This is a genomic window from Maridesulfovibrio frigidus DSM 17176 (assembly GCF_000711735.1).
Taxonomy (GTDB): Bacteria; Desulfobacterota; Desulfovibrionia; order Desulfovibrionales; family Desulfovibrionaceae; genus Maridesulfovibrio; species Maridesulfovibrio frigidus.
The window spans coordinates 1-57671 of the sequence record NZ_JONL01000013.1; the positions used below are offsets into that span (position 1 = coordinate 1).

A 57671-nucleotide genomic window follows, 5' to 3' on the forward strand; every position below is an offset into this window, starting at 1 on the left:
AATCTTTCATCACTTGATTCTCTTACCGAGTTTTCAACTGGAGATATGAAAGTTCAACTCCCTGAAGTTTCCACTCGCAGTTTCAGTCAGCGAGTAACCATGAAATGTGGACAGACTTTAATTCTGGCCGGATTTGAACAGGAAACTAATCAGGAATCAAAAGGACTGGGAATCACTTCGGGCGGAAACAGTCAGAAATATGGAAAGAGCCTCATAATAATCACCATTGAAATGGAAAGTGCGGGAGTCTAATCATGCACACAATTAAGATTAAGAAAAAACAATATGCGGTTGGTTTCTGGTGGCAGATTCTGGACGGGAAAGGCGGCAAGAAGCTCGTCATGGAACAGGCGAGAAAAGTAGCAACTGATTTTGCTGACCGTGAATACAACTATGTAATTGCCAGAAAACAGCAATTCGGACTTAGCTCGGACTCAGCAAAACTAAATAGAATTCCTTCTTTGGCGTGCGCCTTGGTGGAACGGTCCAGATCTACTTGGATCGGAATGTTCTGCTTAAATGATGAAGAAAATCTCTGGTGGATATGCGCTGTAAGTAAAAAGACAATTGTTGCTGAAGGTGACCAACTTTTCACTTCCCGTGAAGAAGCTGAAGCTCATTTAAAGAGTTTGAAAGCAATGTCAGATTGGGGAAACCACGAGTTCATTTGTGAAACATTCGGAGACACTCTCAACCACTTTGCTGGTCTTATTAAATCGTCTGAACGGATTCAGCCGCTCTATCCTCAGGCGAACAATAAAAACCTTCTTATAGTTGTTGCGGCTGTAATTATTACCGTTGCCGGCTTCTCTTTTTGGAACGACTACCAGTCTGATCAGCTTGCAGAGCAACAAAGAATTGCTGCCATCAAGGCTCGCACGGAAGCTGAAAAGAACAAGGCTACCATAAGCTCTGACCCCGGCAAGTATTTCACAATGCCGTGGAAAGTTTCCCCGATGCCTCTAAAATTTGCGGATGCATTTTTAGGGGCGATGCACAACACAGCCCCATTCAACAACGGATGGAAATTGGAAACCATTACCCGCAACGAGCAGGGTATTTACATGGCATGGTCGCATCAAGATGGTGCGGAATTTACCAACCTCCCATGTCGCTCATCTTTTGGATCGCGCCCAGATTTGGCTGAGATCACTATCGATTACCCCAAAGACTTAACCCGCCCCGAACAAACGCTGGCTAATAAGTCTGACGCAACAGCACTTCTTTATGAGCTGACTCGCACCCTCGGTGCAAAGTTAAACCTGACGTGGAAAGCTCCTGAAATAAAGAAAAACAACAACAAATTACTGAATCAGTCGCTTGATGTTATTGCCCCGTGGATCAAAGGAGAGTGGAAACTTTCCGGCCTTCCTACCGGCTCTGCAATTTCTAATGTCCTGTTTACTCAGATGGATTCAATCCCCTGTTTAGTGATCTCTGAGATCTCTTTCACTAGAAACCGGTGTTCTATGGAGGGTCAAATTTATGCCAAATATTAAGAAGTTAAAAGGTAGCCGTTTAATTATATTGATCTGCGTTTTCATATTAAGCGCAGTCATAGGCGGCACAGCAACCTTCATTTTCTACGGCGGCAAAATGCAAACAGACACAAAGGTCCATCCGGAACTTGTGCTTTTCAATGCCTCGAAATCTAACAAGACCGGTTTTAATACTAATAATACCAGAGTATTAATCCCAATTTCAAACGCAACTCTATGGACAACACTATCTATAGGAAATTCAACTAACAGCACTGACTCGATTTCAATGTCCGTCTTTGAACCACCTTCAAATGGAACGACGGAAACACCTATTCAGCAGGTAGAAACAAAAACAGATCTAAGCACTGGTAATTTAACAAGTAATTCAACAGAAAATTTAACCAATAAACCAATCAAAGAGAGTAATAAAACCGAGCTTTCTGAAACGAATATTACACCACTTAGCTATTTCACCTCGCTGAGATCTGATCTTGAATTATTGAAGCTTCAAGTTTCAATAGCTGAGCAGAACCAAAAGTTGATCAAGCTTCATACTCCTGACCCTGCTGTGATTAAAGCTATTCAGCAAAAACCAGCCAAGAAGAAACAATACCGTCCTGTGTGGCCGAAAATAGTTTCCATCCAAGGAGTGGACGGAAGACTTTCTGCGACCCTTTCTAGTTCTGCCGGAGTCCAGACAGTGAAACCAGGGAGTAATGCAGGCCCCGGTAAAGTTGCTTCAATAACTCCATCAACTGTTCTGATCCGTTTCAACGGCAAGAACGTTCCCTTGAAATTCAAGGAGTAAATCATGACTAACAACGAAATTCCAAAAGAACTTCAAGAGCGGGTGCTGCTCCTAAATGACATCATCTACATCTCAGCGGAGGTGGCAGACGATGCAGTTTTAATGTCTTTCCTGAGCTATGCGGCCCGTAAAGGTTTCAAGGAAACAAAAAGACTTGAAGCTGAAGAGTTCCAGAAATTGCGCAAGAAAAATATCACCAAAGCTGAAACCAAGAGCGACATTCAAGACCTTGCCGTTCAGATTATTGCTGATGCCTACGACCAAGGTGCGTCTGATATTCACATCGGAGATTACGGCCCGTTTGCCTCCATCCAGTTTAGAAAGCTGGGCATGTTGCAGAACTACAAGCAGCTCATGGGAGAAATTGGCAGAAAAGTAATCGTTGCAATGTATCAGACCATGTCCAACAGCGCAGATACCACCTTTGTCGCCAAGGAAAGACAAGACGGCAGAATCGTAAGCAACGATTTTCTTCCGGCGGACGTGCATTCAATTCGAATTCACACGGAACCGCTCGACTGCTCAATGGCGGAAAACGGGACCGGAACTTTCATGGCGTTACGCCTTCTTTACGATCGCACAACGGCTAAAGGCAATTTGCAGGATAGATTGAAAACTCTTGGGTTCTCCGATCGCCATATCCGCAGATTTCAATTTCTCACCCAGCGTTCCGGACTGACTCTTCTTTCAGGCCCGACCGGTCACGGTAAAAGTACACTGCTCAAACATATCATGGAGTGCATGGCCGAGGACAATCCGGAAAAGAACTTCCTCGCTATTGAAGATCCACCGGAATACCCGCTTGAAAGGGTAAAGCAGGTTCGAGTCAATACTAACGATCAGGATGATAATCGTGGCTCGGCATACCGCAACGCAATTGCAGGAGCCATGCGCTCTGACCCTGACACCATTATGATCGGTGAAGTCCGTTATCCTGAAGCGGCTTCAGCTGCTCTTGATGCCGCTCAAACAGGACACGGAGTATGGACAACAGTTCATGCAAACTCAGCATTAGGAATCATTCAAAGAATGGTTTCTCTGCTCCGTGCTGCTCAATATCCCGATCCGCTTGAATACCTTTGTGACCACACAGTTCTTTCCGGCCTTCATCATCAAAGACTTGTGCCGGTACTTTGTCCGAACTGCAAGATGCCGCTTAAGGATATAACCAAACTTCCAACTGACAATGAGTTGCGCCGCAAATCACTACCTGAAGCCGTACTCAATCGCCTTTTCAGAGCGGTTAACAATATGGAGAACGTCAACATCAGAGGTGAAGGATGTAAGCAATGTTCAGGCGTTGGAATTATCGGACAGACCGTAGCATCTGAAATAGTAACCACCGACCATGTGATTCTGAAAGCTGTACGTGCCGGCAATATGGAAGCAGCTCATAAACATTGGAGACATGAGCAAAACGGCCAGACATTTGTCAGCCATGCCATTGACCTGATTGAAGACGGATTGATTGATCCTTACCTGACAGAACGCAGACTTGGTGTGCCATTAAACTATGCCAAGGCTTTCGATGATTTTAACCTTTCCTCTTCCGATCTGGATGAACTGGCCGGTTCCAAAAATGTGGAGGCTCCGCATGGTGCTTCCTGAAATTAATGAAATACTGGCTAAGGTTTTCTTTAACCATAAAGAACGAATTCGTATCTATAGAAAGCTTTCGGCAATGACCAGACACGGAGTCAGTGTTGCAGAAAGTCTGCTCTATCTCGAAAAAAGATATGCAAAAAATTACAGTCCGCTAACCCCCGTTCTTACGGAAGTTTCAGCGCGAATAAATTCAGGAAGTAAGCTTCACGAAGCTCTACAAGGATTCATTCCAGCAGAAGAATCTATGCTGATCCAAAGCGGAGTTAATTCCGGTAAACTTTGTGAATCTCTGGAACTCTCAGTAAAATTAATCAAGGCCAGATTAAAAATCATAAGCAGCGTGTGGAAGGCTCTCAGTTATCCATGCCTTTTAATTTGTGCGCTCATTACGCTTCTGATCGTGCTTTCAAGATACGTCATGCCCAGACTTACCGAAATTTCAGATCCGGAATTTTGGCAAGGCAGTGCACAAACTCTTTATCAAGTTACGCGATTCATAGATTCCACAGCGGGAACTCTATTTCTTGCCGGATTAATCCTCTCATTCCTTATCTCGCTGGCGACTCTCAAAATATGGACAGGAAAAATACGCGTCCGTTTTGACAATGTACCGCCATGGTCATTTTACCGTCTTATCACCGGTAGTCTCTGGCTCTTCACCCTTTCTACCATGATGGAATCGGGCATTCAGCTTTCACAATCTATGAACGACATGCTCGCCACTCCAGGCTCAAGCCCATGGCTGAAAGAGAAAATGCATTCAGTCAAAGCCCAGCTCAATCTGGGTAAAGGGTTGGGGCAAGCTCTGGATGATTCAGGCTACCAGTTTCCTTCCAGAACAATCATTGAAGACCTGCGGGTCTACTCAAAGCTTCCGGGCTTTGACAGCCAGCTAAAACTCATTGCCGAGGAATGGCTGAATGAGGGCATGGAAACAATCAAGGTTCAAGCCAAAGTCATAAACATGGCGTGCATAATCGGTATCATTTTTATGATTTCCAACATCGTTCTCGCAATGACTTCTCTCCAGCAACAACTTGGACAAAACATACTTTAGTAGGAGCAATCATGACTTTATTTGAAACACTTGGCTCACTTCTTATAGCCTTAATCGTTTTTGGAGGATCAGCTTACATGATCTCTAAATCGATGGACAACGACAAAATATCAACGGCTGAACAAAACCTCTCAACCTTTCGGCTCGATCTAAAACAGCTTTATGCAGGTGAGCCAGACTTCACAGATATTACAACTGAAATTGCCGTTAAAAACAAAATTGTGCCTGACAGCATGCTTAAAAGTAGCGGCGAAATCCGCAATGCATGGAACGGAGCCGTAACCGTAGCAGAAGGAACAGACGCCACCACATTTACGATTACACACAACAAAGTCCCTGAATATGCCTGCGTGAAACTAGCAACATTTCAAGCCGGATCATGGGAAACCATCACTGTAAACGGGGTTGAAATCGACCAAGCAAGTGGAATGGTTGCTGCCATAACGAATCAGCTTGCCACCGCGAATATCATCGTCTTCACCTCCAACTAGCAGAGGCATTAAATGGTTCTTAAAAGTGTATCATTCACAGATTTGATTCTTCATGAAAGCGGCGAAGCTTTCATGAAGGGATGTGATAATTGCGACCAGAAGCTTGTTCCTTGTGAGGAAGACACCAAAAAGGAAATTGAAGCTCTCCACGCAGAAGTTCTCAAAGTTCATACTGAAACTGGAAGACATACTTTCAGAGTTAAGTACGAAGATATTGGTTACAGAGTTGCGCTTTATGAAGGTGTTGTCTGGGGCAGCGGGAAAGTTTTCTTCCTGCGCAGAATTCAGGAAAATGTCTCAGACTTCACGGAACTGGGATTGCCTGAATCTCTTTCCGATTGGCTTCTGAATGCAAAGCAGACTAAAGGATTGATCCTTTTTACCGGGGCACAGGCGTCTGGAAAAACCTTCAGTGCGTCATCACTTGTGGCGACACGGCTTTCAACGTTGGGAGGCCATGCCGTCAGTTTTGAAAACCCCGCAGAGATGCCTCTGGATGGGAAACATGGAGATTTCGGATTCTGCTTTCAGGCCGAAATTGATCATGAAGAAGATCTAGGTGAAGCCATCGAACGCTCTCACCGTTTCGCTTCTCCGAACATCATCTATATAGGAGAAATCCGTAGCAAACACGCAGCCAGTGAAGCATTACGCGTCTGCCTCGGCTCCGATCAACAAATAGTGGTGGCCACACTGCATGGCTTCGACCTTGTAACCGCTCTTGAAAGATTAGTTACAATGGCCCGCGAAATTGACGGAGATATTGCCAGTCAAAACCTTGCTCAAGGTCTTCTGGCTGTTGTTCATCAACAGCTAGAGCATGTTGACGGAAAAACTCTTCTTCATGTTCCTCAGTTCCTGCTGGCTCCTTTTAATGACAATTTCAAAGGACTCCGCGCAAAAATTAAGAACGGTGAACTGGCTGGATTACAGGAAGAAATGCGGGAGCAGAGAAACCGCATTCAATTCGGAGGGCTTGAAGCATTATGCAAGGATTAGCTGTCTTTTTCTGCCTCCTAGGAACAATGGCCATGGTCAGTCAAGAAATGCCAACCCAGAGAAACTCATCAAAGGCTGAGTCTATAGCTGTAAATTACGCGATCTATCGCAATGCTGTGAACAACTTTGTGACAAGCAATTCGACCATCACAACAGGTGAAATTCCCGTTTCTAATCTATCAATTCCATCCGGTTGGAAATCCATGCGTGCATGGTCCAACCGGATAGATAGCGGGAATTGCTACGTATGGGGAGCTGTGCAGGGAAACGAGTCTGAGGAAATCAGAAAGATTTTCATGGGTAGCTTTGCCATCGGAGTTAAACGGAACGGCTTTCTGACCAACGCTCACGGAGCGGATACTCCCCTGCCGACGTTCATTCCTGAAAACAGCATCGTCAGTGTCATCACCCAGTAGGAGATAGTTATGAAAGCTAATCGTAAAAACAAACAGGCTGGATTCGGACTTATAGAGGTGTTGGCAGGACTTCTTATTTTCATGCTTATGCTTCCCATGCTTGCCGACATGATGGACCGAGGCATGGAATCAATCAAACAGCACAGTGTCAGCGATCACCTAGCAAGTATCATGGATGCGGCGGCTTCATATACCAAAGAAAATTATGACGAGCTGATCACGTCTTCGACCGCAACCGGAGCAACTCAGATCACTATGGATCAGCTTCGAACCGGAGAGTTCCTATCTTCCGGTTTTAAGGATCTGAACGGATGGGGACAACGGTACGGGATATACGTGCTTGAACCAACCGCAAGCGACCTGCAAGTTTTGGTGCTGACATACGGAGGCCGAACTTATTCTGACAAAAGCAGAAAATTCAGTTCAGCTATTGTTCCAGCTACAGCCGCCATGATCGGTGGCGCAGGTGGTTATATCCCCATTGGAGACCTTCCGGGACAAAGTGCAACCGAACTTAGAGGTTCTTACGGCGGTTGGACAGTAAATTTAGCATCAACTGATATCCCTATCCCTGCCGCCGGACATATCGGAGGAAGAGCTTTTCTGCGTGAAGAAGATATTGGAAAAGATTTTCTCTATCGCGTTGAAGTTCCCGGTCATCCTGAACTGAACGAAATGTCCACCGAACTGGATATGACTGATCACGCCATTGAAGGTGTGAAGGAAATCAAATTCGAAGAGCACACTCTTGCAGATATCGACACCACAGGATTCTGCAACGATGCGGATAAAAACGGACGAGTTTTCCTTGATCCGGCAGTAGGTCTTTACGTCTGCCGCAACGGTCAGCCCGAAGTCATAGCCGACACCGGCAATTCCCAGTTTCTCAAAGGAGCAACCATTGCTGTTGATGGCGAACTCATACCCAAACCCATCTGCCCTACCGGCATCACTTCCGATCCTCAGATCTTTGTAGCTCCTTCAATTTTTGCTGAAGGACCGATTTCAAAAGCAATTGTAGCTGTGCAGTCGTGGGCCACTGACGTTGGAGACAACTGGCAGATCCACTTACGCATTCGCACCGCCGACACAGGGGATACATGGATAACACCTCCTGCCGGATACGGAAAAGTAATGGTCCTCACAACCTGTAATTAAGGGAGAAAGTCATGAGATTCACACATAATATTAAATCTAAATATCTTTTCCTTTTTCTGCTTCTTCTCATTTCCTTCGTGCATTCATCCGCAATCGCGGGAGACGCAACAAGCTTTGACCCGACAAGTGTCGCGGTTGAACCAAAAGCAATCAGTGGAGTACCTATTGGCGGCGTAATTCCATGGACATCCGGAACTGTTCCGGATGGATTTCTTGAATGCAACGGGCAATCTACATCTGGGTATGCAGACCTTGCGGCAATAGTCGGTGGCACTGTTCCGGATCTCCGAGGAGAATTTATTCGCGGTTGGGATCACGGCAAGGGAGTTGATAGAGGACGGAGTATTAAAAGTAGTCAGAATGATGCGATGGAAAGCCATGCTCATACAACTACAATCACCATATCCGGAAGCGTTACTATCCCTTATGGGCAGGGAGAGGGAGGTTCTTTTACTTTGCATGATCAAACTCAGAATGCCCGGAATTTTAATGTACCTTTCTCTGGCACTGGAAGCGGAGTTTCCACGCCAGCAGGTAGTGGCACAGAGAACCGACCACGCAACGTATCCATGATGTATATCATCAAGGCTGAGTAGGAATTTATCATGTCAGATTCTCCTAATAGCCTGAGCCGGCCTAAAATCAAAGTTGCGAAACTTGATAGTAAGATTGTTTATATTGCTATCGGTGTAGGCGTTTTACTGATCATTATTTTAATAATGGCAGTAAATAGCTCTACCCAAGAGAGCAACCAAGAAACGACCAACCTGATTACACCAGTTTCGGAAACAGACCTCAAACAAGCTCTTGAATCTCCAGAATGGGCAACAGGCCTTGCTCTTCCTCCTGAGGAAACAGAAAAAAGAGTAGACATCCCAGAGCCTCAACCTGAAAGGCCGTTGGTCACGGTTGTTCGGGCATCTGAACCTTCTGAAGCCGAAAAACGACATATACAAGAGCTCCTTGAAATGCGGAAATTTAAGCAAGCACAGATGAAGGCGGCACTGACTGCACCGCTTAAAATTAAATCGGCTTCGGCTGACAAAACGAGCGTTGAGATTCCACAAACAACTTCAAGTCTTGCGGATATTCGTTCTCGCCACCCACTTACTATTCCAGGAGTGGCTACCGGCATTCCGAGGGACGATGATGACAGAAAAGAAAAAGAAGCATTTCTTGGATCTCGCGCAGCCAAAGATGGTTCTTGGCAGCTGCCTTACGAACGTGTTCCTGGCAAAAAATTTGAGCTTAAAACAGGCTCAGTAATTTCCGGCATCATGATCTCCGGTATCAACTCTGATCTCCCCGGACAGATTAGCGGGCAGGTAAGTAAAAACATCTATGACACTGCGACAGGGTCACACTTACTTATCCCCCAAGGGGCACGCATGATCGGAGTTTATGACTCTAGAGTTACCACTGGCCAGTCACGCGTTCTGGTGGCTTGGAACAGAATAATTTTCCCAGACGGTTCATCAATCACTCTCGGCATTATGCCTGGAACCGACATTGCCGGCTATGCCGGATACTCTGGAGATGTTGACAATCATTACCTCCGCACCTTCGGTTCAGCGGCCATCATGAGTCTCATCAGCGGCGGAATGGCCTATGCCATGGATACTTTCAATAGGGGTTCATCCTCACGCGACAATCCAAGTCTGCAAGATGAACTAGGCACAGCCCTTTCCAGCCAACTAGGACAGTCAACACTACAGCTGCTCCAAAGCAATTCAAATCTAAAGCCGGCTATCTCAACTGAACCGGGAAAAAGATACAACATGGTTGTGACCAAAGACATCGTCTTTGCCCGTCCATACAAACCTTACAGGAACTAGGTATGATAAATAATAAGTATGGGCTTGGTGAAAATGAGAAAAGCATAACGAGGTGGAAATTCTACCTGTTTTTTATGGTTGCAGTCACTCTTATAGCTATGATCTATGCCACCCAAGAAACAGCAAAGCTTTACGCTTACCACAAAGCTCTTGGAGCACCGTTTTATGGTAAATTATACTGGCCCTGGATGATTTTCACATGGATGCAAACACTGGCTTCCAACGAGCACCTAGACAAGATTATTTCTTATGCTCAAATGATTTTTATTGGACCTCAAATTTTAGTCCTCGGAATCTTTCAAGTTTTCATAAGAAAGCCCAAGGGAGTCAACGATATACATGGAACCGCGCACTGGGCAACAAAGGAAGAAATACTTAAGGCCGGCCTACTTCAAGGAAAAGGTGTTTATGTGGGTGGCTGGCAAAACAAGAACGTTCTTAACTATCTACGCCATAACGGACCTGAGCACATTATGGTCTTCGCCCCTACCCGTTCAGGTAAAGGTGTAGGTCTTGTTCTACCGACTCTTCTCTCATGGGATGAAAGCTCCATTGTTATAGACATCAAAGGAGAAAACTGGGCTTTCACTTCCGGCTGGAGAAAGGCACAAGGTCACAAGGTTCTCAAGTTCGATCCTACGGACTATACTGGGAACTCTGCAAAATATAATCCTCTCTCTGAAATCAGACTTGGCAGCCCTCGGGCTATTCCGGATGCTCAAAACATTGCAAGTATGATTGTTGACCCGGATGGTAAAGGGCTTAAGGACTACTGGAATAAGGCCGCTTTTGGCTTTTTCAGTGGAGTCATTCTGCACTGTATGATTTCTTGTAAGCTCAATGAAGACCGGGATGCGAATCTAAACGACCTTTCTCTGATGCTTGCTGATGAAGATAGAGAAATGTCGGAACTTTTTGATGAAATGCTCATCACAGAATATGAGGAAGATCTCAAATCTATATTCAGCTCGGAAATAGATGATTCCTCAGCAAAAGCCATAAAACAATTCATTTGCGCAGCTGCAAGAGAGATGTTGAATAAAGCTGGCCCGGAACTATCCGGCGTTGTCTCTACAGCTGTAGCCAACATGTCCCTGTATCGTGATCCTGTTGTTAACCTGGCAACATCATACTGTGACTTCCATATTGACGAGCTCATGAATTCTGAGACACCGGTGTCACTATATCTCGTAATACGACCCTCAGATATCGACCGGCTCCGCCCTCTATTTCGACTGATTATGAATCTAATTTTGCGCCGGCTTACCGAAAAAATGGAATTTGAAAATGGTGAAGTTAAGGCAAGCTACAAGTACGGCCTATTGCTCATGCTTGACGAATTCACAGCCCTTGGCAAAATGGAAGTTTTTGAGAGGGCTCTAGCTTTTATGGCCGGCTATGGAATCAGAGCCTACATTATTGTTCAAGACCTAAAACAGTTGCACTCAGTTTACGGCAAAGATGAATCTATCATGAGTAACTGTCACTTGAGGATAGCATACGCTCCCAACAAATTAGAAACCGCCCGAGAACTCTCCCAGATGACAGGGGAAGCTACTGTCGTCCAGAAAAAGACATCTCTATCCGGAACAAGATCCGGGCACTTAGGGCGTGCGAATGTGAGTGTTTCAGAAGTGAAACGTCCTTTGCTCACTCCTGACGAATGTATGCGTCTTCCCGGACCAGAGAAGAAAGAGGGGAAAATTGTGAGTTCAGGTGACATGCTCATTTTTCCGGCAGGTTTTGCACCCATATATGGCAAACAGATCCTATTCTTCTTTGATCCTGAATTCCTTAAAAGATCCCAAATTGCCCCTCCTGAAAAATCAGATTCACTTGCTAGTTCTGAAACAAGAAATGACACAACTCAACCCGACAATGAAAATTTAGATGAACAAAATCTGGATGATCTCATTGAAGAGACAAAAGTCGATGAGTAATAATCCTGTTGAAATCCTGCTCCCCGTCCGCTTTCCACGAAGCGCATGCAGAACATGCCCAGCGTGCGCCGCATGGATGGTCAAAAAAAGAACACGAAAAGTTGGCCGTCCGGACTGTCCGCTCTGTCATGGAGACGGAAGGGTTCCATATATGTTTCTGCCGCCAGAACAAGTTTCAGGACGCGAACTAGTTGTGGTTGAGCAAGAGTTTACTCCTATTCTAACTACTCTGTTCGGAGAATGTAAGAGTCCGGGGGAGCACAGGGCCATGAAGATAGGTGAGCAAGTACGTTGCCCTGGATGCGATGACCTTTGCGTAATGCCTGAATCAATCAAGGCCGGTGATTTAATCACAACTGACATAACAACAAAAAGGAGACGCAATGGTTTTTACCCCCTCAAAACAGCTCTCTGATTTGTCTGGAGCACCTCTAAAAATTTATCTGGCATGTCCTTACACACATCCAGATCCGGAAGTTCGAAAGAGCCGCTATGAAGCTGTAAACATTGCCGCAGCAAAGCTTATTGTCGCAGGTCATATTGTTTATTCGCCGATCTCTCATTCACACGGAATCACGAATACAGGATTGCCCATGGACTGGAATTTCTGGAAACGCATTGATCAAGAATTTATCCGCTGGGCAGATCAGGTCTGGATTCTAAAGCTTGATGACTGGAAAAAATCACACGGTATTGCGGCAGAAATTGAACTCGCTTTCAATGAGTTCAAAATGGTCAGATTTGTTTCTCCAGAACATTACAACGTATCCTCTTTCTAAGGAATCAGGTTCTGACATGAATTCAACGGCACGGGAACACTACCCACCAAATGGTTCTGATACCAATGGTGATCGACATCAGGAACAAGCTGATACCGATCACCTAAAAAAACTTATGCGCCGTGACATAGCCGCCTTTTATAATATTCTTTCCGGAACAGGTAGAAGGATACTTGCTGCTCTTATCAAGTCTGCACCGACAATGGATGAGCCGTATTCGTTTGTCATTTCCAGCCTTCAATATGCCGCTAAATGCAGCAAACTTAGCGTATTACGTTCTTTACCGAAGGGAGAGAACGCAGGGCTGTTTCACAGAGAAATAAATAGCTCAGGACGCAGGCACGGAACGGTCGTTACCTTATATAAAGAACGCTGCGAGTACTTCATAAGCCTGTTCAAACATGAATACGGCCTGCTGGCTGATACCGATCATGATTGGTATCAAAAGGAGAATGTTACCAAAGGTGATCGGTATCAAGCCGTTATTGGTAACAAGGTTGACCAAATAGTAAAAACCCCAGCTCTTTGTATAAACACTTCTGATAAAACAGATGCTCTTTTTAACCGTTTATCCGATCAGGGTAAGCGAGTGTTTGGTATCATATGCTCCCACTCTGGAGAAGCTAAGCAGGACGAAGTAAGCCTTGTAATTCAGTCAATTGCCCGAAAAGCAGCATGTAGCGAAGTCACAGCTCGCAGGGTAATCAAGCACGGCCATGATGCTGGTATATACTCTAAAAGAATCCACGAACGCGGCCCGCGATTTGGTATAATTCTCCAATTAAATAATGAGCCTATTACCCGTATTCAGGATCTTTTAAAATCCTATCCACCTCATTTTGAGACCAATGCTGATCGGTATCAAACAGGTGTTACCAATCATGACCGGTATCATGACCGCAATGATACCAATCTTGATACCAAAGGTGATCGGTATCATGTTACCAATGCCGATTCATCAGCAAAACAGCATGTTAACCCTTGCCAACCAAGAGCTGACGAGAATAAGAGACGCTCTTTTGATACCAATGCTGATCGGTATCAAAATCCACCCTTCTTAGATAGACAGATAAAAAGTCTATCTAGTTCAGAAGGAACTGAAGAAGAAAAATGGACGCGCCGGCTGTTATCAATCAGCCGTGATGATTTTCAAATCCTCTGGCCCAACCTGCAAAACGAAAGGTTTGGCCCTGATCAGATCCGCCAGATTGTAGAGCACCGGCTTTCTTTCGGTGAAACAATCCTCGACATCGAAGAGTCCTTGCACGCCGCACACTGGGAACTAGAAAATGGAACCTTCCCTGAAGCCCGTAAAGGAGTCTGCAATTACCTCTTCGCCACTTTGAAATCAAAAGGAACATGGCGCAGACCTGTTGGATTTCTAACCCCGAATGAACAGGCTCTTGCAAATGCAAAGAAGGCCGACAAAACCCGCGCTGAACTGAAAAACGTTGAAGTTCAAAAAGTTGAGAAGGCTGAACAGGATCTACAAAATCATGATTTTGAAAGCTGGCTTAGCTCGTTAGACAATTCGGAGATTGAGTCCATTGACTCAAAGTGCCACCTGAATCTCAACAGTGAAACTGCAAAACGCGGCTGGCGTAAGACTTACTGGACCAAGAATGTTCAGGGAGTTTCAGCATGAAAAAGGTCGCCCTGATTATTTTCTTCTGCCATGCAGTGGCAATTATTTTGCTTGTTCACGAGGTTGGCTATCGCGTTAATTTCACAGACTCCATGCCCCTTGGAATTTACCAAATTGTTCCCGGCAAGCCGGCCAAAGGCGATCTGGTGACTTTCAACCTCCGTGAAGACAATCCTTATTTTCAAATTTCTCTTGATCGTAAATATCTAGGCCTAAACGAAAACGCCCCTCTCTTAAAAGCCCTGGCTGGAACCACAGGCGACAATATCGAAATTTCAAGCGCAGGCGTATCTGTGAATGGCTCATTGCTACAACGCAGCAGACAGAAAAGTTCTGACAACTTTGGAAGAAAGCTTCCCGCCCTGCTCCACTCTACAGTTATCCCCTCTGAAAAATGTTTAGTCATGTCCACTCACAACGAGAACAGTTTTGATAGCCGTTACTTCGGCTTGGTGGACTTGAGTCTTATGCAGCGGGTTATCCATGTTTTCACCTTTAAATAAGGAAAGTGCCATGACTAGATTACTTAACTTTATTGAAAAATTTAAAGCATACCTTGCTAATTTTAATGAAAATAGAAAATTAATGAAGGAATTCAGGAAAGAAAATAGAAAAAAAAGATGGAAAGAAAATCCCATCTATTTTTTGCAAGGATACTTATTCATAGTTTTTTGCATTGGGATTCTTTCCACCGCAATTTTTATGGCATGCGGCTTCAGGTTATCCCTCTATGATTCTATACCGAGAGGAATATATAAAGTTTCCTCCGAAACACCCCAAAAAGGTGATGCTGTTTTAATCTCCTTATGCCGATGTAACGACTACTACCCTTTACATGACAGAGCTTACACACAAGGAAGTTTAGTTAAATATTTTGCAGCTCATGCCGGTGATAATATTACCATTTCAAACGAAGGAATTAGTATAAATTCAAAACTCTGGGCGAACTCAAAAATTAGAGAAAAAGATTCTCACAATCGTGAGATGTTTTCTCTCTTACCTTCTGGAATAATTCCCAAAGGTAAAGCTCTCCTCCTTAGCAAAGACAATAAGAGTTCATTTGATTCTAGATATTTTGGTTTAGTTCCTATTCATATTCTTCAAAAATTCATTCCCGTTTTCACCTTTTAGTTAATTTCTAACGGAGAACAAAATGCGCTTATTTATCGCAGAAAAAAGAGATGTTGCAGAAGCAATATCAATAGCACTTGGAGGTCCGTCCAAACCTTCCGGAGCTTCATTTTTTGTAAATGGAGATCATATAACTTGGTTATGGGGACATGTTCTTCGTTTAACAGATCCTGAAGAACATGATGACCGCTATAAAAAGTGGTCACTTGGGGTGCTGCCCATGGACTGGCCAATCAGCTATGCACCGGAAGAAAGGCATATTCCCCACCTCAAAAAAGTCATTGAGCTAGCAAGTAACGCAACTGAACTGATCAATGCGGGTGATCCAGATCCAGAAGGTCAGAGGCTGGTTGATGAAGTCATCGAATACGCCGGACTTGAAGGAAAACCGATTAAACGAATATTGATTAATGACAACAACAGCCCTGCAATCCTCAAAGCAATTGAAAATATTGAGGACAACGAAAAATACAGAGGGCTGTCCATGTCTGCCCTGGCACGAGCTGTTTGTGATCAGCGATATGGGTACAATCTTACGCGCTGTTTCACTTTGAAGGCTCGTGAAAAAGGTTATGACGGAGTTCTTTCTGTCGGGCGAGTGCAGACTCCTATCCTCGGCCTTGTAGTTGCCCGCGACCGTGCGCACGAGGCTCACAAAAAACAAGCTTACCACAACATTAAAGCTCAGATTAACATGTCGAACAGCAGGTCAATCAGTGCGGATTACATACCTGTTTCAACTGACCCTATGGACGAAAAAGGCCGCATAATCGATGCCGTTTTTGCAAGGAAAATTGTAAACGAAGTTCAAGGACAGCCAGTCTCAATATTGTCCGTGGAATCGGTGAATAGGAAGAACAGTCCACCCCAGCCATATAATTTGATAGCTCTTCAAGCTGATGCAGCAGGACTATGGAATTACAAACCGAAAGCGGTGCTTGAAATTACGCAGCGGCTTCGTGATCGCCATAAGGCAATTACTTACAACCGCAGTGATTGCCGTTTCTTAAATGATGATCGGCACAATGAAGCCCCTGAGCTGTTGAAAAATTTATCTTCAGCTTTTGGAGAGATGGCGGAATACGCTAATCCAAATCTAAAAAGTAAAGCTTTCAATTCAAAAAAGGTCGGCGCGCATCACGCTATCATCCCCACAATGAACGTGCCGGACCTTGGTAAATTATCCGAAGATGAACGCCGCATTTATGATCTTATAGCACGCCTTTACATTGCTCAGTTTTATCCTCCGGCAGAATTTACAGCCACAAAAGTGCAACTGGAAATAGCCGGCCATACTTTTGTGGCTGAAGGCAGACTCAATGCAGCTCCGGGCTGGAGATGTCTAAATCAGGCAGACCTTAAAGATTTTGAAAAGGCTGAAAAGCAAAAAGAGCTACATAAACTGCAAAAGTCTGAATCCGGCCATGTCGAGTCAGCTGAAAGCATAAAAACATTCACAAAACCACCAGCCAGATATTCCATGAAAACCCTGCTTAAGGATCTGACCGGAGTCGCTAAGTATGTGACTGACCCTGAAATTAAAAAGCTGCTGCTCGATAAAGACAGCGACAAACAGGATGAGTCCGGCGGAATCGGAACACCGGCCACTCGGGATTCCCACATAGACACATTGTTCCGCAGAAATTTTATTGCGGAAAAAGGAAAGCACATAACCAGCACGGAAATCGGGCGCGGCTTTCACGATGCTCTGCCTGATTTTGCGGTCAAACCTGACATGACAGCTCTATGGCATGAAAAGCAAAAATTGATCGAAGCCGGCGAGATGGACTATCAGGATCTGATTGATGATGTGGATAAGGTCATTGCTCTAGAAATTGAGCGAGTTATGGAAAACGGCCTGAACATCGATATTAAAAGCGATGGAGTCCAGTGCCCCAGATGCAAGAAGGGAATCCTCAAATCTAGACAAGGCCCAAAGGGGAAATTCTGGGGCTGCTCTACCTATCCGGAGTGCAATGCAATTGTTCAAGACAAGGATGGGAAACCCAATATTTCATCCAAACCAACTAAAAAACCTACCGGATCATCGGAACACCTTTGCCCGGAATGTGGAATGGGACTCATCCGCAGGCCGGCTAAACGTAAAGGAGTTTTTTGGTGGTCATGCAGTGGTTATCCTGAATGTAAATTCAAGGCTTATGATGAGAAAGGTAAACCAAAAATTGAAAAGTAAAACCATTTAACCAAGGAATAAAAAATGAACGAAAACGAAGTCAAAAAACGCCTCGATGAGCAAGCCCGCCAGATCGACAAAGATCTATCCGATAATCCGGGTGCAGCACTCGAGGTTGATCAGGAACTAGCCGAGCACATGGGGGCTTTTGAAGAAACGGCCATATCTCTGGAAGATGCTGAAGACGCATCTTTCAATGCGGATGAAGAACAAAGTGAGGAAAGCTAACCATGGCTCCAGAAAAAACGCCATATCATCAGCAGTTCGCTGAAAAGATAATTGAAAAGCTAAAGGAAGGAACAGCCCCTTGGCAGCGCCCATGGCAGCCTGGAGAGTTTCAGCCAGCATTCAACCCTGTCTCCGGTACAGTTTACCGTGGAGTCAACCAAGTCATGCTTGGCATGGAAGGATTAAATGACCCCAGATACACAACCTATAAACAGGCCGAATCTCAAGGTTGGCAGATTAAGAAAGGATCTAAATCAGAAAAAGTTGTATTCTGGGCCATGACCAGACCTGAAATGGTTAGGAATGATGACGGCAAGCCTGCTCTTGATGATGATGGAAAAATAAAAATGGAAGATGTCCCCCTTGCGCGGCCAATCCTTCGCTATGCAAGCGTTTTCCATGCCAGCCAGATCGAAGGCATTCCAGAATGGGAAGGACGTGATATCAGTTGGAACCCTGATGACCGTGCTGAAAGCATTTTGCAAAATTCTGGAGCTGAGATTCATCACGACCAGCGAGACCGCGCATTTTATAGTCCTACCTCTGATGACATTCATATGCCTCCCAAGGCAGCATTTGAAAACTCAGACAAATATTACGGTACGGCCCTGCACGAGCTAGGACACTGGACCGGGCATTCATCACGCATGGATCGGGAAGGTGGCCCTTTCGGTTCAGAGCTGTACGCCAAAGAAGAACTTCGCGCAGAGATTGCAAGCTGGATGATTAGCTCAGAGCTTGGCCTTGGTCATGATCCAAGCCAGCACCTCAGTTACGTAGATAGCTGGGTAAAAGCTCTTGAAAAAGATCCTTATGAAATAGTCAGAGCCTGCCAGGATGCGGACAAAATCAAGAATTATACCCTTGAACTTGAGCAGCAGCACAGCATTGATAAAGGCATGAATATATCTCGACCAGACAGAGAAAAGCTGAATAAACGGGAAGCAGCAATGCATGGAACCCCAGAAAACGGAAAAACCTACCTGAAGGTGCCATTCTCGGAAAAAGAACAAGCAAAGAAACATGGTGCTAAGTGGGACACCAAAGGGAAAATGTGGTTTGCGCCTGAAGGCACAGACCTTGAGAATCTATCACGCTGGATTCCTGAAGGAAAATCAGCTTCACTAGAGATTCAGAAGCCTGTTCAACAACGAGAGCAAGAAGAAGCCCAAGCAAAAAATTCAGCTAAAGAAAAAACGTATCTAAACGTGCCCTACTCTGAAAAAGGGCAAGCGAAAAAGCTAGGAGCGCGCTGGGACAAATCCAAAAAACTTTGGTTTGCTGCAACCGGCACGGATTTAGATCCATTTTCAAAGTGGATGCCAAAAAACAAAGTTATAGCCCTTGAAAATAACCCAGAACAAGAGTTTGCAAAGGCTCTTCAAGAAGCAGGTCTGGATCTCCAAGGACAGCTTCCCATCATGGACGGAACCATGCAACGCGTACCCGTTATTGATGGAAAACAAAATTCAAGAGATGGAGCATACACGGGGTTCCTTGACGGTAACCCTGCTGGATTCATTCAGAATCATAAAACTGGTGTCAAGATGAACTGGAAAGCCACTGGCCATAAGTTAACTGAAGAACAGAAATCAGAATTGAAAGTTCAGGCTGCACTAAAAAAACAAGAGCGGGATATGGTTTTGGCAGAGCAGCGAGAAAAAGCATCAAAACGCTCTTTTGCCAAGTGGCAAAATGCAAAAGACTGGGCAAATGAACATCAGGAGTATCTAGCTAAAAAGGGAGTTCTTGCATTCGGGGTCAGAGTCAATGATCACGGCAATCTACTTATCCCCGGCAAAGACACTGAAGGTCATATTCATACCCTTCAAACGATCACTGCGGATGGAAAACTATTTGAAAAAGGAGGCAAAAAATCCGGTTGCTTTCATACCATTGATCCTGAAGGTAAACTTGGCCAAGGTGGTCCAATTCTCATATCTGAAGGATATGCGACCGGGGCCAGCATCCACATGGCCACCAATGAGCCAACCATAGTTGCTTTCGATGCATCCAACCTTGAGCCGGTCGCAAAAGCTCTTCACGCAAAGTACCCAGATAGCCCTATTGCTATCCTTGGAGACAACGACCATCACCTCCAGAACAACGTGGGTGAAGAAAAGGCTAAGGCTGCCGCGAAAGCAGTTAATTGCCAATCCATCATTCCCAAGTTCACAAACAGTGAACGAGGCCAAGGCTTAAGTGACTTTAATGATTTACACAAATCAAGTGGACTAGATGCGGTGAAAACCCAGCTCTCGGGGCTGTTCAAAGCACCCAAGCAAGTTGCCCAAAAGAAAGCGGTAAAAGCTGTCGCAATGGCACGATAGGCATATTCAGATGGGCTCTGAGGGGGGGCCATCTGTATGATTGGAAGCTTTCCTTTTAAAGCCTTAGAAGGTAGGCTGACGCTATCAAAATAAGGAGGAAATTATGGCTCAAATGACGAAAGAACAAGAGTTCAAAATTATTGAAAAAATTCGAGAACTGGATGCTGAAGGCAAACATGATGAGGCGCACGAGTTGAGGTTCAAACTCCCTCTGGCCCCACATCTAGCTCAAGCCCTTAAAGAGATTATAGGAACTGATGAACTTAGAAATTCTAAAATAGATCTTTCGGAGGCAAATGAAAAATATGGCGAAAACTGGCTTACTGATTAAACTTTCAATGAAACTTGGTGATGACTGGAAAGCATATCAACAAAAAGAAAATACACCTGAAGCACTAGCTTTTCAGAAAGGCCTTAAAGACACATTGTCCATGTACAAAGAGCTAGCTGAATCTCAAGATCCGGAAGCAATCTTAAATGCGGAAAAGATTGCTTTAATCCAAGAAAAGAACACCTACGCAAACTCCGCAGAAATGACGAACAGCATTAAGCCTGCATTGACTCAAGTTGAAGAGGCCAAGAAGTCTATGGAGCAAGTCCAGGACAGCGAAGCATACAAGAAAGCAGCTTCAACTTATGCTGGCAAGAGAAAACAAGGAGGCCTTCCATTAGATGGATTCAGAGAGTTCATAAAGAGCCATCAAGCCCGATTGACGAACAGGCTCAAGGGAGATGGCTCCCACGATGAAAAGAATCTGTTACGGCAACGTAAAAAGAACCTTACTAAAGCAAATGAGCTTTACATGGGCATGCAAAAAAAGGCCTTGGGCATGCAAAAAGCAAACGCCAAGGCTGTGGCCAGATAGCAAGGAACTCTGAGGGGGGATCTTTTTGCTTCCAGCGGGCTCGCAAAATTTAATCTTCTGAAACGTCTTTATTGGCTTCTGATCTAGCCTGCGAATACGTTAGCCCATAAAAACATTCACCACACCGACTGCAAACCCAGTCACCCGTTTGAGCACTTTTGTAATACTCTTTCAACAATGTCTCGTGCTCACAAGGACCACCTTCATATTTTTCGCGTAAATCATGAGTCTTAAGTTTTATTGTTTTTAAAATAACTTGACCCAACCGACACAAAAAACCTCCAAAAATAGAATCCTATTATCAATTTATGAAGAAATATGAAGGTCATTAATCCTAACCCATTGCATTGAATTGACGTAATACTGAGTCTATAGCTCTCCATAAAGTCAAAAAGAACAGCTCCTAGAGTTACTTGAATCCCAAATTCTAACCATGAAAATCCTGCCATTGATGGAATTGGTTGCCCATTAATGCCTGTAAATAGATATGGAAAGCCAATCCAAAGATAACCAGATATTATACTAAATAAGGCAATCTGGAAAAAGGGATATGCCAGAACAGGTATATCTTTCCACCTTTTACTTACGTAGTCATTCATCATCACATCATCGACGAGCCTTTTGCTGAATGAAAACCTTAATGAAGCAAAAACAGAAACGGCATATGCTCCTATGAGCATGCAAAGAATCACATAAGAAAATCCACTAAGAAAAGGAGAGGAGAAAAACAACATAACTGGCGCACATATAAATAAGAGAATAGAGAAGACCAGCCTCAAAAGAAATTTAAAAGCTCTTGAGTCGATCATAATGCGGAATTAAAATACAATAAGTACATGTTATCCTCGAAGCGATAAGCAGGATCTTTAACATTGATTTCTATGTCACTTTTTAAATCTCTGACGTCATCTTCTATTGGTTTAATCTGCTCGTCAATCAGAGCAATACGTTCTGATGTTCGCTTCTTCCTCTTCAACAACTCAACATCATCACTCAAGCGGAAAATTTGATGATTCCAAGCCAAGAAAATGTCTATCTTTCGTCATAAAGTGAGCCTCAGGAGGTAATTGCATCTTTTTAAAACAATTAGAGAAGTGCTTCCAGTCTTCGCATAATGGAGCTCTTTTGGGGTAAAAGTGATCAAAAATAAATTTAACAAACTGATTAAAACACATCGGAGAGTTAACTTTTAAACGGCAATCTGAATTTTGAAAATGCATATGGGATAATGGATGGGCAAGTGAAGCATTTATTGTATCATAATCAAATCGAATGGGAGTACGCATTTTTATATATTTGTGCCAATTCTTGTCTTCACAATATGCATCAACGACATCTAAAGGGGGACCGTCTTCAAAATCATCTTCGTCCAACAAAAAAGGACAAGGCCAATACCACAAGCTATGAGCCAGCAGCTCATTTTCAAAGACCTTAAAAGAAGCCCTAATTAAGGAACCATCAAAGAGCAAAGCGTGATAACTTCCATTTACTATAAAACTTCTGTATTGTTCAAAACTGCCGAAATAAGATTCCTTACTAGCTCCACCTGATTCATGGTTAGGCCATGTAATTAACTCAACCCCAACATGAGAAGTCTTGATTGGGTCAATATAAAAAAAACAGAGATTTTTTGCAGCCAAAAAATTCAATGTGCTTCTCATATCACTAAATATCTGTAATGAAAGTTTGGACATAACGGACCTATTTGTTCAACAAAGAAAGAAGTTGCTGTATCGCAGGATCTTTATCATCTAGAAGACCTTGACTAACTAGCTTTGCAACATCATGAAGATTTCTTTGAGCAACAGTAACTTCCTTTTTTTCTTCGCTTGTTCTGTCCCTGTTAATGATTCTTAGTTCAGCAAGTTTTTCTCTTGGGGGGATATGAAATGAAAGCCTATAGTTATTCTCAACAACAGCATTTATTTCATCTTGTATTTCTTGCATCCCTGGGCCAACACCACAAATATTAACCCAAGCACTTGATCTAGTGATTGCTGTAAAAAGAGTATTTCTCCGTTTAATCATTTCATACCCAAGAGAACACCACTCTCCATTAACGAGATAAACCATCGGCGCTTCGTTGCCCTTTGCCCTATATATCCCTGAAGCTGTAACAGAGCCTGAATATGAAAAAACATCTCTACTGCTTGATACTCCTGCAAGATGTGTATCTATTCCATATCTAAGCATAGAATTATAAAATATCCCGTATTCATTTTTAGCAGTAACTGCATTTGCAAAAATCACTAAAATATCATCAGGGTCAAGCTCGTCTTCTTTCAAATTCTTATTAATTTGACTTGCTACCCATTCGTACTGTTCAATTTTAGATTCAAAAATCTTGCTCTGCATTATATCACGAGGGTCAAAAAGATCTGTAATATAACCCGGATAACTTGAAACTTTTCTCTCTAAGGACACATCACTTTCAAACGAAAGAGCTCCTGAGTGGACTTTATATCCAATATCTTCAAAAAGATTAAGTTCATCAAAAAGCTGCACTAGCCCCTCAGAACGATAAACCCCCATCCCCAAAGCATGTGCTAAAGTTAGTGTCCAAGGAGAATTGCGATAACAAACAGGTAGAGTAATATCTTGCCTAGCTTCGTCTTCAGCATTATGAACCTCAATATTTTGCTGCCCTGATTGAGATGTTCCAAACAGTTCATCGAGCGGAAGCATTGCAGAATCATTCAAATTCTGTAACTCATCGTAGGCCCATATAATTCTTTTTGGGTCCTTAGTGCAGTAATAGATGATTTGAAAAAATGCAGAAGGAAGATCTTGAGCTTCATCAATGAGAATTGCATCATATACTTCTTTTGATGGGGAAGATTTCACATACTGAAGAAGCTCGTTACATACACCTGAAAAGGCATTAGAATACCCATACTTCTGTTTCGCTGTTGCAAAGTTTACAGGAGTTAAATCATATAAAGTAGCAATCGCAGAGTAAACCCCTCCACTAGAAAAGTTCCCCCAAGCAGGCATTATCTTTATTTTATCCCAGTCTGGCTTGTCACCTGAATGCTCAATCGAAAAGCGTTCAATTAAATCTGTAAACTGCTGGATTAATGACCTTGTATTAAAAGTAACAACAATGTCCCAATCAGGATGCTGCGCATGCAAATATGCTGCTTTTAAAGCTAAAACTATTGTTTTACCTGATCCGGCCAAACCTCTAACTCTCTGGGGTCCTTCCGGGACTTCTATCGCGGCACTCTTCTGCCACTGATCAAGGTTCGCGATCTCGCGCTCAAGTCTCTTTAAGATTGCTCCCTTTGAATTAGCATTCTTAACATTAACACGCTTTTTAGCAGGTTTAATAGTTGTTACTCTCTGTATTGCAGAGCAAACTTTTTTATAATAACCATCTTGAATAGGGATACAACGAGCAATCGTTTCCTTAAATACATCAGGATGAGCAATATTATAATCGTCTTCACTTTTAATTCCAACATCTTTAGAGAAAAAAGCTATCACATTGGCTTCGACGGCTAACCTTCTCCGCACTCGCAAACTTTCGTGCTTGGATAGATTAGACTCCAAAACATAAACAATACTATCTTGCTGGTCATAAACAGTCTCAGAAACTTGAGTGTCTGGAAAATGAAAAGCAATTAAGCCATTCTGGGGTGAAACCAGCATAGCCTCTATGGTATGACTATCCTCAGCTGTAGCAATGATAGGATATCCAACATATAAAGTCCCTGAAATGTTGTCACTTTTCAAGCAATTAATCAAAGCTGTAATAGCAATTGGATTTCTATTATTACCGCGAACAATTTCTAAGCTCATTTTATTATCCTATACGGCATAAAGCCAAAACATAAATTTAAATATTTAAGACTACCTCTACAGAATCAACTCAGTAAGTTCAAGCTAACAGCTAGAGTCGGAAACGATTACAAACTTCTACCTACTTACAGCCTGCCCCTTACCCTTCGCAATAGTAATTTTCATTCTCTTCATCTTATCAGTCACTTTGGTAATACTATTTCCGCTCATCTCCATGAAATCACCAAACTTGCGCTGGGCCAGTTTAGATGCAGCCTTGCGCGCAGTTGCATCATTTTGAGAGAAGAATATTTTGTCACCGTTGTCTTTGATCATGCTGCCATTTTCGAGAGAATGAAGAATATTCCCTCTATTATCAACATTGGTTTCCAATCCCTTGAAAAGATCATCTTTAACCAAGGGAGTATATTCATCTGAGAGAGTTGGGTTATACTGTTTGGCCCAAACTTCCATGGCACAAGCATCCCCATTCTGCGCTTTCATGTACAAATAGTCGTTCCATGTCCTGAAACCAGACTCACTCCAAATCTTGCCTCTTTTGGAATCAAATTCCTTCCGCATGCCCTCTTCAGCTTGCAACTGCTTCATCTTGGCCAGCGACAAAAGCTGGTGCTTATCTTTCCTGAGCAACGAGCGGTCGTGTATCCACTCCCGGCGCTTACCCTGCCACGCTCCTTTGACCTGCTGATAAGAGATAGCCCTTTCTTCTTTCAAATTTTCTAAAGCTGCTTTTCTCTGGGCAACGACTTCTTTGTATTCTTTATTCAAGGCAACTTCATCTGCATTGATGATTGCCCCTGGCGTAAATGATGTTTTCTTTTCTGGTTTCCATGAAGCGACTTTCCCCTGAGGCGCAAAGTCAGCCATGAACTCCTTCATGAAACTATTAACCAGCTTGTTTTGCGAACTCATTTTATCAGCAAAGGATGATTTGGATTTTTCAATATCCTTAACACCTTGCACCAAGCTCTTGTACTTCTGGATTGCAGTTTTCTCAAGTTCAGAGGTATTATCTGTTCGAACCTCATCAGCTATGGACATACGCTGGTGGAAGTCTTCTTTCATCTTTGTGTACGCCTCGTTGATCCTGTTCCGATCTTCTTCTGAGACATCACTCCACTTGCCGGCCTGCTCAATAAGGAACGAACGTTCCTCTCTTAGAGTATCGGCACCCTTTAACCTTTTTTCTATGGCCTCAGCGGCAGTACGGAGCCACAGAGAACTAGAGGCTCGTTCATTCCCTTTTTCAAAAAGATCCAGCGCACTCTTTTTGACAGCTGCACTTTGAACCTTGGCCAAAAACTCTCCAAAATTATCAGTGTAAACTGAAACATTATTCTTATTACGCGAGATCCCCACCAAAAACTCATTTTTGGAAAGCAGCAGAGAATATGCCGGGGCATGATAAATAACATGGGAATCAGAACTGAGGCCCTGACTCTTATATGTTGAAATGCAATAGGCATGATCAAAGTGATTAAAGTCATCACCAGTGAAGTTAACCTGCTGGCCACTTTCAGTCTCTACAAGGTAAGTACTATTTTCGACTGAAAGAATCTTGCCTCGCGTTCCATTCAGAATCGGATCGTCTTCATTGCACTGAATGTGCGCGCCACCCTTCTTTAGAAAAATTATGCTGTCTCCTGCGGCAAAATCCCGTTCTGCTGTTTCCCCGGAAGGTAGCTCTATTTCTTGACGGAAGTTTTCCTTTGCCACAATTCCCTTATCAACAAGGGATGCTCTGATTTCTTTATTGAAGGCCTCCCTGTCTGAGTTCAACGAAGTAATCAGCAAGGGCATGCCTTCCTCTGCTTCAAAATGCTGGAAAAAATCTTGAACAACAGCTTCTATACGCTCTTCAGTTCCCTCAACCTCTTTTATAATATTGCCGGAGACCAATAACTGAACGGCACTCTTCGCATCGTCATGAGATGCAGCTTCTACAGCCTGCCGCTGTAGCGTTCCTTTCTGTCTTCGGATCTGCTTCAACCTGAAAGTTTTTGCTCCATCTTTTTGCCACTCTTCAAAAGGCTTTCCTGCCCCAACACCAGGGAGCTGTTTAGTATCGCCGACAGCAACAATTCTTGCCCCTTCTTTAGCTGCTATGTTGCAAAGGCGCACGGCGTCCATGCTGCCCATCATCGAAGCCTCGTCAACAATAATCAGGGCCGGCTTCTGCTCGAAAAGACTCTTCACATACGCTGTAGCTTCCAGCTCCTTATCATCGCCAGACTCCAAGGCCATGATGCGCCGCTCATAATCAATGCAAAACCGATCAATAGTCTGGGCAGTAATACCAGTTTCATCTCCAAGCTTCTTGGCTGCCGAACCAGCTTTTGACAGCCCAAGGACACGATCCCGACCATGAGTCTCAATGACAGCTTGCAAAAGCGTAGTTTTACCTGTCCCAGGGTCACCCTGAATACAAGTAATGAAATCCGGAGAACTCAGAACGCCTAACGCGGCTTCCAATTGCTCACCTTCAAATTTAAAGTCAAAAATATTTTTAGCGACCGAAGTCATCTTTTGCCCAATTTCTGGATCAACATGATCTTCAAATCTATTGCTTCCAAGTTTTAGCCAGGCTCGGTTATCAGTTTCCGCTTGTAGCAATGTCTTAATTGTATACTTAGTTTTTGCCCCATCACTTTGCCCAGGAAGAGCAACCATTTTTTTACTGATAGCTTTGCTATGCAAAAAAAGCTGAATATCTTCCATCTCCAACGGGTAATTAATTTTATCAAAGTACTCTACAATATCTTTTTTTAAATGCTCTATAAGGAAATTACCGCGCCGCTCTGTTGTTTCCTGAAAAGCGGCTCTCAGATGACGCTCTAATTCAAGGGAGTTCATATTATCACCAGAAACGGGTTCTTTCCTATTTACACCCCTTGCACCCTTTTTAGAGAACTTCGTGGAATAGCCTTCAGACTCAAGTGTCTGACGTAGAGTTTTTTTGTAAACAGTCTGAAGCAAATTAGAACTATGCAGCCGTTTAAAACCATTATTTTCAAAACCAATGCCGGCAATCTGACAAACAGATTCCAAAGAAGGCTTATCTTCTCCCCCCCATTCAACGGTCACAGCTGACAAAATTTCTGTTGGTTTTTCCTCATGCAGACGGCCTCCTTCCCGGTACTGGTTACGCAGGAGATCCCCGGATTTAATCTCATTCAAAGCGGCTGCGACAGCGACAGTGTGGGCCTTCTCTAAAACATCAACATCATCAATCTGCTCAATAAGTCTTTCTGGAGTTGCAAAAGCAACACTGATTACACTTTGTTCTTCTGTCGCCTTTGGCTGGCGAGTTTGTAAAACAGCTAGTGCTGTTTTGTTACCATCCTGAACTTTCAGCTTCAGGAAATCATTCCAGTTGCTAAAAGGTATTTCTGCTCGGATATCCCTACGATCTTGGAGAATCCTTTCTTTAATAGTACGCGCTTTTATTGGTGATATTCCTAGAGTAATTCCTAGATTATCCAATTCTTTTTCTTCGACCTTCAGGGCTTCGTAACGCAGCTTACGTTCATCAATTCCTTTTTTGTACTCTGCATACAAGACAGCCCTTTCAGGCCCTCTATGAATTGGGACCGCTTCATACCGTTCCTGCTCGGTTACAGCCTGAATAGAAGGGCCTACTTCTTCAAAAGGACCAAGTTGCTTTTCCAATTTTCCCTTGGAATAATTACGCCCCAGGCTACTAGCTTTTATTGCCGTTTTGGAATGACTATCTTTGATAATGCAACCATTGCCACGCTTGCGTATTTCCAAACCTGATTTGGCAAGCGCGATATGTAAGTCCTGCCAGTTTTGAGCTTTTGATAGAGCTTCTGAAATATTATTCTCACGCTCTTTTACATAGGAGTCAAAAGACTGCTGTCCGGAATGAGCCTCATAAGTTACGGCCTTTTCGTTTGCCCTTTTCGGACCATCACCCTGAAGGCCATTGTCCCGCTGAAGACCATACTTATTTTCCAACACTCGATGCAAGACATCTCGCTTATGATAGTCTCGGTACGGCTCATGCCTAGTAAGTTTCTCCGGATGAATCATGTTGTAAGCAATATGCATATGAAGGTTGTTGGTGTTCTTATGAACTCCACAATGCCGCTGGTGCTCCTCAAATCCAAGAACCGTGGCAAATTCTTTCTCAATTTCCCGAAAATCTTCTGGCTTCAGCACAGCCTCGTCTTCAGGTCTGAAGGACACTATAAGATGGTATGTCTTTTCTTTCTTACTGCGTGTGTTTAGATCCTGAGTATCTAGTACTTCCTGTATGGCTAAATCATAATGATCAACAGCCCAGCAGCCCTCGTGCCAAGAATCAAGAGTCTTCTCTCCTTTATTCTTGGCATCGGCAATATAATCGGCCAAACGACGATAGCTTGAGTTCTGTGGCTTACAGGTGATCAAACGACTAATCATAATTCTCTGACTTTCTCATACATTGTTTTCTGCTGCTTCCGTAAGTCTACAAGCAACTTCTCAACATCAGGTCGATGTTCGTCATCATCAAGAATCCACATTTTGAGCAAACCACCCAAACGGCCCAGATTCGCACTCATTTTTAGCAACTCTCGACGTGCCTGCTGATCCTCACGACTTTTGATTTCGTGACCGAGAGTTACAGCTTTTGCGAAAGCAGACAGTGACAGGTTGCACTGTTTGGCAGTGCCACAAATCTTCTTGTATTCTTTATCAGAGACATAAGCTTTGATGACTTTCTTTTTGCTCGGCACTGCGTTCAATTCCTTCTTGGACTGTATTTTTTCTTGCGTTGAGCCGCAGGCGAATAAGCGATCCCAGCCCTAGGCTGGGCAGGGCGTAAGGTAGGTCCACTTTGGAAAAGTGGGCCTACCTTACCTGTCCTGCCTTCCGACTCCGTGATATTATATGTGATTTTGCGTTACATCGGAAGGTCCTAAAAAAAATACTCTATAATAACATAGAGTAACGGTTAGTAACTTTAAATAACCTAAAGTAACCTAGAATAACTTTTAAATTTCAAATTTGGTGACAAAAAAGCACTTTGTATTTGTTCCCAGTTCTAAGAATATGCGCTATCTCACGAATTAGGATTAAGCTCCAGCATGAAAGATCAAAAAATCAAGGAGAACTATATGCATATCGGAAATACGGGAATTGAATTGCCATCCGACTTAGTAGTTAGAATCTACAACGATGCAGCCGATCAAGATCTCAAAAATGAAATAATTAAGTCTCTTACTGAACAGGCTAAAACGAATCCTCGTGCACATATTGTCAGAGGATTCTATTTTGACTCAATAGGGAATCTAAATTTTAGCGAAGAGTTGTATGATCATGCAGTATACTCTGGGAAAACAGGTACATATTCAAAATCTGTAGAAGAACATGCCAAAAAACTTATGAAATCCATAGACATGCTTAAAGCAATGCAGGATAAAAAGCATGAGTATTCTAGAATCGTACAGGAGTTAGGAATTGAAAGAACAATTGCCATCTCTGAAACATTTGACCAAGAAGAATTAAAGGCAGCATCCTCAATTAAAAAAATACTTGAGAATGGAACGCCTAAAGATATATTGAAAAATCTAGAGTCACTCGACAGCGATTAGTTGAAATACTTATTGCCCAGATCTAAAGTTAGCACATGTGTAAAGTGAAAATAAAGTCTGATAAGAAAGTGTTCATTAGATGGTAAGAAGATGGCAGGGCTTCTAAGTAGAGGTCACGAAAAATGCTCCGGTGCATATTATTAACCTTGGCTGACAATTCAGGATAATTCTTCTCAAGGGCGTTCCTATAGTGTATAATTTTAAATTAATCGTTATTCATTCTCGGAATTTAAGTTTATTAAATATTACACGCCAATCGGGATTGTTGAGCGCGTTTGGTATATGTGTATATAAAATTATGACAACATTATCGAGGTATCTATGCGCACAGAATTGATCGAGCTTTTTAGAGGAAAAGGAATAGATTTTAGCTCTGTTGGCTTTTACGATGAAAAAAACTTTTTAAAGGCAGAACAGAAAGATCCTGATTTTTTACGCAACTATGGGTTCTGGATTAGGAATAAAAAATATGATGATGATTATTTAAAATATGTGAGAGAAACTATCCCGCATGTATTGCAGCCAATGCATGACGAACTTGTTAAAGATGGGAGCCAAGGTGCTTGTGTCAATATGTCTCTGGCGCTTTCTAAAATTTTAGAAAAACTTGGTATATGGAATGTCATGGTAGAAGGATCATTTAATGCTGTATATCCTTCTTCCTCACAAATAACGGAAAAGTTTTTATGGCAATATGATTCACCTCAGCATGTAGAAAGTAGAATATCTCCTGGGCATGTATGGCTACATTGTCCTCCATTTAATATCATTGACTTAACGATTAAGTACCAACCATATACTCAAAAACAAGCCGAATATCTTCCTGAAATAGTTGCACAGGAAGAGGTTAATGAATTTAAGGCAACTATCAATGATATCTGCAGCCCTTCAACAACAGAATGGCTACAATCTAAATTGGCTACAGAGAGATCCTTTTTCTCAACAATAGGATTTGATTATTTTTCAAGTAAAGAAACTCCAAAATCATTTAATTATGGGGATACTAAACTACGTTATATACCTTGTTCGTTTACAGCAGCAGATGGTCCCCTTGAAACAATGAAATGTTTGCAGCTTTCTGGCAAATATCCGCTAGAAATATATGAGAAAAATATACATCCAAATATCCCATCTAAATAATAGTTTCTCTACAGTGTGACTTGCTGCCAAGTTGATTGTTAGCAATTTATATAATTAGGCATCCTGCTCGGCAGTATTTTTTTGAGGGATCGTCCATCAAGGGTTCATGCTTGAAAATTTACATACTGCCCGAAAAGACTCACCGGAAACAGGTGCGCCTTGATCAATTCCAAAATTCATTGGAATCAGCCTAGCTTCATTTCTTAACGATGCGTTGAACTCTATGCAGGGCAACACATCCCGCCCCTCTGCGCATTAATTGCTAAGGATACAGTAGCAACGGGCAAAGATAGTGTTGCTAAAAGAGCATAACCATTTAAATTGAGAAGGCTTATATACGATGAAGCACCTAGCCTACAGTCTCTGCTCAATGCGTAAAAGGTATTCTGCTGATTGATCAGCTGTTCCTAATTTCGAGTTTACTCAAGACATTAGCTGCCATCACTTCGATCTCAGACTTAGTGTCTAGCTTTAAAAGATTTAATCGAACAATTCGCTACGACTTGCTGAACCAGTATCTTTTTGAGAGTATCAATGAAGTTCAGAATTATGTCAGGGATTGGCGGTATCACCCCGATGCAAAATTTGAAAAAGGCTGCATAGCCTCTACTTTTAAAAGCCATTAAAAATGGACTGATTACCACTGGAAGTATTATAATCGTTTATGAAATTTGCTTTAGGGGTAATTGTTGAAGGCTAAGGAGATTTTGGTGACAATAAGACGACAAATTCCCAATGGAATTTCTGAAGATCTGGTTGTTGAGAATTTACAAATTGTTGAAGATATTTTCAGCTCTAAGTGGTTAGCAAAGAAGAGTAATGGTCAACACACCATCAAAAAGCTTTGGAATCGAAGAGACTACCTTGCAACAATTGAACTATTTACTTTAGGCAATGCTCTGAAGCTTCTTCTTAATTCTGGCGCAGAAGAATGGGTTAAAGGGTATGCTGAGCGAGTAAAAAAGACTAAAGCTTCAGATCAAGTAGGAGTGAGTTATGAAGCTATAGCAGCTTCTTATTTTATGGAATTTCACGATGTGCAAATGCCCCCAGAGAGTCAACCAGGATATGATATTGTTATTAATGAAAAAAAACTATCATTTCTAATTTCATGTAAAAAGCTACTTCCTTCTGAAGTTCCGCGTAAGGTGGATTCTAAGGCGAAAGAAATTGAAAAAGAATTCATTATATTAATGAAGAAAAAAAGAATAACAGGATTGAGGCTTCTTATTTTAGGTGCGAAAGAAGGGAATATTCCCACCCCAAATAGGTGCATGTCAGTTGTAGAGGATATGCTTCAAACGAAAAAGAGAGAGGTTAAAACCGAATCTTTTACTTTCACTCTAAACCATATAGGTGAAAGTGACTTATCTCAAAGGAGAATTAGTTACCAATTTAACATGTTGATTCCTCAAAAGAAAACGGAGCAGAAAAGGTTCGAAAATCTTTTTGGTAAAGCTTACAAAAATTTGATGAAACATACAAAGGAGAAGAGTAGTGGTAATTTCTTAAAAATGCTTATGGTCTCTCTACCAGAGTATATCTCTATGCAAAAAACCGAAAAATGGATTCGAGAAAATTTTAAAAGTCACTACAAAGGGCTATCTTGTGTTTTACTTACACGAGCAATTCCGGTCCAGTCGACTTCTAGTTCCTTTTTGAGCCTTGAGTGTAAGCCTGTTTTTAATATTCAAGCAGAAAACAGTTTGCTGGATAAAATTATGAACAAAGAATTTTCGTATTTTAAACTTCAAATACCAATAGGTACAGTTTCATCGGAAGAGTCAAAACAGATGTTAAAGTCAGATGATGGGAGTATGGATGTTAGTAATTTTTATTGCTTTCAGAGGGCTGTAGTGTCCTATGAAAAACATGGAGACTCTCTAGAAGTAAACTTTAATTATAAACCAAATTTTTACTATCAAGTAGACTTTATTACTGATCATAATACCCCCCCAATATCATTAGCACCTATTTTCCCTCCTGAGTTTACGACTGTTCTTTTGTAGGATTATTTTATCAAGGGTTAGCCAAACTCAAAGAAGAAGAAAGTGGTTATGATCAGGAGAGGGACTGCTCGATGATAGGTAAGCCCGACCTACGAGTCAGTAAGATCTTATCCATCAATAAAAGACCGGATGGAATCCGTGATGAAGCCAGGTAAATGCAACGAAGTATCTCAGTGAGTGCTGTTGGAAGTGACCAAGGCTTCTGGTCCTAAAGCCAAAATCAAAAAATGGAAAAGACTGAGAAACCGTAGAATTACTCAAGCAGCTTATAGGAAGAAAAAGAAGGATTCCTCTGAAAAGGCCAAGGGGCAGCGCTTTAACTTCGGCAGCAGCATGAGAGCAGTTGAAAATGGGATGATTACATTTACTCCTCTTTTAAAAACCAACATCTGAATAAATCTCTTTGACTTGAATTTTACAAGCCCCCTGCTCCAAATAGTAATCCCTGAATTCGTTCAGGAATTCCATTAACAAGGTAAACATTTTTTCACCTTCTTCTGAATCAAAATCGGCGTACAGGGAGAGCATGATTGATTGTATTTCAAAGCTGTTACAGGCCATGCTCTCACATTGAATAATTGCATCCTTCCAATGGTCTATGACGAGCTGCGCAGTCGCAAGGACCAAGGCAGCCCCAAACCATTGTTTTCTAAATCTCTGTGAGACAAAAATCCTGTTGAGATTGCAATGAAGTACAATCTCTTTATCTTCTTTTATATAGCTAAGATGAATGTCAAAATCTCTGAACCCGGTTGCAATATCTGGAACACCTCCACCTCCGGCGTAGAGGACATATTGAAGTCCACCGAAAAAGACCTCCTCTTCACTCTCAAAGAAACTTGAATCATCCTTTTCTGAGGGGATACCGACCGTTGACTCTGCGTGGAGTTTGGTTACGCTTGACTTTGAAAATGGTAAATGACCATTAAAAATTCTTATTGGGCTTTGATTCTTTAGATGCTCCGCGCATGGTTTAAAAAGCCACTCGCACACTTCTTCCCTAGACATACTAAATACAGGACTAGCTCCTGTGTGGATTGGGCTTATTTTCAGTGTTGTTTGAGATTCGGCTTCATTTGCTTTGCAAGACATTACGAATTTCCTTTAACAACATATGATTTATTTATAGCTTCAGCCAAATCCGGACCTTTAAAATGAGGCTTGACCCAAATTAATTTTCTTTCTTGTCCGCCAGCACCGCACGGCTGGTTCCTCCAATGACCTCTGACCATAAACCTGACTTGTGCCTTGCTTCCCTCTACTCGTGAGCCTTCTGCTTCATAGAGGTCTCTTTTGTCTATAACAATAGCCTCCACAGAAGCCCCAACTTCTTCATAATCGAGAGCTGTGTGGCGCATAGCCCTTTTTTGAAGTTTTGTCCGCTTAGAACGGGTGGTCCGCTGAATACTATCCTCAAATTCTTTTCTGGGATTTTCTCTGAAGGCCAGCTCAGCATGGTCAGAAGTAATATAGAGAGCCGCATTCATTATGATACGGAAAAAATGGAGCCCATCTGTATAAAACCGGGAATCATCTTCTGTAGAAAGCTCATTGGCTTCCGGTGGAACCAAATTATTCCAATCTGTATGCAGGGATTGCTCAAGAGTCCAATCATCTCCTAAATACAATTCTCGCTTTATGTGGAAATACAGATTGTCGGGATACCGAGAATGATAAGCGCAAAGCATCAATCTGCGGCCAGACAAACTTTCTTCTACTGGAAGAATTGTAAGAAAAACAGAAATTGGAGCTGTGAAGTCTATATCAGCAACATCTTCCCCATGAATTTTATACATAGCCTTAACCACAGCCGGAGAAGTAAAGGAAAAAAGACAGCTGGCAAACGGTAGCTGAAAAAACGAGCTTTTGATGTTAACCTCGGTGTTTGCCAAGTGATCAGAAAGATTATTGCTAAAGTGGAATGTTTTCTTTCCAGACAGGGCAAAATTGAGAACCGCATGGTAATCAAGATTCATTTTCTGATACAGGCCTTGAGGGGCAGATCGCAACTCAGGAAGAATTTGAGGAGCAACTTCTAAAGCATGTTCAAAACTTACTCCAGTATCTTTCACAACCTTAATAAGAACTTTGGTATCCATTTCGGTCAAGCAATCGTTAAAACTATTTGGATAGTCGTCAATATTGTCTATGACAGTCGGTGAGTCCTCCTTCTCTGCTAAATTCTGTGCATCCTGCTCAGCATACTTAGTCACAAATGGATCATTTTCTTTTAAAAAATCATAATATGTAGAAAGCAAGAGAGACTTCACGTTCTTCTCCTTCTAATTTAAAAGTGCTTGCTTGAGTCAATTCTATAACTATCCCTCAACTTCGCATAGACTAAAATCTGAACAAACTTGCTTTGCTATATCCACCCATTCAGCGCTATCTGAAAGAGTTTGAAATATCGCTCCAAATGGATCTGCTATTGAGGGAGTGTTCTCATCAAATTCAAGACTGTATTCATAGCCAAGATTTTCAAACGAAACATGCAAGTCTTTACTTCCTTCTATGGCCACTCTTGCTTTTCCTTCCCACGCGTCGAAAGGGAAAGTATTAAAATCAATATTATCATAAATAATTTCAGTTATTGTATTCACAACTACCTCCGTGTTTGTTGAATAGAATATACATACAATAGAAACAAAATACAAGCAAAAAGACGGTAAATAATAACTATAACTAGGATTATTGATTCAAATTTCTTCTATGGAGTAAAACTATTTTTCAAACAAATCAGCGGTTGCACACCCTAACACCGGTGCAATTTTTTCAGCAGAACTTTCAGTCAGAGCCTGTTCATTTCTTAGTATTTTATCAACGAGTGTCCTTTGCAGGCCTGACTGCTCTATAAGGTCTACAATGCGCAGCTCTCTCTGATCCATAAACTGTTTAACCTTCGCTCCAGCAAACACGGACTCACGTTTGCTATAAGCAAGTATTTCCGGATTCAAACCTAAGACGGCGCAAACGTGTTGAGCAGCTTCACATGTGAAACTGACCTTGCCACTTTCCCACTTTGATATTGTCGATGGAGCTACTTCTAAAAGCTCGGCAAGTTTCCGGAGACTGTATCCGGTTCGGGCGCGCAGCTCTTTCAAGGTAAGTTCTGCGCCTGCCCCACGGCTTACAGGAAAAAACTCCATGCCATGATCTTTAATAACTAAATATTCGACCCTCTGCGAAGCGAGTTTATTATCAACTGATCCATCTGAATCCTTAACAAGAATCTCTTTAATCTCAGGTGCGACTTTTAAGACTTTGCGGCCTACTTCTTCCCGATCCATTAAAGGCAAATTATCAGGAAAACCTAACTTCTCTTGTGCTTTCACAAGGCCTGCAAGGTAACCGGCCTGATTAGGCTTACCTTCCTCGATCCTTTTAATAACCCGTGGACTTAAATTTAACCAAATATCTTTCTTCAAAATCAACTCTCTTTAGTCGTTATGAGGCTCTCTTTCGAAGAATAGTTTTTTTGTACAAAGTATCGCAATATTGAGAGTCAACTACTTGGTTGGTCAATGTATTTATGATCACCTTATTATTTAACAGCTAGCTTTGCCATAAATGCATCTTCGATAATGTTGTAAATGGCACTGTCCAATTCAAGTTGAGATATAAAATCTCTGTAGCTAAATTGATTCGTTATTATATCTTTATGCCTATCCCAAATGGCCGGAGGGATACGCCCTTTATGGTTATGATTCAATAGCCCCTCAGCTGCGCGGACTCTTAGATACCATGGGTTTCCAGTTGCAGATAGACTGAGCAAATTCTCAGTGAATTGTTCATCTCCTGTTTTAACGGGAGAAAAATCAATACCTAAGGCATTTGTGACTAAACATGCTGTGCTCTGAATGAAATTGCTATTTAAATAAAATGATTCAGTTTTTTCCCTGTAAGCGTGCTTGGCTCTTCTAATGACTTCCATGTTGTTCCAGATATGGTTGCCAAGGGTTGTTGATAAAAGTTGTGGAGAGAAAACGTACTCCCCTCTCTCAGCCAAGTGCGTTATCGTAAGATTTCTAAATGCAACAAAAAGAACATCTGCATACCATAATACTGAGTGTTTTTCTTCCGGTATAACTGCTAGCAGCTCAAGCAGCGCCTTTGTCTCGTTATAATCTTTTCGGTAGCTCTTTTTAGGTGAGAACTTACTAAAAATATTTGAGAGCCTGTTGTCTTCATCTGAAAGAATTACGCCTTCCTGTTTGAGGTGTTGAATAAAAAGCATCTTTTTTTCAACTAATTCGTCAAATTCTGCCCATGTGTATTTGGAAACAGAGTCCTTTGGGGAAGTACGTTCAATCGTTGCACCTGGCATATCTGACACAATTAGATAATCAATATCGCTGTGCTCAGAGTAGTCCCCTCTTGCGACAGATCCAAATAACATTTTTGATGTAGTACTCATGACGATCTCACAATTTTTTTTACAATAACGCTTGCACAAGCGGTGAGCCAAATAACACCCACTAAGGCTTGAGAAACAATTAGCAACTTGCCTTCAGGGTTAGTTGGAGCGATGGCGCCATAGCCCAGAGTGGTGATCGTCATCACAGAAAAATATAAAGAGTCAACTCCCTTTGAGACGATATCTCCCCCATTTGAACTTCCTTCAATCAATGCTCCAAAGCGGTAATTTATAAATGTAAGAATGCACACGAGCGATAAGCCTGAGAAGAATACATATCGTGAACGCATTCCATATCCAGAAATAAGCATCCATAGGAAATCTACAAGAAATGTAAAAACAAAACGGAAAAGTTTATAAATCCATTTGAATGACAACCTCTTCTGGTTGCCCTTAATTGTTAATCCAAACCTTTTTTGATACCTATTGTACACCTTGTAATAAAACTCTGCATCAGATTGGAAGTTTGGATTCTCAACTTGTTTTGCGTTTTTTTTAAGATCTGCAAAAACTCTTAAGGCTATATTGGGGTGCATCACCTTGCTAATGCCTTTAATTGCCTTTGGGTCAAGATAGCAATTATCCATTGTTGCTCTATAGAAATTACAACCATGGAATTCACAGCCATGGAATTCACAATTTTCAAATTTGGTATCGATAAAGCGACAATCGATAAATTTACAAGATACGAATTCTAGCCCTTTGAGAGTTGTTTTGCTTAAGCTACAATTTTCAAAATGTAATTCTTTTAGCGGTGGAGTTTCACCTTTCACGTATTCCCACAAAGCTGGCCAATATATCCCGTTGTGAAAACCTTTCCCATTGCGCAATACAGTAGAAAACTCTCCCGGGCTCTTAATCTTATCACATTCCCCATGAAGCCTAAAAAATGGGTCTTGACTCACAATCATCCTCCCATACTATTCTGGTCCAATTCAAACATTATATATTCATCCGTACAAGAATATACTTGTTATTTCAAGGTTCATGTATAGTTCTGAACCGTTAGCGAGTTCCTTAAGGTAAACTTCCTCATATTTTACTGTCCATCAAAACCGTTCAATGAAAACGTTATCTAAAGCACGACCTCGTCCATCTATGCTAATTGTCTCAGCTACTACTTGAAGAATTTTTCTAATAGTTGGATACCATTCATAATCCTCTTCAGCCTACTTCAGTAAATCCAATAAAGCTAAACTCATTATTTAAACCTTTTTTACTGCCTCACCTGTTAAGAAATACACATAAACAAGAAACAACCAGTAAGCAATACATGGAATCAGGAGATATAAAAAAGACTTTAATTCTTTGGAGTCAACAAACAAAGGAGTTTTCCCGCTAAATGAAATATTCTAAAGTGGGATACAAGTGGGATAACAAACACCTAAATAAAAAAGGGTTTACAGCTGTAAAGCTATAAACCCTTGATTTATCTGGTACCGGGAGAGAGAATTGAACTCTCATGGTATCACTACCGGCGGATTTTGAGTCCGCTGCGTCTACCAATTCCGCCATCCCGGCACATCGAGAAACTTTTACTATTAGATGAGCCAACAACTGTCAAGACTATTTAATGCAAGGTGTTACCTTTTAACTACTTTATTTTGCTCATATCCATATCCCGGTCAACTTGACCCACCTAAACTCAGCAATATTACTATTTTACAAATACTCCCTCTTGTAAACCGGAATGCTAAATGCTAACCATTTCTGCCTACATTAACTATATATCTACGTGAGTATTTCATGATCCCCACCGGTTCCCTTGTTAACGCTGCATCTATTATCGGCGGCTCACTGATTGGTGTTATGCTGCACAGTAGATTCCCCGAGCGCATCAGACAGATTGTATTTCAAGGGCTAGGCCTTAGCACTATTGTTATAGGTATGCAGATGGCCCTGAAAGTTCAAGACATTCTCATACTCATATTCAGCATACTCATCGGCGGGATAATCGGTGAATTACTAAGACTTGATACACTATTCGAGCGGCTGGCGGGCCGACTCAAAAGAATGGTCGGATCTAAAGAGACAGGCTTCATTGATGGGTTTATTACTGCATCTCTCATTTTCTGTATCGGCGCAATGGCTATAATCGGATCTTTTGAGGAAGGCATTAAAGGTGATCCCACTATCATCTATACTAAATCTATCCTTGACGGCTTTGCCTCAATTGCACTCGCGTCCACTTACGGTATGGGTGTTCTGTTTTCATTCATCCCCGTGCTTCTTTACCAAGGCGCATTGACCATTTTTGCAAACTCTTTCCAAGAATGGTTTTCTCCGCTCTTGATTGAACAGCTCACCGCCACAGGCGGAGTTCTCATTATAGGCATCAGCTTGGTTTTATTGGATGTTAAGAAAATAAATTTATCTAATTTACTTCCATCACTCGGTGTAGTCGTTATACTTACAACTCTTTTCCGCTAATTTTCTTTCCTTTTTTTATTTTTTTTGCTTTTTCTTCATTGAATATTTAACGAGGCTGAGGTTTAATGAACATATGAAAATCCGCTGGAAAATACTCCTCATACTCCTAACGTTCTCTTTGTTACCCCTAATTATAATCCGATTTTATGGTCTAAACTCGCTAACAGACCTCGGCTCAGACCTTCAAATCCAAACGAGAGTAACTCTACTAGAGAGGGCAACAGACAGCCTTGCCCACATGGCCGAAGGAACTGCCGCAATCATTAATCTTGAAGACCGATTATATAGAACGACCCTAAAAAGTGTGCGGTCAGAGGCCGAAAATCTTCTCACAGCCCAAAAAAGCCCTTCGCTTATGCGTCCACCATTCATCACGTCCCCTAAAAAAGTGCTGAATGAACCAACGCTTGTCATAGACCCAAACTACAAAAAAACAGCGATGATGGGCCGCGGCATGCACCGTCAAATGAAACATTCGGAAAAGCCCCCTGAAAAGGGAGATCTTATTGACCTCCCCATCTCGCCTGATCATATGTCCTATTGGCTGTCTCCGGGACTGTCGGAAAGTGAAGCTATGCCCTTCGTCCGTAGGATTTCTCCTCTCTTACATATGTTTCAAGCATGCAGTTCAACGCTTAATACTCTCGCCCTGTGGCAGGAAGTCACCCTTGAAAATGGGCTGCAAGCCACCTATCCGGCGCACAACTCATTTCCGCCGATGTATGACCCGCGTATCAGTCTATGGTATAAAGAGGTCAAAAAAGAGCTTAAAACCGTATGGACTCTCCCTGTCCCCGATCCGGCAACAAGATCCCTGTGTTACCGTCTATCAAGTCCTCTGTTTAATGAAAAAGATGAATTTATCGGTGCTACATCTCTAGTTATTCCTGTGGGAACAACAATTAGCAGCTCAATGATCATAAATGCTGAACAGAATGTTAATATCATGATGGTTTCAACCCGATATGAAAATGATAGTCATAAGGACAAACTGTTGATCGTTGGGCGCAATGAAGGTGCTTTAGAAGAAAGTACTACCAAAAATATAATGGGGCACTTTTGGCAAGCCCCGCCCGAACCGGAATATGTTTTCGAGAACAACCCGGAATTTTCAAGCCTTGTAGATGATATCACAATGCAAAGAGCTGGTGTTCTTCAAATGAATTACAAGGGCATTCCTGCTCTTTGGACGTACAGCCCGATAAATGATTCATTGGCCCTTTTAATCGTAATTCCTGTAAGTGATTTTACTGCTGAAGCAGACGAAGCTGAGCAATACGTAAGCGAGAGTATCACCCGTCAAATTAAAGAGACAACCCTCATCGTTTTATCAATAATTTCATTTCTTAGTATTGTTGCATATTTTGTGTCACAAAGCCTTTCATCTCCCATCCGGCAGATATCAGAGGCCGTTATAAAAGTAGGAAATGGAGACTGGAACGCGCGGGCTGATCTACACTCAAAGGATGAGCTCGGAGAACTTGCTGAGAATTTCAACTTCATGGTTCCTCAACTACGAGAACATTCATCTATACTTCAAGCTCTCTCACTTGCAGATGAGGCTCAGCAAAACTTGCTGCCTCAAACAACACCTGAAGTCTCAGGAGCTGAAATTGGTGCCAAGTGTGTGTTTTCAGAGAAAACCGGCGGCGACTATTTTGATTTCATCGGATGTCAAACATGTGGCAAAGACGTCTTCGCAACCGCGATAGGGGATGTATCGGGACATGGCATTAGCGCAGCACTGCTGATGACCAGCGCCAGAGCATATATTCGCGCTTTGACGGGAAAGGGACGACCACTGGTTGAAGTCGTCAGCAAAGTTAACGCACTTGTAACCGAAGACTGCGCACAGACGGGTCATTTTATGACACTGTTCACTGCTATATGTGACACAAAAAACAAAACGGTTAACTGGATTAGAGCCGGACATGACCCTGGACTCATTTATACCCCTGAAACTGACGAGTTTGAAGAAATGATAGGAACAGGTCTGGCTATAGGAGTTGATGAATACTACCTGTACAAAGAACATTTCACTCAGCTGAAATCGGGCCAGATTCTAACTTTATATACTGATGGAATATGGGAAGCACATAGCCCCAAGGGTGAGCAGTTCAGCAAAGAACAAGTTCGTCAAATAATACGCGAAAACTGTGACAAGCCGGCGCAGGAAATAGTAGAAGAAATTCATACTCAGGTTGCAGCCCACAGGAGAGGCCTCCCGCTTGAAGACGATTGCACCGTCATCATAATTAAATTTTTATGACATATTCAATTTACGAATTGGCGACCTATGCCTTCGATCCCCTACACGCTTTCTGGGAACGCGAGAAAACACAGCGAGCAGTTGCCGGCGTTCTTGTAGCCTGTTTTATAGCTGCGCTTATCGGGATAGAACTTGGCAGACGCGGATGGTTGCCGGAATTCATTGCTACAAAAACACCCGATAACCACTACCACGCTATCGGTATTGCTTTTACGCTGGTTTTAATACTTGAAGTAATCAGTCTGATTTTTGTTCTGCCCTGTTCCTTTGCAAAATCAGTCGGCAAACAATTCGAAATTCTCTGCCTGATTCTGATGCGAAGTTCCTTCAAAGAACTAGTTAATTTCCCCGAACCTATAACTTTCACTGGTGACTTAACCCCAATTTACCGAATTTTATCTGATGGAACGGGTGCCTTTGCCGTATTTGTCCTTCTTGGGATATATTACAAGATACAGCGTCCTCTGCCAGCCTTAAGGCCTGCGTTCAAGTTCCGCTATGTTGCATCTAAAAAGCTGGTAGCTTTATTTATGCTGGTTATTTTTGCAGGGCTTGGAGCATACAATCTGCTATCTCCAGTACTTGGAGTTCACCATTTTGATTTCTTCAGCACCTTCTATACAATTCTTATTTTCAGCGACATATTACTAGTTTTGATTTCCCAGAGATTTCTGCCGTCATTCCATGCCGTATTCAGAAACTCTGGATTCGCACTTGTCACCCTGCTCATAAGGCTTGCACTAGCGGCTCCACCTTTCTACAACGCTATTCTAGGCGTTATTTCAGCAGGTTTCGCAGTATTGTTAACCCTTGCCTATAATTCATTCTACCGGACAAAAACATAACGCTAAACTTCGTCCCGCAGACTACAGAAACAAATACCATCCACCGGAACTACAATATTAACATTCAATTATTCTTAATAACTGGTCAAAACTCCAGACTTATACTATTCGAAAGATAGTTATAAAAAAAAGGAGATTCATATGAGACAGTCTGAATACATTGAACTTGAAGATAAGTTCGGAGCCAATAATTATAAACCCTTAGATGTCATTATCGAAAAAGGCGAAGGTGTATGGGTTTGGGATATTGAAGGCAAAAAATACATGGACTGTCTCTCCGCCTACTCTGCTGTAAATCAAGGCCACTGCCACCCTAAAATAAAACAAGCCATGCTTGAGCAGGCAGAAAAACTAACATTAACTTCCCGCGCTTTCAGAAATGACCAATTGGGCCCTTTCTACGAAGAACTGTGTGCCTTAACAGGTTCGCATAAAGTTCTTCCTATGAATAGCGGCGCTGAAGCCGTCGAAACTGCCATCAAAGCCGTCAGAAAATGGGGCTATCTCGTCAAAGGCGTTCCGGAAGACCGCGCAGAAATAATTGTCTGTGCTGATAATTTTCACGGCAGAACCATCACTATTGTAGGATTCTCAACAGACCCTACCGCCCGCAAGGGGTTCGGCCCTTTTACTCCCGGATTTAAGGTTATTCCTTTTGGAGACTACAAAGCCCTCGAAAACGCAATTACGCCTAACACAGTAGGCTTTTTGGTGGAACCTATACAGGGAGAAGCCGGAGTTATCATCCCGCCGGAAGGGTATTTTAAGAAAGTACGCGAAATATGCACAGCCAATAACGTCACTCTGATTCTTGATGAAATACAGACAGGACTCGGGCGTACAGGAAAATTTCTAGCCGAAGAACACGAAGGAATTGAGGCAGATTTAACATTGATAGGTAAGGCTCTCTCAGGTGGATTCTACCCAGTCTCTGCGGTTCTCTCCAACTCCGAAGTTCTCGGTGTGCTTAAACCGGGAGAACATGGTTCAACTTTTGGTGGAAATCCACTTGCATGCGCAGTAGCAAGAGCCGCTCTTAAAGTTTTAACCGACGAAAAACTTGTAGACAATGCAATGAATGTCGGAGCTAAATTTTTATCAGGCTTAAAAGAAATTAAGAATGCAAAAATTGAAGAAGTCAGAGGCCGTGGACTTCTTCTAGCGGTTGAATTTAAATCAAATGCAGGCGGAGCACGGAGTTACTGTGAGAAGCTTAAAGAACAAGGGCTGCTCTGCAAAGAAACTCATGGCAATATAATCAGATTTGCCCCGCCGCTAGTAATAACGTCTGAACAAGTAGATTGGGCCTTGGACCGGATAAAACCAATACTATCAGAATAACAGCTACATACTATACATACGCACCTAAGATATAAGAAGTATAACAGAAACAGTCGCATAATTAATATGCGACTGTTTCTGTTATAGGATTGAAATATTTTCACATTTATGCTTTGTTTTTAAAAATACACTTTAACAACAATACATAATGAATAAATTAATACATAAAAACTACATTTGCAGATCCTTTATCGCAATTGCGTCCCTCTTATGCCTACTTTTGGGGCCACTTAATGCCTCAGCTTTTCAGCAAGATTTAAGATTTGAAAGAATCTCTTTAAAGGAAGGACTTTCGCAGTCATCGATCTTATGCATGCTGCAAGGTTCTAAAGGTTTTTTATGGTTCGGAACATATGACGGATTAAACCGCTATGACGGCCGACAAATGAAAGTGTATTCCAAATCCAAACTACCGGGATCAATATCCGATAGTAACATTCGCGCGATCTGCGAAGACAGCTCCGGAATGTTATGGGTCGGTACCAAAAGTGGAGGTCTGAATAGCTATGACCGCAAAACTGACTCATTTTCAAGCTTCACTCCTGACAGTGAAAACGCAAACTCAATTTCAAGCAAGACTGTAACTTGCATTTATGAAGACTCAAAAGGACAATTGTGGATAGGAACAGACAAAGGACTTAACCTCTTCGACAGAGCCTCCCTTACTTTTAAAAACTTTAAGACTTCAGACTCTCCCACAAGTATCAGTCATAACGAAATTAGATCTATCTACGAAGACATGCAGGGCCGTTTGTGGGTGGGAACAGCTAAGGGATTGAACCTATTCCTCGCTAAAGAAAATGAATTTAAACATTTTTTTAATGATCCTAAAGATGAACAATCCTTATGCGGAGATACCGTTCTCTGCTTCTACCAAGAGAACAAAGAAGAGCTGTGGATAGGAACTAAAGAAGGAATATCCATCCTTAACACTGCGGACTTTTCCTTATCCACACTATTTAGATCTTTGGAAGTAAATGATATTTTTAAAGATCAATCTGACAATCTATGGTTAGGAACATTAGAGGGACTAGCCAAAAGAGATCCTAAAACAGCACTACTTACACCTGAAAAAATGGATTTCACATTTTTCAAGTACAACCCGCTAGACCCTCAAAGCCTCAGTGATAACAAAGTTACCCATATTTTCGAAGACTTATCAGAAGTTCTGTGGGTCGGAACATACGGGGGAGGGCTGAGCAAGCTTACTCCTAAAATGCAAGAATTTGGCATAATCAGACATCAACCGTGGAAAGAAAATACACTTCCTGGAAAAGAAGTCAGTGCTGTCCTCGAGGACCGTGAAGGGTTACTCTGGATCGGAACGTACAAACATGGCCTAAGTAAATACAATCCTCAAACCGGAGAAATCACAAGTTTTAATTCAAAATCTCCGGAACCTTGGACTCTTTCGGGAAACAGAATTAACTGTTTCTTTCAGGATTCTAAAGGGCTGATATGGGTAGGGACACGCAAAAAAGGCGTTTTTGTAATTGACAAAAGCAAAGGGATTGTATCTCGGTACAAACGAGACAAGAAAAATAAAAACTCTCTAAGCCAAAACAACATATGGTGGATAAATGAAGGAAGCCAAGGCTATATTTGGATAGGCACCAGCAAAAAGGGGCTGAACAGACTTAACCGTGAAACTGGCGATTTTAAAATTTATAAACATTCCGACTCAGACCCACAAAGCATAGCTCACAACCGCGTACGTAATATTTTTGAGGACAGTAAGAATAATTTCTGGATCTGCACCAATGCAGGCATAGACCTTATGAACCGGACAGACGGCACGTTCATTCACCACAAGAGCGATCCGGACAATCCGAAAACCGTATCCAATAACAGGGTAACACCAGTTGCCGAGGCAGCCGACGGCTCTCTATGGATAGGGACTGACGAAGGGCTTAACAGGTTTGACCCGACAACTAAAGAATTCACCAGATACACAAAGAAAAACGGCCTTGCCAATGATGGAATACAAGGACTGTGCATAGATAGGGACGGAGATATCTGGGTCTCGACATTTAAGGGAATCTCACATCTTGACCCTACAACTGGCGAAGTCCTTAACTTCGGTCAATCCGATGGACTGCAGGGTATAGAATTCTGGATCAACTCATATAATAAAGGACAAAGCGGTCTGTTATACTTCGGTGGCCTTGACGGGCTTAACATGTTTAATCCCAATAACATCAAAATCAACCAAACTCCTCCGCCTGTCGTTATCACTAATTTAAACATAATGAACTCGCCGGCAAAACTGACAACAAACATAACAGAAACTAAAGAAATAAACCTTTCATGGAAAGATGCCATGTTTAGTTTCAGTTTCGCTGCGCTAGACTATCAAAACCCGCACTTGAACAAGTACAAATATAAACTCGAAGGTTTTAACGACAACTGGCTAGATGCAAATAAAGGGACCGCAACCTTCACAAACTTTGACCACGGAAGCTATATTTTCAGAGTTAAAGCATCTAACAGTGATGGAATTTGGAACGAAACCGGCACATCAATCAAAATAACTATTACTCCACCATTCTGGAAAACGTGGTGGTTTAAATTTGCCCTACTACTTTTAGGTCTTTTAATCATTTTTGTGGTAATCCACTTCCGCGTAAAATCCATAGAAAAACAAAGAATGAAACTTGCCATTCTGGTGGATGAAAAAACTATTGATCTAAACACTGAGATCGAAAAGCATATGCAGACTGAGGTGGAACTCGAAAAGGCAATAATCAAAGCTGAAAAAGCAAATAAATCAAAGAGTGCATTCCTTGCTAGCATGAGCCATGAGATTCGTACTCCGCTAAACTCTATTATAGGCATCGCAGATCTGCTGAAAGGAACTGACCTTGACGGAGAACAAACAGAATATGTGGACATATTTGAGTCCTCAGGAGAAATTCTTCTCTCAATAATTAATGACATACTTGATTTTTCAAAACTAGAAGCTGAGCATGTTGAACTGGAATCAATTCCGATTGATTTATTGCAGGAAGTTGATGCAATTCTCTATTTACAGGTTGTAACAGCTTCATCACGTGACATAGAACTGGTTTGTAATTTCAAGCCAGATGTTCCTGAATTTGTTATCGGAGATCCTACAAGACTGCGCCAAATCCTGCTTAATATCCTTTCAAACGCAGTTAAGTTTACAAAGAGCGGAGAAGTAAGCATCACAGTCTCACGTGCGCTGAATAACGAAAGCATGAACAATATTGGAAGCATCACGTTCACCATTGAAGATACAGGAATAGGCATTAGTCCTGAACAATTAGAAGAGATATTTGCTCCATTTTCACAAGCGGACTCTTCTACAACCAGGAACTTCGGCGGCTCTGGCCTGGGCCTTTCGATTAGTAAGAAATTAACTGAACTCATGGGCGGAACGCTTAGCGCAACGAGTATTCCGGGCGAAGGGAGCTCTTTTGAAGTAACTCTACCGCTTACAAGAGACCTAGAGTCTCAATCATTTCTTGCACCGGACTTATCTGGCGTGAATTTCATTATAGCTGTGGAAAACCATAAAACCCTTGATTCTACTTGCGATATTTTAAATTACTATAAAGCAACCACAACTCCATGCACCAATGTAAATTCCCTGATGACATTTTTAAAATCCTCGCAGGAACACAAGCCGCAAATACTTATCCTCGACTTGGACTTTGAAAATGGGAATGGCACCCAAATTCTCGAATCAATCACAAGCTCTGGGCTTTCAGTTCCGCCTGTAATGCTGCTGCAACGCGGAGCAAGTTTTGATAGAACTCTCCTGAATCACGAACTGGTCGTATCTGGAATAACAAAACCAATTATGAGGCGGCAACTTCTTCGTTCCATTTTAGAAGTATTAAACTTAAATTCGGATGAAGCTAAAACTTCTACTGGCAAAATCGATATAACCCTGCCACCACTGAAAATTTTGCTCGCGGAAGACAATATTCCAAACCGGGAACTGATTCGTCATTTCTTAAAGAAATCAGATTCAACACTGGTAATGGCCTCCAATGGTGAAGAAGCTTTGAAACTTGCTCTCAATGACAAGTTTGATGTTATTTTAATGGACATGGAAATGCCGGTAATGGATGGCTACCAGTTTTTGAATCAATTCAGAATGGTTGAAAAAAATACACATGGAGAACGCACTCCAGTTATGGCATTAACTGCCCATGCTTCAGCTGAGTACAGGAAGAAATGTATAGATGCCGGAGCCGATGAATTTATATCGAAGCCAATCAAACAAAACATGCTCATTCAAGCAATCTTTGATCTATATAACAAAATGAGAAAATAATGCAGAAACTGGCTCCGCAAACAATCAAATGGGTAAGAGCCTTTCACGTATTAAGCGCATGCCTGTGGGGAGGAGGGGCTCTTTCTATGGTACTGCTTCATTGTGTGTTCACCCCTCATTCAGGAGGAGAATTGTTCGCACGAGACATCTGTCTCAAAATAATTGATGAGTATGTCGTAACGTCTGGCGCTTTCGGATGTCTCATTACTGGATTTATCTTTGCGTGGAAAACACCATGGGGCTTTTTCAAATTCAGATGGGTAACAACCAAATGGATTGTGAACGTTGGCTTCATCGCTTTTGGTTTTCTATTTTACATGCCGTGGCTTGAGCGCATGAGCGATCTTTCCGGCAGTACTAAACTAATGGCCCTGCAAACTCCTGAATATTTGCGTAGCCAACTCTTAAATGAAATTTCTGCATTTATGGTTTTTGGATGTCTGCTGCTATTGGTCTGGATTTCCGTATTCAAGCCTTGGGGCAAAAGCAATTTTACTGTTAAAACTTGACATTCATGCCTTGCAAATGCTTGATTCCTTTTCCGGCAACGGAAACTTTACAGCTTCCATAAAAGCTAAACATAAGCCCATGTGCAAATAATATTTTCCCGGAGGATTTTAGAATGGATAAAGGATACGCAGCAACAATCGCTTCAGACATCATGCAGATGCTGGAAACCACTAAGGCCAGCGGACTGGAAATGAACAGTGGATTCCAGAATGACGCTTTTAAAAGTGAAACATTCATGTTCGGGTACATTTTCTACCCAAGAGAAATCCTCATGAATGTTCCAAACCTCCCGCAGTCCGTAAGAAAGAAAATCAAGAAATCAAATATACTTGGAACTGTTGACGTAGAAGGCAAAAAAGTAGGTATCCATTTGGTGTGCTCCCTGCCTGTTCCTTTCGATGAAATAAGTTCAGCGGAACAAATCATAGAAGGGATAAACGAAAAAGAACTGATGGATTTTAAGGAGCAGATTGCTAAAATTCTGCACAAAGATCTAGCTGGAAACATCGAAGAAAAAAAGAAGAAGAATTAATATAATAACTGGTGAAGGGCTATTTTTGATTCGGTAAGAATTTACCTATAATCTGGACTAACTCATCAATATTGACAGGTTTTGATGCATAGTCATCCATGCCGGACTCAATGAATTTTTCTCGGTCACCTTCCATGGCATAAGCAGTCAAAGCAATAATAGGGATGTCGTTACCGGCATCCCTTATTTTTTTTGTAGCTTGCAACCCATCCATTTCAGGCATTTGAACATCCATCAAAATAACATCAAACGGACCTTTGTTCTCAAGCATTTCGAGCACTTGAACTCCATTCTCGGCAGTCTCAAGGGCAAACCCCTTCTCTATCAAAAAGTGAGAAATATAAACCTGATTGGTCGCATTGTCTTCAGCAAGCAGGATTCTCGCAGGTGACTTTCCATCTACGACCTCTTCATTTGATATATCCACAATTTCCTGAATACACGGACCTGAGCTTGGTTTAAGTTTAACCGTAAAAGTAAACTCACTACCCCAGCTAACCTTGCTAGAAAAAGAAATTTCTCCGCCCATCATTTCAACAAGCTGACGAGAAATGGCAAGGCCAAGCCCACTTCCCGGGTGACGTTTAGAATACCCTGCATTCAATTGAACAAAGCTCTCAAAAAGCTTCTCGGCTTTATCTTCAGATATTCCAATTCCGGTGTCTTTAACAGTAAAACGTAGAATTTTGCCTTCTTCCCAGTCCCCTGCATTTTCCACGAAAACCTCAACATAACCTTTTTCTGTGAACTTAACCGAGTTTCCCGCCAGATTCATTATGACCTGCCCCAGGCGCATGCTGTCACCTAAAAAGCAATGATCCAAAGAGACACTTATATTGCTCCGCAGCTCAATCCCTTTCTCTTCCGCCTGAATCCTTAAAACAGAAAGTTGTTTCTCAAGCATGTCATGTAGATTGAAATCTTCAGGCCTGAGTTCCATCTTACGAGCTTCAATTTTGGAAATATCTAAAATATCATTAATAATGCTTAGTAGCGATTGAGCAGCTTTTTTGACTGTGATCAGATATCCCTTCTGCTCTAGATCAAGCCCGGTACCGAGTGTCATTTCACTCATACCGATTATCGCACTTATAGGCGTTCGTATTTCATGGCTCATATTAGCTAAAAATTCACTTTTAGCCCTATTCGCTTCTTCCGCAGAATCGCGAGCTTCACACAATTCAACTTCTGCTCGCTTACGCTCCGTTACATCTTGCCCCACAGCAAGTACGCCAAGAGCTTCCCCCTTAGCATCTAATAGGCGAGACAACGACCATTGCATAGTGCGCTCTTCTTCACCGCCTACCCGAACGTTATTCTCAAGAAATCGTAAAGGAGTGCCGGAAAGAACCGTTTCTAATTGACGGGAGAACTCACCCCATAATCTTTCAGGAAGGAAAAGATCAAAGAAATCATGTCCGAGAACTTCATGCCTTGTACGACCGAAAAGGTCTTCAGCCATGCGGTTAAACTCTAAAATTTTTCTATCAGGAGAAAGAAGGATAATGAGACTTTCTGCGGTCTTAACAAGAGATCTAAACCTATAAGCACTTTCTTTCAAAGCTTCTTCAACTCGCTTTCGAGTTGTAATATCTTCAACAGTAGAAACTACTTTCTGAATATCGCCGTCCGAGCCAAAAAGAGGAGAAGCATTTACCGAAAGTAATACGCGCCGCCCGTCAGCCCAGTGAATAGCGCTACGGATATCCAGTACCGCATTCCTGATCTTCATCACCCTGTTAAAAACAAGCCTTTCATCAGGAAAGGAACTGCCATCTTGAGCCGTAATCTTCCAGATAGGATCATTATGCATCCGGCCGATCATTTCATCACGAGAAACGCCATGAACACGTGCTGACTGATTATTTGCAAAGATTATTTTACCCTGCTGGTCCATCACAATGATACCCATTGGGCTGGTTTCCATGATGCTGCCCATAAGATCTCTCTCACGCTGCAATTCATGCTCAACCGTCTTTCTTTTCTTAATATTTCGATCGAGAAATACAATAAAAATCAAAAGCACTGTGATAGTAAAGCCAGCTCCAAGGATAAGTATTCTATCCAAGTTGCCGGAGCCTAGCTCAGTAAGAGCGTCAGAAAGCCATCCTTCTGCCATGGCGGAAGTACATCCAGAAAGAACCAAAAATAATGTAAGAACCAGTAATCGCAGCATAATTTCAATCTGTGGTTAAATCAAAATATTATAACAAAGTTTCACAGTAAAAGTCACTTCAATCTGTTACATGCTTCTTATAGGTAATAACTAATCAGAGCAAGAGCACAACATGAATTAACTTAGAGTTTACCCTTTAATTGTAACCCCTTTATAAGTCCGAAACAACCAGCAAGCATCATGTCACCTCCGGGCGAAGGAAATTCTACCTGATAACCTTCAAGAATAGACCTGCGCGGGCCCATCACATAAGTAGGCGAAAAATCACCAGCCCTTTCAGGTAGGTCAAGAGTTGCACATCCATGGCCAAAATCGTCAAAAACATCTTCGAAGCACAGTTTCCCACCACAGAACATCCGTGTATCAGACCAAAGTTTCTCGGGAGTCATATTCCCTGTGTGATGTTCATATACACCGTGAACCGCACCTTCGAACAGTAAAAAAGATATGGTATGACTGTTGCCTATATTGATCAGACATATGCCCTCTTTAAAACTTCGCTCCATTATTTCCTCAACAAACAACGCTCCCAACACAGCAGCCGCACCTGTATCACAAACTGGGCCGCCGCCAATACTCTCCTGTAACTCTGAAAGTCTGGTAAATTCAGAAGGAACGTCTTCAAATAGTAATCCTTCCGGCTGCCCCTTGTTTTCTGATAATAGCCGGGTCCACAGATCAAAACGACCCCTTCTGTTACTTTTACCCGGATGGAATCCGTGATCCTGAACAGACGCTACAACCAGATCCGGTTTATCGAGACCAGCTGCCGACAGAAAGCAATTCCACCAACCGGAATTGTAATCTTCAAGATGAACAGGGACACAGTCAGAGGGTAAACTTTCACTTAGTATGATTCCATTTTTTTCCAAACGGACTAAATCATCGCCCAAAGCCAAAGCAGCACGCGGGTGAGCATAAAGCTTAAAGCCCGCCTCCATATGAGCATAGGCAGCGCGGCCAAAACCTCCTCCCATATTTTTCCCCGTCAAATAAATATTACGCCCTTTTTGAGTTAGCCCTTGTATTTCTGCCCCAATAACGCGGGCGGGAGAAGGAAGCACAAACTTAAAGCAGTTCTCTATTTCGACTCCTTCAATATAATAAAGGACATCCTGAGTTCCACTGCCGATATCAAGGCTAAGTATTTTACGATTCATTAAAACTCCCGTATTTGTATAAAAATGCGCAACAAAGCTGCCTTTCTTTTTTTCGGACCAAACTTATTCACTTGACTAAAACAACAATTATACTGCAACCAAAAGTATGACTCAAATAATACTCACAGCCATACTTATATTTTTACTACTGCCCCTGCCGCTGATCATAATTTCAGCATTAGCAAATCGAAAAGAACTATCTAAGCGCGGTGCAAGGGTAACCGCTTCAGACTTTCTTATGTCGGTGATAACCACAGAACTGAGTCTATTCCTAACTATTCTTACCCGACCAATCTTTTTTATAGGATGGTTCGAACGGGCAAGCAAAAAGAAAAGAGGACAGCCGATCCTCATGGTTCATGGACTTTATCACAATGATACGGCTTGGCTACTCATAAAACCCAGATTGAAAAATGCAGGATTTAAAAATTTTAATACGTGGTCATACAACAGTTTCACAACCTCATACCCAGACCTTCTCATTGAACTACGCAAAAAAATTCTAAAGCTGTACGCAGAAAACAATAATCAGAAATTGCTGCTCATAGGGCATAGCCTTGGTGGATTGCTAATGACCGGAGCAATTGCAGATGAGGAAGTCGCAGGAGCTGTAGAAAAACTGATCACTCTCGGAACTCCTTGCCGTGGTAGCCTTCTGGCTATCGCCGCACCTGGTAAGCTAGGACAGAGCCTGCACCCGGACAGCTCACTATTCAAATACCTTCGTTCTATTCCATCCCCCGCTGGCGTCGACAAAACGGCTATAATATCTCCGGTAGATGAAATGGTTCTACCATGGGAGAACCTCCAACCATATGATACAAGCTGGAAAGTCATACGTAGTCCGGCCATGGGACATGTTTCTATGCTATATAGCCGCAAAGTGGCTAAAATAATCTCCAAAATTTTAAAGCAATAAAAAAAGGGAGAAAGACAATAGTCTTTCTCCCTTATAATTTAGCATTAGAGTAAAATCATTAACTGAAACATTCCCTTAGGAAACATACTCTGCAATCTTCGCTTTAAGCTGATCTGGAGTGAAAGGCTTTGTAATAAAGTCAGTAACTCCAGTCTTTCTCGCAAGCTCCATCTGAGACGTTTCAGACTCAGTTGTAACCATTATAATGGGTATTTTTTCAAAACCATCGGTAAATCTAAGCTTTTCGACAAGTTCCATACCATCCATCACCGGCATATTCATATCAGTGATTACGACATCAAACTCATCACCCTGCTCGACAAAAGCATATGCTTCCTGTCCATTCTCAGCGATTGACGGCTCATACCCATTGCTAGTCAGAATACTGCGATAAAGAGCAAGCATAGATTTTGAGTCATCTACAGCTAAAGCTCGTTTACCTGCAATTTCTTCAATATCCGGCAATCTAGCAATATCTACTGTTGCCTCATCACCGCCAATTTCTGTGAGTTTTTCGCGGAAAGCAGTACGAACTTCGGGGTCTTTAGAAGCAACAACCGCGTTCATCATGAAACGCCCGATCTTGCCTTCATTATAAAGACCTGCAAAAATATTTAACGCTTTTGCTGTAACAACAGCGCGAATAATCTTGCCGGCCTGACTCCCGCCCTGACTGATCATTTCAGTCATCTTCTTAATCACGCCCGGATTAACTTGACGATCAAGACCTGTTAGAACTGCTAAAGTAATAAGCTCATCATCTACGTCAAGGCCATCAATCAGGCTGATAACGCCTTTCATTGTCCCGATACTACCTATGGCTTCATATATTGCGTAATTTACGCTTGAATCTGTAGAATATTTTTTATCAAGAGCATCCATGAGAACTTCGAGACCACTTTTATCACCGATAAACCCAAGAACGTTTGCGGCAAGGATCATGTCATCCTTTTCCGCATCAGGAGTTATAACTTTCTGTAGATAAGGAACGGCTGGCGCACCAAGATCGGTCAGACAATCAGTAACAACCCTGCGAACCGTTGGGTTTCTATGATGCAAGTTATCTACGATAAAACTAAGAGATGCACTACTGCCAATGGAAGTTAAAGCCTCAACAGCTTTCCATGTGGTCAGATCGCAGATTTCATAATATGCGTCTTCGTTATTGCGAGTAACAATGTCCGAAAGAGCGCCAATGGACTCTTCGTCTTTAAATGTTCCAACCACCTCTATACACATAGATGCGACCAAATCGTCATCATTTGTAATATTAGAACGGAAGAGGCTAACTGATTCATCTCCGCCTATTTTTGATAGAGAAACAATAACTTCAAATAGTAAATCTGAATCATCTGTTTTCTCTGCAAGCGAGACTAAAAAAGGAGTTGCAGTTGCAAACTTGAACTCTCCACATAACCTTATGCAGAGAACTCTAATTTTTTCATTATCACAACTAAGAAGATCGACAGCACTCTTTTCATCGGAAGAAAGAACCCCGTTGAGAGCTGTAACAACCATATAGTCAACTGAAGTATCCCCGATAGGATTTTTAAAGAGATCAAGAAGATCTTCTAAATCTTCAATATCTTTTCCCATGGAAACTTCATTCAAAATACTAATTTTGTCCAAAAAGGATTGGTCCCTAAACCCTGTCAAACTAGACATATAATGACTCTCTTTTTTTCATTAAAACAAAAAAGGTTACTCGAAACTGAATTCGATAGTAAACTCCCCTGCTTCACTGCTGAAAGGGATGGCCATAATTGGAGTCGACGCCATGTGAGAAATAGAATGATTATCTCCCATAATTACCGACGGAGTTGACCCGGAAAAGGTTAACCCTTGTTCCACCAATCCTGCTCTAGCCTGTCCTGAAATCATATTTGTGATCTCACCAACTGCGTCCTGAACATCTTGTAGGATGTCTTGAATATCATCTCCAAGCATATTTTTTACAATAGTTACTGCACAATTTTTTGTAAATGTGATCGAAATTGTTCCATTCATATCACCAGTAATTCCAACCAGCCCGGTAACATCGCCTACGGCTGTTTTACCCTTTTTAACATAGGGCTTGCCTGGCGTCGGAGTAATCATAGCCATCATGGACAAAACATCCACAGCAGCCTTGATAAACGGTTTTGCTAATTCCACTTTCATAAGAGCTTTCCCTTTATCAGACGTCATTCCCAAAGAGGGAGTGCCTACCAAAAGTTGCAAGTTATCCACAAGGTAAATACATAATTTCTGAGATACTACCCATAAAAGCGGAAAGGTTCAAGATCATTGAAAAGAATAATGCATTTTCCCAAATACAAAGCTTCACATCCGGATAAAAACCTTAACTCAACAACAATTGAGTATATTTCATGCTTAATGTTGCAGGCTCCATAAGGATTATGTAATTAATATAAATAACTTTAAGCCTCTACAAATAAAAGATCTGGAAGGAAATATGATTCAAAGCCTATTTGGACTGATTGGAATAATGGCCATTGCTTGGGCCATAAGTGAAAATAAGCGCAATATCCGCTTCAAAAGCATATCAACAGGACTTGTTCTTCAATTTATAGTCGCAACATTAATGCTGAAAGTAACCATTTTCAGTGATGCTATGATGTACTTGAACCACGCGGTTGATGCACTCCAGCTGGCAACTCAGGCCGGCACAAGTTTTATTTTCGGATACATAGGCGGTGGCCCTCTTCCCTTCACAGAAAGTTCTCCGGGGGCAAGTTGGACTTTAGCCTTTAGAGCTCTTCCACTTATTTTAGTAGTAAGTGCTCTCTCAGCCTTGCTTTTCTACTGGCGCATAATTCCGGTGATAGTTAAAGGATTCTCGTTTATCTTAGAAAAAACAATGAATATTAGTGGACACTTAGGACTCGGTGTTGCTGCAAACATTTTTGTAGGAATGGTCGAAGCTCCCATCATTATCGGACCTTATGTAAAATCGATGAGTCGAAGTGAGCTTATGACTCTTATGGTCAGCGGAATGGCTACCATTTCCGGCACTGTTCTGGTCCTATACGCGTCAATACTCAACCCGGTCCTCCCGGGAGCTATCGGGCATATTCTTACAGCATCTATCATCAGTGCCCCTGCAGCAATCCTTATTGCCCAACTGATGGTACCTGAAACAGCAGATATTATTTCTATTAAAAGAAGCAATATCACAAGCCAAGCATCAAGCTCCATGGATGCTATTACTAAAGGTACATCTGACGGCGTTAAACTTCTAATTACGGTAGTAGCACTTCTT

50 protein-coding genes, 1 tRNA gene and 1 pseudogene (1 of these 52 running past the window's edge) are annotated in these 57671 nt (G+C 42.1%); 35 read left to right on the top strand and 17 right to left on the bottom strand.

All coding sequences use genetic code 11. The annotated features are described in order from the left end of the window. From BR06_RS20600 to BR06_RS0118535, 22 genes and pseudogenes are all read left to right on the top strand, one after another. A pseudogene (locus BR06_RS20600) lies at nt 1-252 on the top strand (secretin N-terminal domain-containing protein); the annotation flags it as partial. 2 nt (nt 253-254) lie between these two features. After that, complete coding sequence (pilO2, locus tag BR06_RS0118435) at nt 255-1499, top strand: type 4b pilus protein PilO2 (RefSeq protein ID WP_031485707.1); 1245 nt, start codon at nt 255-257, stop codon at nt 1497-1499. Further along, nucleotides 1486-2289, top strand: a complete 804-nt coding sequence (locus BR06_RS0118440; protein WP_031485708.1) for a hypothetical protein — start codon at nt 1486-1488, stop codon at nt 2287-2289. Before pilO2 ends, BR06_RS0118440 begins: the two co-directional genes overlap by 14 nt. A 3-nt stretch (nt 2290-2292) precedes the next feature. Next, entirely contained in the window at nt 2293-3897 is a 1605-nt protein-coding gene (locus BR06_RS0118445; protein WP_031485710.1) for a GspE/PulE family protein, read from the top strand. After that, a complete protein-coding gene (locus tag BR06_RS0118450) occupies nt 3884-4951 on the top strand; it encodes a type II secretion system F family protein (RefSeq protein ID WP_031485712.1) in 1068 nt (355 codons plus the stop codon). Before BR06_RS0118445 ends, BR06_RS0118450 begins: the two co-directional genes overlap by 14 nt. A gap of 11 nt (nt 4952-4962) precedes the next feature. Next, nucleotides 4963-5442: a type 4 pilus major pilin gene (locus BR06_RS0118455; RefSeq protein WP_031485714.1), complete on the top strand. Its 480-nt coding sequence runs from the start codon at nt 4963-4965 to the stop codon at nt 5440-5442. A 12-nt stretch (nt 5443-5454) separates the two neighbouring features. Then, nucleotides 5455-6441 (top strand): ATPase, T2SS/T4P/T4SS family, encoded by a 987-nt coding sequence (locus BR06_RS0118460; protein WP_031485716.1) that lies wholly within the window; start codon nt 5455-5457, stop codon nt 6439-6441. Beyond that, nucleotides 6429-6857: a type IV pilus biogenesis protein PilM gene (pilM, locus tag BR06_RS0118465; RefSeq protein ID WP_031485718.1), complete on the top strand. Its 429-nt coding sequence runs from the start codon at nt 6429-6431 to the stop codon at nt 6855-6857. The genes BR06_RS0118460 and pilM overlap by 13 nt, the downstream gene beginning before the upstream one ends. A 9-nt stretch (nt 6858-6866) precedes the next feature. Then, nucleotides 6867-8015, top strand: a complete 1149-nt coding sequence (gene pilV / locus BR06_RS0118470) for a shufflon system plasmid conjugative transfer pilus tip adhesin PilV (protein ID WP_031485720.1) — start codon at nt 6867-6869, stop codon at nt 8013-8015. Between the two features lie 11 nt (nt 8016-8026). After that, complete coding sequence (locus BR06_RS20000) at nt 8027-8611, top strand: phage tail protein (protein WP_051677202.1); 585 nt, start codon at nt 8027-8029, stop codon at nt 8609-8611. 9 nt (nt 8612-8620) lie between these two features. Beyond that, the gene (locus tag BR06_RS0118480; protein ID WP_031485724.1) at nt 8621-9850 is read left to right on the top strand and encodes a TrbI/VirB10 family protein; all 1230 of its coding nucleotides are present in this window, start codon (nt 8621-8623) and stop codon (nt 9848-9850) included. Between the two features lie 2 nt (nt 9851-9852). Next, the gene (locus BR06_RS0118485) at nt 9853-11790 is read left to right on the top strand and encodes a type IV secretory system conjugative DNA transfer family protein (RefSeq protein ID WP_031485726.1); all 1938 of its coding nucleotides are present in this window, start codon (nt 9853-9855) and stop codon (nt 11788-11790) included. Continuing rightward, nucleotides 11783-12205: a hypothetical protein gene (locus BR06_RS0118490; RefSeq protein ID WP_031485728.1), complete on the top strand. Its 423-nt coding sequence runs from the start codon at nt 11783-11785 to the stop codon at nt 12203-12205. Before BR06_RS0118485 ends, BR06_RS0118490 begins: the two co-directional genes overlap by 8 nt. Next, the gene (locus BR06_RS19455) at nt 12174-12569 is read left to right on the top strand and encodes a DUF1937 family protein (protein WP_034603197.1); all 396 of its coding nucleotides are present in this window, start codon (nt 12174-12176) and stop codon (nt 12567-12569) included. Before BR06_RS0118490 ends, BR06_RS19455 begins: the two co-directional genes overlap by 32 nt. A gap of 16 nt (nt 12570-12585) precedes the next feature. Then, the gene (locus BR06_RS0118500; RefSeq protein WP_031485731.1) at nt 12586-14214 is read left to right on the top strand and encodes a helix-turn-helix domain-containing protein; all 1629 of its coding nucleotides are present in this window, start codon (nt 12586-12588) and stop codon (nt 14212-14214) included. After that, nucleotides 14211-14717, top strand: a complete 507-nt coding sequence (traF, locus tag BR06_RS0118505) for a conjugative transfer signal peptidase TraF (RefSeq protein WP_031485733.1) — start codon at nt 14211-14213, stop codon at nt 14715-14717. The genes BR06_RS0118500 and traF overlap by 4 nt, the downstream gene beginning before the upstream one ends. A 10-nt stretch (nt 14718-14727) precedes the next feature. Continuing rightward, the gene (locus BR06_RS20005) at nt 14728-15345 is read left to right on the top strand and encodes a S26 family signal peptidase (RefSeq protein ID WP_051677203.1); all 618 of its coding nucleotides are present in this window, start codon (nt 14728-14730) and stop codon (nt 15343-15345) included. Between the two features lie 22 nt (nt 15346-15367). Further along, nucleotides 15368-17539, top strand: coding sequence for a DNA topoisomerase (locus BR06_RS0118515; protein WP_031485737.1), 2172 nt, complete (start codon nt 15368-15370; stop codon nt 17537-17539). Nucleotides 17540-17563: 24 nt separating this feature from the next. Next, nucleotides 17564-17767, top strand: a complete 204-nt coding sequence (locus tag BR06_RS0118520) for a hypothetical protein (protein ID WP_031485740.1) — start codon at nt 17564-17566, stop codon at nt 17765-17767. A gap of 2 nt (nt 17768-17769) precedes the next feature. Next, entirely contained in the window at nt 17770-20097 is a 2328-nt protein-coding gene (locus tag BR06_RS0118525) for a zincin-like metallopeptidase domain-containing protein (RefSeq protein WP_031485742.1), read from the top strand. Nucleotides 20098-20200: 103 nt separating this feature from the next. After that, nucleotides 20201-20428, top strand: a complete 228-nt coding sequence (locus BR06_RS0118530; protein WP_031485744.1) for a hypothetical protein — start codon at nt 20201-20203, stop codon at nt 20426-20428. Next, nucleotides 20403-20963: a hypothetical protein gene (locus BR06_RS0118535; protein ID WP_031485746.1), complete on the top strand. Its 561-nt coding sequence runs from the start codon at nt 20403-20405 to the stop codon at nt 20961-20963. The genes BR06_RS0118530 and BR06_RS0118535 overlap by 26 nt, the downstream gene beginning before the upstream one ends. A 49-nt stretch (nt 20964-21012) precedes the next feature. Here the strand turns inward: BR06_RS0118535 and BR06_RS20415 are convergent, their stop codons facing one another. The 5 genes from BR06_RS20415 to BR06_RS0118565 form a co-directional block, all read right to left on the bottom strand. Continuing rightward, entirely contained in the window at nt 21013-21237 is a 225-nt protein-coding gene (locus tag BR06_RS20415) for a hypothetical protein (protein WP_169738264.1), read from the bottom strand. Between the two features lie 715 nt (nt 21238-21952). Then, a complete protein-coding gene (locus tag BR06_RS0118550) occupies nt 21953-22657 on the bottom strand; it encodes a DUF2290 domain-containing protein (RefSeq protein WP_084154272.1) in 705 nt (234 codons plus the stop codon). Between the two features lie 7 nt (nt 22658-22664). After that, nucleotides 22665-24764, bottom strand: coding sequence for a DEAD/DEAH box helicase (locus tag BR06_RS0118555; RefSeq protein ID WP_031485754.1), 2100 nt, complete (start codon nt 24762-24764; stop codon nt 22665-22667). Between the two features lie 117 nt (nt 24765-24881). Further along, on the bottom strand, nt 24882-29189 hold the full coding sequence (traI, locus tag BR06_RS20225; protein ID WP_084154274.1) for a TraI/MobA(P) family conjugative relaxase: 4308 nt from the start codon (nt 29187-29189) through the stop codon (nt 24882-24884). Continuing rightward, on the bottom strand, nt 29186-29503 hold the full coding sequence (locus BR06_RS0118565; RefSeq protein WP_031485758.1) for a plasmid mobilization protein: 318 nt from the start codon (nt 29501-29503) through the stop codon (nt 29186-29188). The genes traI and BR06_RS0118565 overlap by 4 nt, the downstream gene beginning before the upstream one ends. Nucleotides 29504-29854: 351 nt before the next feature. Here BR06_RS0118565 and BR06_RS0118570 point away from each other — a divergent pair, with 351 nt between their 5' ends. Continuing rightward, nucleotides 29855-30361 (top strand): hypothetical protein, encoded by a 507-nt coding sequence (locus BR06_RS0118570; protein WP_156952749.1) that lies wholly within the window; start codon nt 29855-29857, stop codon nt 30359-30361. Nucleotides 30362-30682: 321 nt separating this feature from the next. Continuing rightward, on the top strand, nt 30683-31501 hold the full coding sequence (locus BR06_RS0118575; protein ID WP_031485762.1) for a hypothetical protein: 819 nt from the start codon (nt 30683-30685) through the stop codon (nt 31499-31501). Between the two features lie 96 nt (nt 31502-31597). Here BR06_RS0118575 and BR06_RS20420 read toward each other — a convergent pair whose 3' ends face one another. Further along, entirely contained in the window at nt 31598-31738 is a 141-nt protein-coding gene (locus tag BR06_RS20420) for a hypothetical protein (RefSeq protein WP_156952750.1), read from the bottom strand. A gap of 473 nt (nt 31739-32211) precedes the next feature. Here BR06_RS20420 and BR06_RS0118580 point away from each other — a divergent pair, with 473 nt between their 5' ends. Next, a complete protein-coding gene (locus tag BR06_RS0118580; protein WP_031485764.1) occupies nt 32212-33510 on the top strand; it encodes a hypothetical protein in 1299 nt (432 codons plus the stop codon). A 183-nt stretch (nt 33511-33693) separates the two neighbouring features. Then, nucleotides 33694-33903 carry a hypothetical protein gene (locus tag BR06_RS0118585; RefSeq protein ID WP_031485766.1) on the top strand — a complete coding sequence of 70 codons (210 nt, stop codon included), beginning with the start codon at nt 33694-33696 and terminating at the stop codon, nt 33901-33903. Here the strand turns inward: BR06_RS0118585 and BR06_RS0118590 are convergent. The 7 genes from BR06_RS0118590 to BR06_RS0118620 all read right to left on the bottom strand — a co-directional run bounded on the left by BR06_RS0118590 (nt 33886) and on the right by BR06_RS0118620 (nt 39445). Next, on the bottom strand, nt 33886-34602 hold the full coding sequence (locus tag BR06_RS0118590) for a hypothetical protein (protein ID WP_031485767.1): 717 nt from the start codon (nt 34600-34602) through the stop codon (nt 33886-33888). The genes BR06_RS0118585 and BR06_RS0118590 overlap by 18 nt on opposite strands. Further along, nucleotides 34602-35780: a hypothetical protein gene (locus BR06_RS0118595; RefSeq protein WP_031485769.1), complete on the bottom strand. Its 1179-nt coding sequence runs from the start codon at nt 35778-35780 to the stop codon at nt 34602-34604. Before BR06_RS0118595 ends, BR06_RS0118590 begins: the two co-directional genes overlap by 1 nt. Before the next feature lie 48 nt (nt 35781-35828). Then, nucleotides 35829-36110: a hypothetical protein gene (locus tag BR06_RS0118600; RefSeq protein ID WP_031485771.1), complete on the bottom strand. Its 282-nt coding sequence runs from the start codon at nt 36108-36110 to the stop codon at nt 35829-35831. 120 nt (nt 36111-36230) lie between these two features. Further along, the gene (locus BR06_RS19465) at nt 36231-36935 is read right to left on the bottom strand and encodes a helix-turn-helix transcriptional regulator (protein ID WP_034603199.1); all 705 of its coding nucleotides are present in this window, start codon (nt 36933-36935) and stop codon (nt 36231-36233) included. Between the two features lie 116 nt (nt 36936-37051). Next, a complete protein-coding gene (locus tag BR06_RS0118610) occupies nt 37052-37924 on the bottom strand; it encodes a nucleotidyltransferase domain-containing protein (RefSeq protein WP_031485772.1) in 873 nt (290 codons plus the stop codon). After that, on the bottom strand, nt 37921-38829 hold the full coding sequence (locus BR06_RS0118615) for an ion channel (protein ID WP_031485775.1): 909 nt from the start codon (nt 38827-38829) through the stop codon (nt 37921-37923). Before BR06_RS0118615 ends, BR06_RS0118610 begins: the two co-directional genes overlap by 4 nt. Before the next feature lie 529 nt (nt 38830-39358). After that, nucleotides 39359-39445, bottom strand: a tRNA-Leu gene (locus BR06_RS0118620). 225 nt (nt 39446-39670) lie between these two features. Between BR06_RS0118620 and BR06_RS0118625 the strand changes: the two genes are divergently transcribed. The 7 genes from BR06_RS0118625 to BR06_RS0118655 all read left to right on the top strand — a co-directional run bounded on the left by BR06_RS0118625 (nt 39671) and on the right by BR06_RS0118655 (nt 50154). Next, a complete protein-coding gene (locus BR06_RS0118625) occupies nt 39671-40354 on the top strand; it encodes a DUF554 domain-containing protein (protein ID WP_031485776.1) in 684 nt (227 codons plus the stop codon). Between the two features lie 238 nt (nt 40355-40592). Continuing rightward, nucleotides 40593-42623, top strand: coding sequence for a SpoIIE family protein phosphatase (locus tag BR06_RS0118630; protein ID WP_235727758.1), 2031 nt, complete (start codon nt 40593-40595; stop codon nt 42621-42623). After that, nucleotides 42620-43468 carry a hypothetical protein gene (locus tag BR06_RS0118635; protein WP_031485780.1) on the top strand — a complete coding sequence of 283 codons (849 nt, stop codon included), beginning with the start codon at nt 42620-42622 and terminating at the stop codon, nt 43466-43468. Before BR06_RS0118630 ends, BR06_RS0118635 begins: the two co-directional genes overlap by 4 nt. Nucleotides 43469-43609: 141 nt before the next feature. Further along, a complete protein-coding gene (gene rocD, locus BR06_RS0118640; RefSeq protein WP_031485782.1) occupies nt 43610-44809 on the top strand; it encodes an ornithine--oxo-acid transaminase in 1200 nt (399 codons plus the stop codon). Nucleotides 44810-44957: 148 nt separating this feature from the next. Next, entirely contained in the window at nt 44958-49112 is a 4155-nt protein-coding gene (locus tag BR06_RS0118645) for a hybrid sensor histidine kinase/response regulator (RefSeq protein WP_051677204.1), read from the top strand. Next, the gene (locus BR06_RS0118650) at nt 49112-49621 is read left to right on the top strand and encodes a DUF2269 family protein (protein ID WP_031485786.1); all 510 of its coding nucleotides are present in this window, start codon (nt 49112-49114) and stop codon (nt 49619-49621) included. The genes BR06_RS0118645 and BR06_RS0118650 overlap by 1 nt, the downstream gene beginning before the upstream one ends. 113 nt (nt 49622-49734) lie before the next feature. Continuing rightward, nucleotides 49735-50154: a hypothetical protein gene (locus tag BR06_RS0118655; RefSeq protein WP_031485788.1), complete on the top strand. Its 420-nt coding sequence runs from the start codon at nt 49735-49737 to the stop codon at nt 50152-50154. A gap of 19 nt (nt 50155-50173) precedes the next feature. On the opposite strand, the gene BR06_RS0118660 is transcribed toward BR06_RS0118655, so the two are convergent. Both BR06_RS0118660 and BR06_RS0118665 read right to left on the bottom strand, forming a co-directional pair. Continuing rightward, nucleotides 50174-52330, bottom strand: a complete 2157-nt coding sequence (locus BR06_RS0118660) for a PAS domain-containing hybrid sensor histidine kinase/response regulator (RefSeq protein ID WP_031485790.1) — start codon at nt 52328-52330, stop codon at nt 50174-50176. Between the two features lie 122 nt (nt 52331-52452). Further along, entirely contained in the window at nt 52453-53490 is a 1038-nt protein-coding gene (locus tag BR06_RS0118665; protein ID WP_031485792.1) for a DUF1786 domain-containing protein, read from the bottom strand. A gap of 106 nt (nt 53491-53596) precedes the next feature. On the opposite strand from BR06_RS0118665, the gene BR06_RS0118670 reads away from it, so the two are divergent. Next, nucleotides 53597-54409, top strand: a complete 813-nt coding sequence (locus tag BR06_RS0118670; protein WP_034603202.1) for an esterase/lipase family protein — start codon at nt 53597-53599, stop codon at nt 54407-54409. Between the two features lie 75 nt (nt 54410-54484). Here the strand turns inward: BR06_RS0118670 and BR06_RS0118675 are convergent, their stop codons facing one another. Continuing rightward, the gene (locus BR06_RS0118675; RefSeq protein WP_031485795.1) at nt 54485-56074 is read right to left on the bottom strand and encodes a HEAT repeat domain-containing protein; all 1590 of its coding nucleotides are present in this window, start codon (nt 56072-56074) and stop codon (nt 54485-54487) included. A gap of 36 nt (nt 56075-56110) precedes the next feature. After that, nucleotides 56111-56569 (bottom strand): chemotaxis protein CheX, encoded by a 459-nt coding sequence (locus tag BR06_RS0118680; RefSeq protein WP_031485797.1) that lies wholly within the window; start codon nt 56567-56569, stop codon nt 56111-56113. 295 nt (nt 56570-56864) lie between these two features. Between BR06_RS0118680 and BR06_RS0118685 the strand changes: the two genes are divergently transcribed. After that, a protein-coding gene (locus BR06_RS0118685) for a NupC/NupG family nucleoside CNT transporter (protein ID WP_031485799.1) crosses the window boundary here: on the top strand, nt 56865-57671 show its 5' portion. The gene runs 435 nt beyond the window's last position; the window shows 807 of its 1242 coding nt (coding positions 1-807); the start codon lies at nt 56865-56867; its stop codon lies off the right edge, out of view.

Coding starts and splice junctions, on each gene's coding strand:
- BR06_RS19455 (WP_034603197.1), top strand. CDS start 12,174: ATGGTTTTTACCCCCTCAAAACAGCTCTCTGATTTGTCTGGAGCACCT.
- BR06_RS0118480 (WP_031485724.1), top strand. CDS start 8,621: ATGTCAGATTCTCCTAATAGCCTGAGCCGGCCTAAAATCAAAGTTGCG.
- BR06_RS0118520 (WP_031485740.1), top strand. CDS start 17,564: ATGAACGAAAACGAAGTCAAAAAACGCCTCGATGAGCAAGCCCGCCAG.
- traI (WP_084154274.1), bottom strand. CDS start 29,189: ATGATTAGTCGTTTGATCACCTGTAAGCCACAGAACTCAAGCTATCGT.
- BR06_RS0118650 (WP_031485786.1), top strand. CDS start 49,112: ATGCAGAAACTGGCTCCGCAAACAATCAAATGGGTAAGAGCCTTTCAC.
- BR06_RS0118445 (WP_031485710.1), top strand. CDS start 2,293: ATGACTAACAACGAAATTCCAAAAGAACTTCAAGAGCGGGTGCTGCTC.
- traF (WP_031485733.1), top strand. CDS start 14,211: ATGAAAAAGGTCGCCCTGATTATTTTCTTCTGCCATGCAGTGGCAATT.
- BR06_RS0118660 (WP_031485790.1), bottom strand. CDS start 52,330: ATGCTGCGATTACTGGTTCTTACATTATTTTTGGTTCTTTCTGGATGT.
- pilV (WP_031485720.1), top strand. CDS start 6,867: ATGAAAGCTAATCGTAAAAACAAACAGGCTGGATTCGGACTTATAGAG.
- BR06_RS0118455 (WP_031485714.1), top strand. CDS start 4,963: ATGACTTTATTTGAAACACTTGGCTCACTTCTTATAGCCTTAATCGTT.
- BR06_RS0118530 (WP_031485744.1), top strand. CDS start 20,201: ATGGCTCAAATGACGAAAGAACAAGAGTTCAAAATTATTGAAAAAATT.
- BR06_RS0118680 (WP_031485797.1), bottom strand. CDS start 56,569: ATGAAAGTGGAATTAGCAAAACCGTTTATCAAGGCTGCTGTGGATGTT.
- BR06_RS0118535 (WP_031485746.1), top strand. CDS start 20,403: ATGGCGAAAACTGGCTTACTGATTAAACTTTCAATGAAACTTGGTGAT.
- BR06_RS0118655 (WP_031485788.1), top strand. CDS start 49,735: ATGGATAAAGGATACGCAGCAACAATCGCTTCAGACATCATGCAGATG.
- BR06_RS0118550 (WP_084154272.1), bottom strand. CDS start 22,657: ATGTCCAAACTTTCATTACAGATATTTAGTGATATGAGAAGCACATTG.
- BR06_RS0118630 (WP_235727758.1), top strand. CDS start 40,593: ATGGCCGAAGGAACTGCCGCAATCATTAATCTTGAAGACCGATTATAT.
- BR06_RS0118625 (WP_031485776.1), top strand. CDS start 39,671: ATGATCCCCACCGGTTCCCTTGTTAACGCTGCATCTATTATCGGCGGC.
- BR06_RS0118490 (WP_031485728.1), top strand. CDS start 11,783: ATGAGTAATAATCCTGTTGAAATCCTGCTCCCCGTCCGCTTTCCACGA.
- BR06_RS0118670 (WP_034603202.1), top strand. CDS start 53,597: ATGACTCAAATAATACTCACAGCCATACTTATATTTTTACTACTGCCC.
- BR06_RS0118500 (WP_031485731.1), top strand. CDS start 12,586: ATGAATTCAACGGCACGGGAACACTACCCACCAAATGGTTCTGATACC.
- BR06_RS0118555 (WP_031485754.1), bottom strand. CDS start 24,764: ATGAGCTTAGAAATTGTTCGCGGTAATAATAGAAATCCAATTGCTATT.
- BR06_RS0118525 (WP_031485742.1), top strand. CDS start 17,770: ATGGCTCCAGAAAAAACGCCATATCATCAGCAGTTCGCTGAAAAGATA.
- BR06_RS0118635 (WP_031485780.1), top strand. CDS start 42,620: ATGACATATTCAATTTACGAATTGGCGACCTATGCCTTCGATCCCCTA.
- BR06_RS0118485 (WP_031485726.1), top strand. CDS start 9,853: ATGATAAATAATAAGTATGGGCTTGGTGAAAATGAGAAAAGCATAACG.
- BR06_RS20005 (WP_051677203.1), top strand. CDS start 14,728: ATGACTAGATTACTTAACTTTATTGAAAAATTTAAAGCATACCTTGCT.
- BR06_RS0118515 (WP_031485737.1), top strand. CDS start 15,368: ATGCGCTTATTTATCGCAGAAAAAAGAGATGTTGCAGAAGCAATATCA.
- rocD (WP_031485782.1), top strand. CDS start 43,610: ATGAGACAGTCTGAATACATTGAACTTGAAGATAAGTTCGGAGCCAAT.
- BR06_RS0118450 (WP_031485712.1), top strand. CDS start 3,884: ATGGTGCTTCCTGAAATTAATGAAATACTGGCTAAGGTTTTCTTTAAC.
- pilM (WP_031485718.1), top strand. CDS start 6,429: ATGCAAGGATTAGCTGTCTTTTTCTGCCTCCTAGGAACAATGGCCATG.
- BR06_RS0118440 (WP_031485708.1), top strand. CDS start 1,486: ATGCCAAATATTAAGAAGTTAAAAGGTAGCCGTTTAATTATATTGATC.
- BR06_RS0118575 (WP_031485762.1), top strand. CDS start 30,683: ATGCGCACAGAATTGATCGAGCTTTTTAGAGGAAAAGGAATAGATTTT.
- BR06_RS0118590 (WP_031485767.1), bottom strand. CDS start 34,602: ATGTCTTGCAAAGCAAATGAAGCCGAATCTCAAACAACACTGAAAATA.
- BR06_RS0118665 (WP_031485792.1), bottom strand. CDS start 53,490: ATGAATCGTAAAATACTTAGCCTTGATATCGGCAGTGGAACTCAGGAT.
- BR06_RS0118610 (WP_031485772.1), bottom strand. CDS start 37,924: ATGAGTACTACATCAAAAATGTTATTTGGATCTGTCGCAAGAGGGGAC.
- BR06_RS0118460 (WP_031485716.1), top strand. CDS start 5,455: ATGGTTCTTAAAAGTGTATCATTCACAGATTTGATTCTTCATGAAAGC.
- pilO2 (WP_031485707.1), top strand. CDS start 255: ATGCACACAATTAAGATTAAGAAAAAACAATATGCGGTTGGTTTCTGG.
- BR06_RS0118570 (WP_156952749.1), top strand. CDS start 29,855: ATGAAAGATCAAAAAATCAAGGAGAACTATATGCATATCGGAAATACG.
- BR06_RS20000 (WP_051677202.1), top strand. CDS start 8,027: ATGAGATTCACACATAATATTAAATCTAAATATCTTTTCCTTTTTCTG.
- BR06_RS0118675 (WP_031485795.1), bottom strand. CDS start 56,074: ATGTCTAGTTTGACAGGGTTTAGGGACCAATCCTTTTTGGACAAAATT.
- BR06_RS0118645 (WP_051677204.1), top strand. CDS start 44,958: ATGAATAAATTAATACATAAAAACTACATTTGCAGATCCTTTATCGCA.